The sequence below is a fragment of the Rathayibacter sp. VKM Ac-2928 genome (assembly GCF_022815545.1).
Classification (GTDB): domain Bacteria; phylum Actinomycetota; class Actinomycetes; order Actinomycetales; family Microbacteriaceae; genus Rathayibacter; species Rathayibacter festucae.
The window spans coordinates 1,047,576-1,103,962 of record NZ_JALGRU010000001.1; the positions used below are offsets into that span (position 1 = coordinate 1,047,576).

Below are 56,387 nucleotides of genomic sequence, written 5' to 3' on the forward strand. Positions count from 1 at the left end.
GGCAGGTCAGCTCGAGGTTCATGATGCCGCGCTCGGTGACGCCGATGACGGCGATCGGCGTGGTCACTCCGGGCACGATGCCGCGACGGACGTTGCCGCCCTCGTCGAGCACGAAGCGCGGGCGGACGCCGCGCGCCCCGAGCAGCGCGACGATCGACGGCGCGCCGTCCCCCGCCGTCTCCTCGTTGTGCGTGGAGACCAGGTAGACGTCGCGGCGGGGCCGCTCGCCGCGCAGGACGGCCGCCTCGACGGCCTCGAGCAGGGCGACGAGGGAGCCCTTGTCGTCGAGCGCGCCGCGCCCCACGATCGCGGTGCGGCCGTCCGGGCGGAGGACCGTGTCCGCCGCGAAGGGCGCGATCGACCAGTCGTCGGGGGTGACGCTGACCACGTCGTAGTGCGCCATCAGGACCGACGGCTCGCCGTCCTCGGTGCCGCGCCAGCGCCAGACGAGGGAGTGCCCGGCCACGGTCTCGCGCTCGAGGGCGCTGTGCAGCGCGGGGTAGAACTGCTCGAGCAGCTCCTGGAAGACGCGGAACCGGCTCCAGTCGGTGTCGGACTCGTCGGAGTGCGACACCGTGTCGACCCGCAGCAGGGCCTGGAAGCGCTCGAGCGCGGTCGTCGTCACCGGGCTAGCCTACGACGGCGGTCCCGACCCCCCGGACCCGGCGAGCGGAGGTGCGGCATGGGCGTGCGGCCGCCGACCGATCCGCTGCCCGAGGTCTGCGTGGTCTACGTCCTCCGCGAGTCGCCGCGCGGCACCGAGGTGCTGCTCGGAAGGAAGCTCCGCGGTCTCGGCGAGGGCCGGGTCGTCGCGCCCGGCGGCAAGCTCGAGCCGGGGGAGTCGCCCGCGGCGGCGGCCGTCCGCGAGCTGGCGGAGGAGGTCGGCCTGCGCGCGGAGCCGACCGACCTCGAGCCCCGCGGGTCCCTCGACTACCTCTTCCCGCACCGCCCCGCCTGGAGCCAGCGCTCGCACGTCTTCGTCTGCCGCCGCTGGTCGGGAGACGTCGTGGCGTCGGGGGAGCTCGCCGCCGCCTTCGTCCCGCTCGACGATGTCCCCTACGACCGGATGTGGGACGACGCGCGCTTCTGGCTGCCCGCGGTGCTGCACTCCGGCGCCGAGGCGTCGGGCACCTTCGAGTTCGGCGCCGACCTCGAGCACGTCGTCGATCGGTCCTGATACCGCCGTCCGGTCGCATCACCGCCGGATCCTCGACGCCTCCTCGGTCGAACGTCCTCGAACCCACCGGCACGGCGCGACCTCGATCAGGTCGAGATCCTCGACTCCCGCATCCTCTGACGAGCGCGCACTCCGTGCGGCTAGACGTCGAGCACGTCGCCCGGCTCGAGGGCGTGGTACTCGCCGCCGCCCTCGCGGGTCGCCCAGCCGAGGCGGTCGTGGCCGAGCTTCTGGCCCGCCTCGGACAGCACGCGCTCGTGCGTCGCGAACGCGTGCCGCGGCGCGAGCTCGAGGACGTAGTCGATCGACTCCGCGATCTTCATCCAGGGCGCGCCGGAGGGGGCCGCCAGCACCTCGACGTCGACGCCGGCCGGCACGGTGAAGGAGTCGCCCGCGTAGTAGAACCGGCCGTTCACCAGGACCCCGACGTTGTCGATCACCGGGATGGAGGAGTGGATCACCGCGTGCCGGGAGCCGAAGAAGCGCAGCTCGAACGGTCCGACCTCGACCACGTCGCCCTCGGCGACCGTCTCGACGTCGAAGCCCTCGGCCGCCGCGGCGACACCGGCCGGCCCGAGGATCCGCAGCGCCGGGTTCGCGGTGCGCAGCCGCTCCAGCTGCTCCGCCGTCCAGTGATCGGCGTGCTCATGGGTGATCACGACCGCGACGGTGTCGGCCGAGCCCTCGACGGGACGGGTGAAGGAGCCGGGGTCGAGGACGAGCCGCGAGCCCGCCTCCTCGACGAGGACGGTGGCGTGCTCGAGCTTGGTCAGTCGCATGCTCCGAGCCTCTCGCGGGGGGCGACCACGGTGCAAGACGGCCCCGGGGAGCGCGCCGTCCGCCCGCTCGATTTGCACCGGTGCGGATCCGTGTGCAACACTCTTCGAGTTGCAAAAACGCGGCCCCATCGTTTAGCGGCCTAGGACGTCGCCCTCTCACGGCGGTAACGCGGGTTCAAATCCCGCTGGGGTCACCACGGCAACACGAGCAGAACCCCCGGTCATGGCCGGGGGTTCTTCTCGTTTAACGGCCCGCTCCCCGGGGAGAGACCGTCGGAATCCACTCACCCCCGGAAGGTCCCCATGCAAGAGCTGCCCGTCTGGTTCGTGACCGGCTCGTTCGTCGTCCTGAGCCTGATCCTGGCCGCGGACCTGCTGCTGGTCTACAAGCGCCCGCACGTGCCGAGCCTGAAGGAGTCCGGCCTCTGGGTCGGCTTCTACGTCACGCTCGCGCTGATCTTCGCCCTGGTGATGCTGCTGCTGGGCGGGGGAGAGGTCGCCGGTCAGTTCGTCGCAGGCTGGCTGACCGAGTACAGCCTGTCGATCGACAACCTGTTCGTCTTCGTGATCATCATGGGCCGCTTCGCGGTGCCGCCGAAGTACCAGCAGGAAGTGCTGATGGTGGGCATCATCATCGCGCTGATCTTCCGCGGGGTGTTCATCCTGCTGGGCGCGCAGCTGATCGAGAGCTTCAGCTGGATCTTCTACCTCTTCGGCGCCTTCCTCGTCTACACGGCCTGGAACCAGGCGTTCGGCAAGGAGGACGAGAACGAGGGCACCGACAACCTCCTCATCCGCCTGCTGCGCAAGCGCGTGAAGATCTCGGACGAGTTCGACGGGTCGAAGATCCGCACCGTGAAGGACGGCAAGAAGTACTTCACGCCGATGCTGATCGTGTTCCTCGCGATCGGCTCGACCGACCTGCTCTTCGCGCTCGACTCGATCCCGGCGATCTTCGGCATCACCGAGAGCCCGTTCATCGTCTTCACCGCGAACATCTTCGCCCTGATGGGCCTGCGCCAGCTCTACTTCCTGCTCGGCGGCCTGATCGACAAGCTCGAGTACCTCAAGTACGGCATCGCGTTCATCCTCGCCTTCATCGGCGTGAAGCTCGTGCTGCACGCCCTGCACGAGAACGACCTCCCGTTCCTCAACGGCGGCGAGCCGCTGCCGGTCTGGGACATCGACACGATCACCTCGCTCGCCGTCATCGTCGTCAGCATGACCGTCGCCACGGTCGCGAGCCTGGTCAAGATGCGCCGCGAGCACTCCCACATCGAGCTGCACGACGGCCACCCGGAGGTCGTCGCCGACGCCGACGGGGAGGACCGCGCCGAGAAGAAATGAGCCCGGTCCCGTGACTGCGACGACGAGCACGACCAGCATCGATCTGCCCCAGGGCGTCCTGCACCTGACGGTGTCGAGCAGCACCGACGTCGGCGCCGTCCGGCGGGTGAACGAGGACGCCCTCCTGGTCTCGCCGACGCTGGTCGCCGTCGCCGACGGCATGGGCGGGCACGCTCGCGGCGACCTGGCCAGCTCGACCGCCGTCGAGAGCCTGCGGGCGAGCGCGGCCGAGGCGATCGGCCCGGTCTCGGACGTCTTCGCCGTCGTCGAGACGGCCAATGCCGCGGTCCGCGACCTCGACGTCGGCGGCGCCCTCTGCGGAACGACGCTCACCGGCCTCACCCTCGTCCGGCCCGACGACGGCGGACCCGCCTCCTGGGGCCTGTTCAACGTCGGCGACTCCCGGGTCTACCGCTGGGACGGCGCGGGTATCCAGCAGCTGACCGTCGACCACTCGGCGGTGCAGGAGCTGGTCTCGGCCGGCCTGCTCAGCCGGGAGGCGGCGGAGTCGCACCCCGACCGCAACATCGTCACCCGGGCGCTCGGCGCCGACGACGAGGTCGAGACGGACGTCTGGACCCTGCCGATCGTGCCCCGGGCGACCTACCTGCTCTGCTCCGACGGCCTCACCAAGGAGCTCTCCGACGCCCGGATCGCCGAGCTCTTCGCCCGCCGCGACGCGGGGGACCTGCACGGCGCCGATCTCGCCGAGGAGCTCGTGCGCGCCGCGGTCGACGCCGGCGGGCGGGACAACGTGACGGTCGTCGTCGTGGGGGCCGTGCTCGCCCCCCGACCGGACGCCGAGGCCTGACTCCACGGGCCACGCCCCTCGAACAGGTGGCAGCGACTCCGGCTCCGAACTGCAGAGCCGGGCTGTCGATGGGCATACTGGAGGGATGGACACCGTCGAGGCTCTCGATCGCGCGAAGACGCGCTTCGCGGAGGGCGACGTCCGAGGGGCCGTGTCGCTGCTCGAGCGCTGCGTCGAGGCCGACCCCGTCTGGATCGACCCCCGCGTCCTCCTGTCAGAGCTCTACCGGAGGTCCGGCGACCTCATCGAGGCCGGCCGCTGGGGCTACCTGATCGAGAACTGCGCCGCTCCCGAGGAGCGCCGGGCGTTCGAGCGCGCCCTGGTGCGCACCGACGAGGACCCGTTCGAGTTCGCGGAGCGGGCCCTGGTGCGTCCGCTCGAGCTCGCGGCCGAGTCGCCGCACGCCGCGATGATGCTCGCCGAGCTGCCGGCCCGGATCGACGAGGCCGAGCGGTTCGAGCAGGAGTCGCCCGATCCGCTCGACGGCGACTGGTTCGAGCACGAGGCCGTGCCGGTGAAGCGGCGCTCCGGTTTCGTCGGGATGGTCGGCGCCGCGGTCGCCGCGGTCTTCGTCGTCGGCGGCGTGGTGGTCGGCGCGGCGGCTCTGCTGGTGGTCCCCGCGGTGCTCATCGCGATGCTCGTCGCGCCCTGACGGCCGCTGCCGCCCTCCCGATCCGCTCGGGCCGCGCCTCCCTGCCGCTCGTCGGCGCGGTGCTATCCTCGGTCAATGCTGTTCGGCCGGCTCCTCCTTCTCCGCCGCGACGAGACCTCGATCTGACAGGCCTCCCTCGTCGCGGTGTCTCTCGCGGGCTGACCACATTCCTGAGGAAGAGAAACCCGTCATGAACGACAGTTCCCCCGACACCGCCGCGCCCTCGGCCGCCGACACCCCGGCCGCCGAGCGCCCGCGCACCCTGGCCGAGAAGGTCTGGGACGACCACCTCGTCGCCAAGGGCGAGGACGGCACGCCCGACCTGATCTACATCGACCTGCACCTGGTGCACGAGGTGACCAGCCCCCAGGCCTTCGACGGCCTCCGCCAGGCCGGCCGACCCGTCCGGCGCCCCGATCTGACGATCGCGACCGAGGACCACAACACCCCGACCGTCGGCATCGACAAGCCGATCGCCGACCTCACCAGCCGCACCCAGATCGAGACCCTGCGGCGCAACGCCGCCGAGTTCGGCGTCCGCCTGCACTCCCTCGGCGACATCGAGCAGGGCATCGTGCACGTCGTCGGCCCGCAGCTCGGGCTGACCATGCCCGGCATCACCGTCGTCTGCGGCGACTCGCACACCTCGACCCACGGCGCGTTCGGCGCGATGGCGTTCGGCATCGGCACCAGCGAGGTCGAGCACGTGATGGCCACGCAGACGCTGCCGCTCAAGCCCTTCAAGACCATGGCGATCACCGTCGAGGGCGAGCTTCGCGAGGGCGTCACCGCGAAGGACATCATCCTCGCCGTGATCGCGAAGATCGGCACCGGCGGCGGTCAGGGCTACGTGCTCGAGTACCGCGGCTCGGCGATCCGCGCGCTCTCGATGGAGGGCCGGATGACGATCTGCAACATGTCGATCGAGGCGGGCGCGCGCGCCGGCATGGTCGCGCCCGACGAGACGACCTTCGCCTACCTGAAGGGCCGCCCGCACGCCCCCGAGGGCCAGGACTGGGACGACGCGGTCGCCTACTGGCGGACGCTGCCGAGCGACGAGGGCGCCGTCTTCGACGCCGAGGTCGTCCTCGACGCGGACGCGCTCGAGCCGTTCGTCACCTGGGGCACCAACCCCGGCCAGGGCGTCTCGCTCTCGCAGGCCGTGCCCGACCCCGACGCGATCGCCGACCCGAACGAGCGCTCCAACGCCCGGCGCGCGCTGGAGTACATGGACCTCGAGGCCGGCACCCCGATGAAGGAGATCCCGGTCGACGCGGTCTTCATGGGCTCCTGCACCAACTCGCGCATCGAGGACCTCCGCGCCTTCGCGTCGATCATCGCCGGCCGCACCAAGGCGCCCGGCGTCCGGGTGATGGTCGTCCCCGGCTCCGCCCGCGTGCGCATCGAGGCCGAGGCCGAGGGCCTGGACAAGGTGATCACCGCGTTCGGTGCCGAGTGGCGCTTCGCCGGCTGCTCGATGTGCCTCGGCATGAACCCGGACCAGCTCGCCCCGGGGGAGCGCTGCGCCTCCACCTCGAACCGCAACTTCGAGGGCCGGCAGGGCAAGGGCGGCCGCACCCACCTGGTGTCGCCGCTGGTCGCCGCCGCGACCGCCGTCCGCGGCACCCTCTCCAGTCCGTCGGATCTGGAGCCCGTCCGCGAGCTGGTGGAGGCCTGATCATGGAGAAGTTCGAGACCGTCACCGGCATCGCCGCGCCGCTGAAGCGCAGCAACGTCGACACCGACCAGATCATCCCCGCCGTCTTCCTCAAGCGGGTCACCAAGACCGGCTTCGAGGACGCGCTCTTCCACGGCTGGCGCCAGGACCCGGAGTTCGTGCTCAACCAGCCGGCCTTCCAGGGTGCGCAGATCCTCGTCGCGGGCCCCGACTTCGGCACCGGCTCCAGCCGCGAGCACGCCGTCTGGGCGCTGCGCGACTTCGGCTTCCGCGTCGTGCTGTCCTCCCGCTTCGGCGACATCTTCCGCGGCAACTCCGGCAAGCAGGGGCTGCTCGCGGCGGCACTGGCGGAGAGCGACATCGACCGGCTCTGGGAGCTGATCGATGCGACGCCGGGAATAGAAGCGACCGTCGATCTGGTTGGTCGTACGGTCACCGCCGGTGGCGAGACCTTCCCTTTCGAGGTCGACGACTACACTCGTTGGCGCCTGATCGAAGGGCTGGACGACATCGGCCTGACCCTGCGCGACGAAGCGCTCATTTCCGAATTCGAGACCCGTCGCGCGAGCTGGCGGCCCAAGACATTGCCGGTGAAATAGCGTGAACACACTTCTTCAGGACGCCAAGGCGGCGGGAGCACAGGATGCGAAGGCGGCGGGAGCCCGTGTGGGGATGACCACCGAGCGGATCACCATCCACGGCGGGCGGCCGCTGAAGGGCCGGATCGAGCTCAAGGGCGCGAAGAACCTCGTCACCAAGGCGATGGTCGCCGCACTCCTCGGTGAGACCGCGTCCACCCTGCGCGACGTCCCGGACATCAGCGACGTCCGCGTCGTGAAGGGCCTCCTCGAGGTGCACGGCGTCAAGGTGAAGCAGGGCCCCGAGGTGGGCGAGCTGATCCTCGACCCCTCCAACGTCGAGTCCGCGCACTTCGCCGACATCGACGCCCACGCCGGCTCGAGCCGCATCCCGATCCTCTTCTGCGGACCGCTGCTGCACCGCCTCGGCGAGGCGTTCATCCCCGACCTCGGCGGCTGCCGCATCGGCGACCGCCCGATCGACTACCACCTCGAGGTGCTCCGCAACTTCGGCGCCATCGTCGAGAAGCTGCCCTCCGGCATCCGGATGTCGGCGCCCGAGGGCCTGCACGGCGCCAAGGTGTCGCTGCCCTACCCGAGCGTCGGCGCGACCGAGCAGGTGCTGCTCACCGCGGTCCGCGCGTCGGGCATCACCGAGCTGTCCGGTGCGGCGATCGAGCCGGAGATCATGGATCTCATCAACATCCTGCAGAAGATGGGCGCGATCATCTCGGTCGACACCGACCGCGTGATCCGCATCGAGGGCGTCGACCGCCTGGAGGGCTACACCCACCGCGCGCTCTTCGACCGCAACGAGGCCGCCTCCTGGGCCGCCGCGGCCCTCGCGACCGACGGCGACATCTTCGTCGGCGGCGCTCGCCAGCAGGAGATGACGACCTTCCTCAACGTCTTCCGCAAGGTCGGCGGCGCGTTCGAGATCGCCGAGGACGGCATCCGCTTCTACCACCCCGGCGGCGAGCTCAAGCCGGTCATCATCGAGACCGACGTGCACCCCGGCTTCATGACCGACTGGCAGCAGCCGCTCGTCGTGGCGCTGACCAAGGCCAAGGGCGTGTCGATCGTGCACGAGACCGTCTACGAGCAGCGCTTCGGCTTCGTCGACGCGCTGGTCGAGATGGGCGCGACCATCCAGATCCACCGCGAGTGCCTCGGTGGCCAGGCCTGCCGCTTCGGTCAGCGCAACTTCATGCACTCCGCGGTCATCTCCGGCCCGTCGAAGCTGCACGGCGCCGACATCGTCGTGCCCGACCTGCGCGGCGGCTTCTCGCACCTGATCGCGGCGCTCTCGGCCGAGGGCACCTCCTCGGTCTCGAACGTCGGCATCATCAGCCGCGGCTACGAGAACTTCCTCACCAAGCTCGAGCTGCTCGGCGCCGACTTCTCCCTCGACGCGTAATCCCGCAGCACCTCCGGCACGCTGGAACGGCTCCGGCTCGCAGAATCCCCCCGATCCTGCGAGCCGGAGTCGTTTCCACGTGCTGGACGTCCCACCGCCGCTCGTCGGCTCGACCTCCGGCTCGCGGAATCGCCTCCGGCTCATCGGATCGGCGGGATCCTGCGAGCCCGAGTCGTGTCCGCGTGCCGGAGTCTCGGCCGCACGGTCGCTCCGCGGGTCCGGCCGGTGTCCCGCGGGACCACCCCTCGCGATCGATCCCCGCAGGCCGTGCTGAGCCACGAGTCCCGTTGCGGTGCCGTGCTCAGTGGCTGTCGGGGACGCGGACCCGGCCGCCTCCACCCGCGCGCGGAGCCGCCCGTGGAAGCGGTCGACGCTCTCAGCCGATGCCGGCCGCAGTCCGAGAAGCCCCGGCTCCTCGACGAGACGCAGGTCCGCGGACCGCGGCCTGAACCCGCGAGACACCGTCACGCCGATCGCGGTCCGGCTCCCGAGGCCGACGGTGCGTCGCTCGAGGGTGCGGATCTCGTCCCAGAGGATCTCGACGCGCCGATCGCCGGCGAGCACCACGAGGGCCTCCTCCGCCGGATCGAGGACGAGGTACGGGTGCAGATCGGGCGTCGGGAGGGTCGGGTCGCCGAACCGCAGCAGGCGCGAGACCGCCGGTCCACCGACGACCACGACACCGCCGATCGCGCTCGCCTGGACGAGGGCGCGCGGAGCGGTGACGAGGCGCGCGGCGACGAGGACCACCAGGAGCACGATCGTGACTGCGGCGGTCGCCGCAGCGACCAGGAGCGCGGGGCTCTCCGATGCGGCGGCGAGCACCGCTTCGAGGAGGCGAGGGGCGCGGATCACGTCGACACGGTACCCAGGCGATCCGCTGCACGGTGACGGTGACGCATGGGACGTGTCCGGAGGGGCATCGCCGCATCCCGCCTGCGCGGCGACCCGAAGCGGATCGCTCCTCCCAGCCGGTGCAGCTCCTCGAGGGTGGCGTCACTCGTCGGGAGTGCCCCAGGCCGGCGCGGGCTCGCCCGGTGGGAGCGCCGCGGCGATGCGGCGATGGAGGAGGACGAGCGTCTGCTCGGAGGCGGGGCTCTGACCGAGCAGCCCCGGCTGCTCGACCGGGACGAGCGTGAGCGACCGCGTTCGGCCGCCCCCGGCCCGGGAGAGGTCGACGACGACGGCGTCGTGCCGGCGCAGCCCTCGACGGACCCGGCGTCGCCGGACGGCGCGGACGCGCGACCAGGGGACGATCACGACGTGCGAGCGGAGGATGACGGAGAGTCCCCTCGCTCCGGGGACGACGACGGCGTAGGGGCGGGAGACCCGCCGCGGGAGGCGGGGCTCCACCCAGCGGAGGACGTCGACCAGGTCTCCGTGGCCCAGCACGACCTCGCCGTCGCTCGCCTCGGCCTCGACGTGCGCGAGCGGGCCGCCGACCGCGCGCGCGACGGAGCGCACGACGACCAGGACGAGCCCCGTGGCGACGGCGACTCCGACCGCGACGAGGCCGGCCCACGCGAGCAGCTGGGCGAGCAGCTCCGGGCTGCGGGTGCCGATCGAGTAGACGGCGACGAAGTCGAGCAGGAGGACGAACGCGAGCGTCTGGAGCGCCGTCACCGAATCGGTGAGCCCGCGGAGCGCGGCGGACACCGGGTTCTCGCGTCGCTCGCTCACTCCGCCACGCTAACGCTGCGGCGTCCCCGCGTGATCGGCCGGAATCTCGTGCCGGAGTCGTCTCGGCCTGCCGGACCCGCGAGCGGTGAGCGCGCAGCGGCGGCAAGACGGACGTCGTGTGGGAGAGGGGTCTCGGTGCGCCCCTGCGGGGCTGCTCGACCAGCATGGTCTGCGGGCGTCTCCTCCAGTCGATGCGCGCCCTCGAGCACGGCAGGGCGCTTCATGCTGATCGAGTAGCCCGCGGAGCGGGCGTATCGAGATCCACGCACTGGGGGACGGTGGGTCTCGATACGCCCCTTTGGGGCTACTCGACCAGCATGAGCCCACGGCGCTGCAGCCGTCTCCTCATCGCCGAGACACGGAGCCGCGCCGCGCGTTGGCGTGGGCGGCGGGGGCGGCGGAGCCGGGGTGCGAGGATGGGCGGGTGTCTGAACGAAGCCGTCCGTCCATCTTCTGGCTCCTCGCGGCGTTGGTGATCCCGACGCTCACCGCCTCCGTGGACCTCCGGGTCCGCGACATCGACAAGATCCCGGGCAAGGGCGCGTTCGTGTTCGCGCCGAACCACTACAGCGAGATCGACCCGTTCATCACGGGCTGGGTGCTGTGGCGCGCCGGTCGCGCGCCGCGCTTCCTGGCGAAGGCGTCGCTGTTCAAGATCCCTGTGGCCGGAGCGATCCTGCGCGCCTCGGGGCAGATCCCGGTCGAGCGGGCCGGTTCCGTGCGCGGCAGCGAGCCGCTGAAGGCGGCGAAGGAGCTCGTCGACCGGGGCGGCTCCGTCCTGATCTACCCGGAGGGCACCCTGACCCGCGACCCGGAGCTCTGGCCGATGCGCGGCAAGACCGGCGCGGTGCGGATGGCACTGCAGTACGGGCTACCCGTCGTGCCCGTCGCGCACTGGGGCACCCAGCAGGTCATGGGCCGCTACTCGAAGAAGATCACCCTCTTCCGCCGCAAGCGCGTCGACGTCCTGGTCGGCGATCCCGTCGACCTGTCGGCGTTCCGCGGGCGCAGCCTCGACTCCGCGACCCTCAACGAGGCGTCGACCGTCGTGATGGCCGCGATCACCCGCCTGCTCGAGGAGCTCCGCGGCGAGACGGCACCGGAGAAGCGCTGGAACCCGGCCGAGCACAATCAGAAGGGCACGGGACGCTTTGAGCAGGGGCAGTAGGGCCGAGAAGGCGCCGATCCCCGTGCCGCGCCGCGTCGCCGTCCTCGGCGCCGGCAGCTGGGGGACCACCTTCGCCAAGATCCTCGCCGACGGCGGCTCCGATGTCGTGATGTGGGCGCGGCGGGCCGAGCTCGCCCGCGAGATCACCGAGGCCAAGCGCAACAGCGACTACCTCCCCGGCATCAACCTGCCGCGCAACATCCGGGCGACCCCGCGGATCGAGGAGGCGCTCGAGGGCGCCGACCACGTCTACCTCTCCATCCCGTCGCAGACCCTGCGCGGGAATCTCGAGGCGATCACGCCGTTCCTCACCGAGCGGACCGTCCTCGTCAGCCTGATGAAGGGTGTCGAGAAGGGCACCGGCCAGCGGATGAGCGAGGTGATCTCGCAGGTGCTGCCGATCGATCCGAGCCGGATCGCGGTCGCCTCCGGGCCGAACCTCGCGCTCGAGATCGCGAAGGAGCAGCCGACCGCGGCGGTCATCGCCTCGGAGAGCCTCGTCACCGCGCAGGAGGTCGCGCTCGCCGCGACCAACCGCTACTTCCGCTCCTACGTCAACACCGACGTGATCGGGACCGAGTTCGGCGGCGTGCTGAAGAACCTGATCGCCGTCGCGATCGGCATCGTCGACGGCGTCGGCTACGGCGAGAACACCAAGGCGTCGATCATCACCCGCGGCCTCGCCGAGATGACCGACTTCGCCGTCGCGTACGGCGGGCGGCCCGAGACGATGTCCGGGCTGGCCGGCCTCGGCGACCTGATCGCGACGTCGAGCTCGTCGCTCTCCCGCAACAACACGGCCGGGCGCCTGCTCGGCCAGGGCTACAGCTTCGGCGATGTCGTGAAGTCGATGCAGCAGACGGCGGAGGGGCTCTCCTCTGTCGCGCCGATCCTCGAGCTCGCCCGGGCCCGCGGAGTCGACATGCCCATCGTCGAGCAGGTGTCGCAGGTGCTCGCCGGTACGCTCGATCCGAAGGACATCGCGCCGCACCTGACCACGGATTCGGACGAGCCCCAGGGTGAGAGGAACCTCGATGACCAGCAAGCTCGCAGTGGCCGTTCTGTTCGGGGGGCGTTCAAGCGAGCACTCGATCAGCTGCGCAACGGCGGCGGGGGTGCTGCGGGCGATCGATCGTGACCGCTTCGACGTGATCCCCGTCGGGATCACCGCCGACGGCGCGTTCGTGCTCGAGGAGGACCGGCCGGAGAAGTTCGCGCTCGACGCGAGCGCCCTGCCGCGCGTCGAGGACAACGGGACGCGCGTGCGCTGGCCGGAGTCGGCGCTCTCCCGCGAGCTGACCGTCACCGCGGCCGACGGCTCCGTCCGCTCCCTCGGCGACGTCGACGTCGTCCTGCCGATCCTGCACGGCCCGTGGGGCGAGGACGGCACCGTCCAGGGGATGCTCGAGCTGGTCGGGCTGCCCTACGTCGGGTCGGGCGTGCTCGCCTCGGCGCTCGGGATGGACAAGCACTTCACCAAGACCGTCTTCCGCGCCGCGGGCATCGCGGTCGCCCCCTGGTACACCGTGACCGAGGCGGAATGGCGCGAGGACCCGAGCGACGCGGCGTCGGCCCTCGACGAGCTCGGCCTGCCCGCCTTCGTCAAGCCGGCTCGTGCCGGGTCGAGCGTCGGCGTGAGCCGGGTCGACGAGCGCTCGCAGCTCGACGCCGCCCTCGAGGAGGCGTTCACGCACGACTCGCGGGTGCTGATCGAGTCCGCGATCGTCGGCCGGGAGGTCGAGATCGGCGTGCTCGGCGCGCGCCGCGGGGAGTCCCCGCGGGCGTCCGTGGCCGGCGAGGTCGTCGTCAGCGGCGGCGGCTTCTACGACTTCGAGGCGAAGTACCTCGGCATGAAGGGCGTCGAGCTGGTCTGCCCGGCCGAGCTCACCGAGGACGAGCTCGCCGAGATGCGGGCCCTCGCGGTCAGCGCCTTCACCGCGATCGGGGCCGAGGGCCTCGCTCGGGTCGACTTCTTCCTCACGGCCGACGGCTTCGTCATCAACGAGATCAACACGATGCCCGGCTTCACGCCGATCTCGATGTTCCCGCGGATGTGGGGCGCGAGCGGCGTCGACTACCCCGACCTGATCAGCGAGCTGCTCGACCTGGCGCTCGAGCGCGTCCCGGCCGCGGTCCGATGACCGCGGCGGGCCTCGGGCTCCGGCTCGAGCCGGGCCCGCGGGCGCCGTTCGAGCAGATCCGCGAGGGGATCACCGCGCAGGTCGCCGCGGGGTCGCTCCTGGTCGGCACGCGGCTGCCTGCGGTGCGGACCCTCGCCGAGGAGCTGGGCGTCGCTCCGGGGACCGTCGCGCGGGCGTACAAGGAGCTCGAGGCCGCGGGGATCGTGGAGACGCGGGGACGCGCCGGGACGGTCGTGTCCGGCGGCGTCGACTCGGTCGAGCACGAGCTGCAGCTGGCGGCCGGCGCGTACGCCGCGCGGGCCCGGGCGCTCGGAGCGACGCCGGAGCGGGCGCTCGAGGTCGCGGCCGCGGCACTCGGCACGTCGGGCTGACGACGGCTCAGCCCGCGGGCGTGCTCGGCGGGTCGAGGGTGTCTGTGTCGGAGACGTTCGTGCAGGCGCGCTCCTGCGGCAGGTAGGAGACGGCGTTCGCGAGGTCGACGACGGCCGAGGTTCCGGAGGCGCGGCTCTGGTCGACGGTGATCTCGACCGCCGGATCGCGGCCGTAGGTGGTCAGCGTATAGACGTCGTCGGCGGCCTGCGACTCGTCGATGATCCAGTCGACGCCGCTGACCGAGACGCAGAGCTCGGTGGTGGGGCCGGGGGGAGTGACACCGCAGTGCAGGATGACGGCGGCGGGGGTGCCCCAGGCCGCCGTGCCCTGCGCGTTCGTCTCGCGCTCGGGCAGCTCGGCGACGACGTCGGGCAGGCGCACCGAGACCTCGGCGCAGCCCTCGTTCGTCGCGTCGTCGGCCGGCTGCAGCGCCACGGCGGCCGAGCAGCCGCTCAGGAGCAGGACGGCGGCGGCGACGACCAGGGGGGTGCGGAGGAGGCGGGAGGACATCGACGGCAACGCTAGCGTGTGAACCATGGCACCGGATCCGAGCCCCACCCTGGCCGAGCTCAGCGAGGGCGAGGTGCTCGCGCGGATCCTGCCGAGGCTCGGCGGCGGTGCCGAGACGCTGGTCGGGCCGGGCGACGACTCCGCCGTGCTGCGGGCGCCGGACGGCCGCTTCGTGGTCACCACCGACATGATGGTGCACGGCCCGGACTTCCGGCTCGCCTGGTCCTCGCCCTTCGATCTCGGCTGGAAGGCCGCCGCCTCCAACCTCTCCGACGTCGCCGCGATGGGCGCCCGCCCGACCGCGCTGGTGGTCGCCATCGCGGCACCGCAGCGGCTCGGGGTCGACGTGCTCGAGGGGATCGCGGACGGTCTCGCCGAGGGCTGCGCGGCGATGGCTCCCGGCTGCGGCGTGGTCGGCGGCGACCTGTCCGCGTCCTCGACGCTGACCCTGGCGATCACGGCCTTCGGCTCGCTCGACGGCCGGCCGCCGGTGCTGAGGAGCGGCGCGCGCCCGGGTGACGTGATCGCGACCGCCGGGCCTCTCGGCGTCTCCGGGCTCGGCCTCCGGCTGCTCTTCGAGCGTGCCCGGACGGCCGGCGAGCCCGACGCGGCCCTCGCCCGCGCGCTGCGGGCGGAGCATCCCGAGGTGCTCGACGCGCAGCTGCGGCCGACGCCGCCGATCGCGGCCGGCATCGCGGCGGGCGGCGTCGCCACGGCGATGATGGACGTCTCCGACGGCGTCGTCCTCGACGCGCGGCGGCTGGCCCGGGCGAGCGGGGTCGTGCTCGATCTCGATCCTGACGCCGTCGACGCCCACGCCGCCCCGCTGACCGCCGTGGAGGGGATCGACGCGGCACTGGCCCGCGCGCTCGTGCTCGGCGGCGGCGAGGACCACGCGATGCTCGCCTGCTTCCCGCCCGGCACGGCGCTGCCGCGGGGGTTCACCGCGCTGGGCACGGTGCGCGAGGGCGCGCCGGAAGTTCGGCTCGGCGGAGTCTCGCTGGACGAGCGCGGCGGCTGGGACCCCTACCTGGGCTGGGACGGCGCCGCGGGCTGATCCGCGGCGGCGGGCGGCTCGGCTACTGGCTCGCCGCCGGCGACGCCCACCAGATCGTCGTCTCGCCGTAGTCCTTCCGCCGGTCGCGCTCGAGCCCGGCGGGCCAGCGCGGCTCCGGGCTGCGCGAGCTCCGCTCGACGACGACGACGGAGTGCTCGGCGAGCAGCGGGAGGAGACCGGCGAGGTCGGCGGCCAGCTCGTCTTCGGGGAGGTCGTAGGGCGGGTCGAGGAAGACCGTGTCGGCGTTGACGGCGGGGGAGCCGTCGAGGAACGAGCGCACGGAGGCGATCACGACCTCGATCCGCGGCTTCGGGCGCTTGTTCGAGGCCGCCGCCGTCGCGATCGCGCGGGCGTTCTCGCCGGCGGTCTTCGCGGCCTTCGGGTCGCGCTCCACCAGCAGCACGGACGCGGCGCCGCGGCTGGCCGATTCGAGGCCGAGCGCACCGGAGCCCGCGTAGAGGTCGATGACCGTCGCGCCGTCGAGGGCGTCGCGCGCCTCGAGCGCCGAGAAGATCGCCTCGCGCACCCGGTCGCTCGTGGGTCGCGTGCCGGCGCGGGGGACCCGCAGGGTGAGCGATCCGGCGAAGCCGGCGATGATCCTGGTCACCGTTCCGAGCATAGGACTCGCGCCGAGGGCTGGGAGCCCCCCGGAAGCCTGAGCCGTTTTCCGGTTCGCACTGCGAGAATCACCAGTTATGACGTCCCTCGATGAGACCCGCTCCGCAGTCGGCACGGCATCGGACCGCGGTGCGGCTCCCGGGTCGGCGATGACCCGCGAGGAGTTCAGCGCCCACTGCGCCGCGATCCTGAAGAACCTGTGCAGCGTGATCGACGGCAAGGACGCCGAGGTCTCGATGGCCCTGACCGTGTTCCTGGCGGGCGGCCACCTGCTGATGGAGGACGTCCCCGGCACCGGCAAGACCGTGCTGGCGAAGTCGCTGGCGGCCTCCGTCGGCGGCACCGTCTCGCGGATCCAGTTCACCCCGGACCTCCTGCCCTCCGACGTCACCGGCGTCTCGGTCTTCAACCAGGCCACCCGCGACTTCGAGTTCAAGCCCGGCCCGGTGTTCGCGAACGTGGTGATCGGCGACGAGATCAACCGCGCCTCGCCCAAGACCCAGTCGGCGCTGCTGGAGTGCATGGAGGAGCGCCAGGTCTCGGTCGACGGCGTGACGCACATCCTGCCGCGGCCGTTCGCCGTGGTGGCGACGCAGAACCCCGTCGAGATGGAGGGCACCTACAGCCTCCCCGAGGCGCAGCGCGACCGCTTCATGGCGCGGCTCTCGCTGGGCTACCCCGACGAGCGCGCCGAGCTCGAGATGATCCGCACCCGCGACGCCGCGAGCCCGCTGGAGGAGCTGCGCCAGGTCGTCGGCCACGATCAGCTCGCCCGGATGATGGACTACGTCCAGTCGATCTACGTCGCCCCGCCGGTGCAGGAGTACGTGGTGGCGATCATGCAGGCGACCCGCATCGACCCCGAGCTGCGCCTCGGCGGCAGCCCGCGTGCGACCCTGCAGCTGATCGCCGCGGCGAAGGCGCTCGCCGCGATCAACGACCGCGACTTCGTCGTCCCGGACGACATCGACGTGCTCGCGGTGCCGGTGCTCGGCCACCGGCTCCTGCCCGCCACCCGGCTCCCCGGCCGCTCCGGCACCGGCGCCTCGCACTCCGTCACCGAGATCGTCCAGCGCATCGTCGCCGCCACCCCCGTCCCGTTCAGCGGCCGTGCCGACTGAGCCGCGCGGTCCCCGGTCCGGCGCGCCCCTGTCTCGCGAGCCCGAGCGGCGCGGAGCGGAGCGCCGGACGCGGCGCGTCGGCGCGCTCCCGGCCGTCCGCGGGGTCGCGCTCACCCTGCGCGGCGGGGCGCTGGTCGTTCTCGGCGCGCTCGGGATCGTCGTCGCGCCGATCATCGAGTTCCGCGAGCTGCTCTTCGTCGGGATCGTCCTCCTCGGCCTGCCCGTCGCCGCCGTCCTCGCGCTGCTCGCCGTGACGCCCGTGCTGCAGGTGCAGCGGCGCTTCGCCCCGCAGGTCGTCGCGGTCGGCGACGTGGTCGATGTCGACGTCGTCCTCGACAACCGCGGCGCGGCGCTGCGGGCCGGTGCCCGGGCAGAGGACCGGCTCGACCGGGTCGAGCGCGGTCTCGTCTCCGGACGCACCGTCGCCCGCGGCGCGTTCACCCTGCCGGCGGTCGCACAGCGGGGCAGCGGCTCGAGCCGGGTCCGCGCGCGCTACCGCCTCCCCGCGGGACGGCGCGGCATCCACCGCATCGGCCCGCTGCGGCTCCTCCGCGGCGACCTCTTCGGCCTGGCGGTCCGCGAGACGATCGCGGGCGCGGCGCAGCCCTTCGTGGTCACTCCGCGGGCCGTCCCGCTGCAGAGCGACGTGCTCGACGCGCACGGCGCCGGCGGCTCCAGCCCGGTCGCCCACGCGACCGCCGGGGCCGGGACCGACGACGTGATCCCGCGCGACTACCGCCCCGGCGACGCCATGCGCCGCGTGCACTGGCGGGCCAGCGCCCGCTCGGGCGAGCTCAAGGTCCGCCAGGACGAGCAGAACACCGACCCGCACGCCTGGATCCTGCTGGAGACGCGCGCCGCCCGCATCCTCGACGAGCGCGGCGGCGACGAGCGCCTCGAGTGGGCGGTCTCGATGACCGCCTCGCTCGCGGTGCACCTGCTCGAGCGCGGCTTCGAGACGCATCTGATCGAGACCGGCGCGCCCGACCAGGCCGTCCGCTCCGAGGACGAGCGCGAGGCCGCGCACGACGTGCTGCTGCGCCTGGCCGAGCTCGCCCCCGCCGCCGAGTCGGTCGAGGCGGTCGGCCGCATCGCGGCCGAGATGCGCGACGCCGGCGGCAGCCGCCCGGTCTTCGCCGTCCTCTCCCGGCTGCACGAGGAGGACCTGGCGGCGCTCGCCTCCCTCGCCGCCCACGCCCGCCCGGCCGTCGCCTTCCTCGTCGGCGGCACGCCCGAGGAGGAGGCAGCGCTGGCCTCCCTCGGCTGGTACCCCGTCCCGGTCACCCCGCGCACCGCCGTCGAGGAGGCGTGGGCGCAGGCCCTCGCGCTCCGGGTGGTCGCGTGAGCCGCCGCGGGCGCGACGCCCGCTCGGGCTCGGTCCTGCTCTCGGTCCTGCTCTGGCTCTCGCTCGTCACCGCGTCCTCCGGCATCAGCCGCCTGCTCGAGGGGATCGGCTGGCTCGTCCAGCTGGCCGTCGCGGTCGGCGTCGTCTTCGCCGTCCCGGCCGCCGCGCGCGCCGTCCGCGCTCACCCGGTCGTCCCGCCGATCCTCGGCACCCTGGCCGCCGTCGGCGTGCTCACCGCGATGTTCGTGCCCGGACGGGCGCTGCTCTTCCTCGTCCCGACGCCGGGAGCGATCGCCGACGCGCAGACACTCGCCCAGGCCGGCTTCACCTCGATCGCCGAGCAGGGCCTGCCGGCGGTCGCCGACAACGGCATCGCCTTCCTCCTCGTCGGCGGTGTCGTCGTGCTGGCCTGGGCCGCCGACCTCTTCGCCTTCTCGGTGCGGCTGCCCGCGCTCGCCGGTCTCTTCCCCGCCACCCTGCTGGCGGTGCCGGCCGTCATCGACCCGGCCGACGTCTCCTGGCCGAGCCTGCTGCTCACGGCGCTGGTCTATCTCGGGATCCTCGCGGTCAGCGCCCGTCCCGAGCGCCGCGCACCGCGCGGGGGCTCGCTCGGCGCCGCCGTGCCGTCGATCGCGATGGCCGGGGTCGTCGTGATCGCCGCCGGGCTCATCGCCGGCTCCGCGGGCGGCTTCACCCGCGTCTCCACGCCGTCCGGCGTCTCGGGCACGCTCTTCAACGGCTCCATCGACCCGGTCGTCGCCCTCGGCGCCGACCTCCGCCGCCCCAACCCGGTGACCGTGCTGCGCTACTCGACCGACTCCGACCTCCCGGTCTACCTCCGCGTGCTCACCGTCTCGGACTTCGAGGGCGAGGACTGGGCGCCGAGCGACACCGAGGAGACCGCGGACATCGCCGCTCCCATCGCTCCCGCCGGTCTCGGCGAGGCCGTTCCGCGCGAGACCGAGGAGGTCGACGTCTCGGTCGAGACCCTCCGCAGCCGCTGGCTGCCGGTGCCCTACCCGGTCTCCGAGCTCAGCGGCGTCGGCGACGGCTGGCTGCAGGACGTGCAGGACGGCTCGATCCGCGGCGACGCCACCACCCGCGCCGGCGACGAGTACCAGGTGCAGGCGCTGCGCCTCGAGCCCGATCCCCAGCAGCTCCTCGACGCGCCGGTGCCCACCGGCTTCGAGCGCTACCTCTCGCTCCCGGAGGACGTGCCGGAGATCGTCCGCAGCACGGCGACGGAGGTCACGGCGGACGAGGTCACCGCCTACGACCGGGCCCGCGCGCTGCAGACCTTCTTCCGCTCGTCCGAGTTCCGCTACTCCGAGGACACTCCCGCCGAGGAGGGCTACGACGGCGACGGCGTCGGCGTGCTCGCCTCCTTCCTCGAGGTCCGCGAGGGCTACTGCGTGCACTTCGCCTCGGCGATGGCCGTGATGGCGCGGGAGCTCGGCATCCCCTCCCGGCTCGCCATCGGCTACCAGCCCGGCTCGGTCGTGCCCTCGCCGGGCACCGAGCTGACCAGCTACCGCGTGCAGTCGTCCGACCTGCACGCCTGGCCGGAGCTGTACTTCGAGGGCGTCGGCTGGCTGCCGTTCGAGCCGACGCCGAGCCGCGGCGCCCCGGCCTCGTACACGCTGCCGAGTGCGACGACCTCCGCCCCGTCGACGACCCCCGGGGCCGCAGCGAGTGCCGCGCCCGGCGCGGCGCCCGGCGAGACCGCGACGCCGACTCCCACCGCGTCGACCGCGACGGCGACGCCAGGGGCCCTCGGCGGCTCCACGGCGTCCACCGCCCCGGTCGTCACGCTCTGGTCGCTGCTGGTCCTGCTGCTGCTCGTGCCCTGGCTCCTGCGCGTCGTCCAGCGCGCCGTCCGCCGGCGCCGGGCGGCCGACGGCTCTCTCGAGCCGGCCTGGGCCGAGCTGGTGGCGAGCGCGCGCGACCTCGGTGTCCCGGTCGAGGACGGCGAGTCGCCGCGAGCCCAGGAGGCTCTGATCGCCGATGCCCTCGGCGAGGACGAGGGCGCCCGCTCGGCGCTGCGGGAGCTCCGGCAGGGGGTCGAGCGCGTCCGCTACGCGCCGGTGCTCGCGGAGCAGTCCGCGGGCTGGCGCGCGGCGACGACGGTGGTCGCCGGACTGCGCTCCTCCGTCGGCACCGGCCGCCGCCTGAGCGCGGCCGTCGCGCCGCGATCGGTCCTCCCGGGCCTCGCGCGGGCCCGGCGTCCGAGGTCCGACCTATGATCGTCGGGTGATCCCGGACCCCCTCGACGCCTCGCTCGCGCCGCTGATCGGCCCGCGCACGGCCAAGCCGATCGAGAAGGCGTTCGGCTACCGCACGGTCGGCGAGCTCCTCGGCCACTATCCGCGCCGCTACGCCAAGCGCGGAGAGCTGACCGACGTGTCGCGGCTGCCGGTGGGCGAGAACGTGACGATCGTCGCCGAGGTCCGCGAGGTGCGCTCGCGCGAGATGAAGAACCGTCGCGGGGGACTGCTCGAGGTGATGATCTCGGACGGCACCGGCACCCTCTCGCTGACGTTCTTCGGCCAGCCCTGGCGCGCCGCGCAGCTGCGCCGGGGCGTGCGCGGCATCTTCGCCGGGACCGTGTCGATGTTCCGCGAGACGAAGCAGCTCACCCACCCCGACTACCGGCTCTTCGACGACGAGGAGGTCACGGCGCACGGCCCGATCGCGAAGTCGGCGCTCACGAAGGACTGGACCGAGCGGCCGATCCCGATCTACCCCGCGACCAGCACGATCGCGAGCTGGCAGCTGCAGGCGGCGATCGACGTGGTGCTCGACGACCTGAAGTACGTGCAGGACCCGATCCCCGCCGAGGTGCGCGCGAACCGCAAGCTGCTCGACCTCGGCGCCGCGCTCGAGCTGATCCACCGGCCGCAGCGCGAGGGCGAGGAGATCCCGGCGCGCGACACCCTGCGCTTCCACGAGGCGTTCCTGCTGCAGCTGGCCCTGCTCGAGCGGCGGGCGGCGGCGCGCTCGACCCCGGGCACTCGGCGGGTCGCCGAGGCCGGCGGGCTGCTCGAGCGCTTCGACGCCGCGCTGCCGTTCACGCTGACCGACGACCAGAGGACGGTCGGCCGGGAGATCGCCGGCGACCTCGCGGCCGAGTCGCCGATGTCACGGCTCGTGCAGGGCGAGGTCGGCTCGGGCAAGACCCTGGTCGCGCTGCGGGCCATGCTCGCGACGGCCGAGAGCGGCGGGCAGTCCGCGCTGCTCGCACCCACCGAGGTCCTCGCCGGTCAGCACCTGCGCTCGATCGTGCGCACCCTCGGGCCCGAGCTGGCGGCGGAGCTCTCGCCGACCCTCCTGACCGGCGGACTCGGCGCCGCGGCCCGCCGCGCGGCCCTGCTGCGGATCGTCTCTGGCACCGCGAAGATCGTGGTCGGCACGCACGCCCTGCTCGGCGACAAGGTCTCGTTCTACGACCTCGGTCTGGTGGTGATCGACGAGCAGCACCGCTTCGGCGTCGACCAGCGCGACGCGCTGCGGCGCAAGGGGGCGCAGCCGCCGCACGTGCTCGTGCTGACCGCGACGCCCATCCCGCGGACGGTCGCGATGACCGTCTTCGGCGACCTGGACGTCTCGACGATCCGCGAGCTGCCGGCCGGCCGCCCGGGCATCACCAGCCACGTGGTGCCGCTGGCCGATCACCCCGCCTGGATCGCCCGGGCCTGGGAGCGGGCCGAGGAGGAGATCCGCAAGGGCCACCAGGTCTACCTCGTCTGCCCGGCGATCGAGCCGGGGGAGGCGGCGGAGGGTCCGCTCGCCGGCGAGGACGAGCCCGCGGCCACCCCGCTGTCGACGGTGTCGGAGACGATCGAGGGCGTCCGCGGGCACGCCCTGCTCGGGAAGCGGCGCTCGGCCGCCCTGCACGGCCGGATGACGGCGGAGGAGAAGGACGCCGTCATGCGGGCCTTCGCGGCCGGCGAGATCGACGTCCTCGTCTCGACGACGGTCATCGAGGTCGGCGTCGACGTGCCGAACGCGTCGATGATGATCGTCCTGGACGCGGAGCGGTTCGGCGTCTCGCAGCTCCACCAGCTGCGCGGCCGGATCGGGCGCGGCGGCGTGCCCGGAGTCTGCCTCTTCGTCACCGCGGCCGAGGCCGGCACGACCGCGCGCGAGCGGGTCGAGACCGTCGCGGCGACCCTCGACGGCTTCGAGCTGGCCGAGGCCGACCTCGAGCTGCGCCGCGAGGGCGACGTGCTGGGCGACTCGCAGTCCGGCGGGCGCTCCTCCCTGCGCCTGCTGCGTGTCGTGCAGGACTCCTGGCTCATCCTCGAGGCGCGGGTCCTGGCCGAGCGGCTGCTCGAGACCGATCCGGTGCTCGCGACGCACGACCGCCTGCGCGCCGCACTCGAGCGGCGCGTGCAGGAGCGCGACCGCGAATTCCTCGGCAAGAGCTGACCCCCGACGGGATGGTCGGGGCCCGGCCGGCCCGCCGGGGCGCCCGATACGCTGGGGGCATGGCTCGCATCGCCGTCGTCCCCGGCTCGTTCGACCCCGTCACCCTCGGGCATCTCGACGTCATCGAGCGCGCCGCGCGCCTCGTCGACGAGCTGCACGTCGTCGTCGTGCACAACCCGTCCAAGACCGCGCTGCTGCCGATCGCGCAGCGCGTGGCGCTGATCGAGCAGTCGATCGCCGAGGCCGGCATCGAGGGGTCGATCGTCGTCGCCTCCTGGAGCATGGGCCTGCTCGTCGACTACTGCACCGACGTCGGCGCGAGCATCCTGGTGAAGGGCATCCGCTCGCAGGTCGACGTGGCCTACGAGACGCCGATGGCCATCGTGAACCGCAACCTCGCGCACGTCGAGACCGTCTTCCTCCTGCCGGACCCCGCGCACGCCCACGTCTCCTCGTCGCTGGTGCGCCAGGTGTCGGGACTGGGCGGCGACGTCTCGCCCTACGTGCCGCCGGCCGTCGCGGCGTACCTCGCCTCCTGACCGCCCACTCGCACGGTCCGGGCCCGGGCCGCAAGCGCCCCGGGGGCGTGCGCTCCGCGTCTTCGGCGCCTGGGACAATGGCGGGATGAGTGCGATGCGCGTGGCGGCCTGGGTCCTCGAGGGCATCCCCGAGGTGGTCCCGGGGAACGACCTGCTCGAGCTGATCCTCGCGGCGGTCGCGGCCGCTCCCGAAACCGACCGTCCCGTCGACGGCGACGTCCTCGTGGTGACCAGCAAGGTGGTCTCGAAGGCCGAGGGCCGGGTCGTCGCGGCCGACGACCGCGAGGACGCCATCACCGCCGAGACGGTCCGCGTCGTCGCCACCCGCGCGCACGCGCACGGCGTCACCCGGATCGTGGAGAACCGCCTCGGCATCGTCCAGGCCGCGGCGGGGGTCGACTCCAGCAACGTCGCGGAGGGCACCGTCCTGCTGCTGCCCGAGGATCCGGACGCCTCGGCCCGCGCGCTCTGCGCCGGTCTGCGCGAGCGGCTCGGTGCGCGCGTCGGCGTCGTCGTGAGCGACACGCTCGGCCGTGCCTGGCGGGTCGGCCAGACCGACGCCGCGATCGGCGCGGCCGGCCTGCTGGTGATCGACGACCTGCGCGGCGCCGTCGACGCGCTCGGCCGGACGCTCGCGGTGACCATGCCCGCGGTCGCCGACGAGATCGCTGCGCTCGGCGACCTGGTGAAGGGCAAGGCGACCGGGCACCCCGTCGCCGTCGTCCGCGGCCTCGACCGCTTCGTCAGCGGCCTCGATGCACCGGGCGCCCGCACGCTGACCCGCACCGGTCCGGACGACATGTTCCGCGTCGGCGCCGACGAGGCGCACGCGGAGGGCTACGCCGAGGGCCACGCGGCGGGGCTCGCGGCAGCGGCCGGGCGGGTGGCGTCGTGAGCGGCGCCTGGACCGCCGTCGTCGTCTACCGGGGCCGCGGCACCTCCAAGACCCGCCTCGAGCTCGTGGCGCGCTCCGCCCTCGCCGAGGCGTTCCTCCTCGACACCCTGGCCGCGGTCGGCGCGGCGGAGTCCGTGGGCGCCGTCGTCCTCGTCACCTCCGACATGTCCGCGGCGGAGCGGGCCGCGCTCGAGCACCCCGGACTGCACGTCGTCGGCGATCCCGGACAGCTCAATCCCGCCGTCGCCGCGGGCATCGCGGCGGCGCAGGACCACCGCCCCGGCTCGCCGGTGATCGCGCTGACCGCCGACCTGCCCGCGCTCACCGCCGCGGATCTCGACGCCGCGCTCGCCGCCGCCGGCGACGACCCGGCGATGGTCGGCGACCGCGCCGGCAGCGGCACGACCGCGCTGCTGCTGCCCGGCGGGACCGGCCCGGAGCCGGCCTTCGGTCTCGACTCGCGGGAGAAGCACGTCGCTGCCGGCTACCGCGTGCTCGGCCTGCCCGAGTCCTCGACGCTGCGGCTGGACGTCGACACCGTCGACGACCTGCGCCACGCCGAGTCGGTCGGGGTCGGCGCCTGGACGGCGCGCGAGCTCGCCGACGCGGCCTGAGCGCCCGGGACACGTCAGTCGGCGAGCAGTCCCTGCTCGAGGGCCGAGGTCAGTGCACGGTCCACGGCGAGCGGCTCTCCGTCCACCGAGTGGATCGGCACGGCGCGCCGGGTGCTCGACACCAGCCAGGCCGCGTCGGCGCCGGCCAGCGCCGCGACGGGCAGGTCCCGCCGCGCGGAGGAGAGGCCGCGCCCCTCGCCGATCGCCAGCACTCGCGCCACCGTCGTCCCGTCGAGGATCCCGGCGCCGGCGGCGGGCGTCACGAGCACCCCGTCCGCGAGCAGGACGAGACTCGAGGTCGCGCCCTCGAGCAGGAGGCCGTCGCTCGTGCGCCAGACCACGTCGTCCGCGCCCCGCCGCTTCGCCTCGCGCAGTGCGGCGCGGGTGACGGCGCCGGAGGTCGTCTTGACGCCGCCGAGCAGCCAGGGGGCCTCCTCCTGCACCCCGTGCGGGTAGCCGCGGTCGAGCACGGCGACGGCGACGCCCCGGGTGCGCAGCTCCGAGGAGTCGGCGGTCGGCTCCGCACGGACCGTGGCCCGCGCCGTCGCGGCGTCCCGGTAGCCCGCGACCAGCCGGATGCTGAGGTCCTCGACCGCGTCGTGCTCGGCGACCGCGAGGCCGATCGCGGCGGACCACGCCGCTGCGGACGGGATCTCGAGCCCGACGGCCGCGGCGGAGGCCGCGAGGCGCGCCAGGTGCTCGTCCTGCCCGCGGGCTCGGCCGCGGATCACGGCCAGCGTCTCGAAGACGCCGTCGCCGCGCAGATAGCCCGGCTCGTCGACGCGGACGAGGCCGGCCCCGGGATCGCGGAGCAGGGGAGTGCCGGAGTCGTCGATCTCGACGAGGACGGGGGAGGTCATGCCCCCATCCTGGACCGCTCGGCGGCTCGGCGTGCGGCTCAGCGGGCGGTCAGACCGCGCGCCACGTCCTCGGCCGTGCGCAGCTCGCGCGGCGGCTCCGCGCGCGCTCCGGCCGCGCCGAGGACGTCGACGGCGGCGAGGGCGTCGAGGTCCAGACCCGTCGGCCCGGCCAGGCTCGCCACCGCGACCTGGAAGGTCCGGTAGGCGCCGAGCGGGGCGAGGCCCTCGCGGTCCTCGCCGTCGACGATCCGGCGCACCAGCGCGGTCTGGTCGAGCAGGTACGCGCTCGCCGCGAGGGTCGTCCCGTCGGGGCTCCAGGCCGCGATCTTCCAGAACCGCAGCGGGATGCCGATGCCGCGGTAGACCGGGTCGCCCTCGGCCAGCACCGGGCCGGTGAAGACGTCGATCCGGGCGCGGTTCGCCTCCGCGTACTCGAGGACGAGGTCCTCGAGGCCGAGCCACAGCTCCTTGGACTGGTTGAAGCCGCTGGCCTGCGGCGCCGCGTTCGTGTAGCAGAAGCTGTCGACGTTGCCGGCGCGCGCCTCGGCCGGCTCGCCCCAGACGGGGTCGCGGCGGCGGACGAGGTGGCCGCGGTCGAAGTCGTTCCGCGCGTACACCTCCGGCCCGGTCTGCTCGCTCGCGGGCACGCGCTCGTCGAGGTGCCAGTCGTCGCCGCGGCCGAGGTCGAGCAGCCGCGCCCCGTCGATGTTCACCGCGGTCGAGAGCGCGAGCCGGCGCTCCGGGGCGAGGAGCACCTCGAAGTGCGTGTACGGCAGCTGCCGCACCACGCGGGCGCCGGAGGGACGGGGTGCCGTGAGCGGGGCGCCGAGGAAGCCGGGATCGAAGCCGCTCACTGGTCGACCTCCGCCGTCGGGGTGACGGTGGGCGTCGCGGTCGGCAGCGGCGTCGGAGTCACGGTCGGCTCCGCGGTGGGCTCGGCCGTCGCGGTCGGAGCCGTGGTCGCCGTGGGAGCGGGCGCCTGCGTCGCGGGAGCGGGCACCAGGGCGCCGTTGCTCACCAGCAGCGTGATGCTGGAGTAGCGGGCAATCGTCGTCCCGGCGCCCGGGTCGGTGCCGGCGACGGTTCCGGCGGGCGTCGCGGCGTCGACGGTGGCGCCCTCCTCGACGTCGAAGCCGAGGTCCTCGAGCACCTCCGTCGCGTCGTCGACGGACTGCCCGGCGACGTTCGGCACGGCGATCTGCCGACCGTTCAGCAGCGCGCTGCTCGGCTCGGCGAAGTCGTCTCCGCCGTACTTCTCGTCGGCGGCCGTCATCACCCTGTTCCAGATGTAGTGGCGGATGTTCGATGCGTAGGGCCGCGACTCCAGGTCCGAGTTCGGGAAGCGCACCTCGCGCATCGAGACGTGGCCGTCGATGTTGCCGACCCAGACGACGGTCGCGACGCGAGAGCTCGCGCCGTCGATCCAGGTGGATTCGGCGTTGTCGGTGGTTCCGGTCTTGCCGATGTGCTCGATCCCGTCATCGGGATCCGACTGGGCGGCCGTACCGGACGTGACGACGCGCTGGAGCGCGTAGTTCGCCACGGCGGTCAGCTCGGGCGAGAGTGCCTGGTTGCAGGTCGACGTCGGCGGCTGCACGCCGACTCCGGTCGCATCCGTGATGGAGTCGATCGCGATGGCCGAGCAGGCCGAGCCGTTGTTCGCGAATCCGGCGAAGGCGGTGACCATCGAGATCGGCGAGATCAGGGTGTCGGAGCCGAGGATCGAGGACGGCTTGTAGTCGATCACGCCACCGTCCGCCGCCTTCACTCCGAAGGCGACCGCCTGGTCGCGGATCGCGCAGAGATCGAGCTGCTGCGCCATGGAGACGAAGACGGTGTTGATCGAGCGCATCGTGCCCTCGAGGACGCTGTAGGTGCCGTTCTCGTTGTCGTCGTTGCCGACGGCGGGATAGGACAGGTCCTCGCCGCCGTTCGGGTCGCAGCTCGCCGTGAAACCGGAGAAGCCGCGCTCGCGGCCGTTCACCGTCTCATAGAGCGTGTGCCCGTTGGCGAGCCACTGCGCGAGGGTGAAGACCTTGTAGGTCGACCCCACCTGGAAGCCGGCGGAACCGCCGTAGGCCGTGTCGGTGTTGAAGTTGATCGCCGAGAAGTTCGCTCCGTTCACGGAGCCGGCGGCGTCGTAGTCCTTGTTCTGGACCATCGCCAGGACGCGGCCCGTGCCCACCTCCATCGAGACGGTCGAGCTGCCGATGTTGACGTCGTTCGTGGGCACCTTCGGCACTGCGGCGTTCGTGGCCGCCGTCGCGACGTCCTGGAGCTCGCGGTCGAGCGTCGTGTAGATCTTGTAGCCGCCGCGCTGGAAGTTGGCGAAGCGGGTGTTCTCGTCGTCGCCGAACGCGGGGTCGTTCTGGATGACGCGGGTCACGTAGTCGCAGAAGAAGGCGGCGTTGCCGGCCTGCTGGCAGCCCGTGGGCGTCTCCTTGATCGCCGGGACGACCTCCTCGGCCACCGCCGCGTCGTGGTCGGCCTGGGAGATCTTCCCCTCCTCGAGCATCCGGTCCAGGACGTAGTCGCGCCGGACCTTGTTCTCGGGGATGTTCTCCGGCTGGTCGATGCGGAGGCCGTTGGGGTTGTTCACCGTCGCGATCAGGCTGGCGGCCTGGGCGAGCGAGAGCGTCGCCGCGGTGCTGGAGAAGTAGTACTCGGCCGCGGCCTGGATCCCGTAGACCTGCCCGCCGAAGCCGGCGATGTTGAGGTAGCCCAGCAGGATGTCGTCCTTGCTGTACTTCTTCTCGAGGTCGACGGCGAGCTTCATCTCCTTGAGCTTGCGCGCCGGCGTCGTGGCGGTCGCCTCGTCGTAGGCGGCCTGCGAGGCGGCGGCGTCGGTGTCGCTGAGCGCCTCGGCCTTCTGCACGAGGACGTTCTTGACGTACTGCTGCGTGATCGAGGACCCGCCCTGCAGATCGCCGCCGACCACGTTGCTCAGCACCGCGCGGATCGTGCCCTGCAGGTCGACGCCGCCGTGCTCGTAGAAGCGCGGGTCCTCGGTGGAGACGGCCGCGTCCTTCACGAACTGGCTGACCTGGTCGAAGGCCACCTCCTCGCGGTTCTGCGCGTAGAACGAGGCGAGGAGACCGTCGGTCCCGTCGCCGTTCTTCGCGTAGATCTCGGTCTTCTGCGCCAGCTGGCCCAGCTCGAGGTACTCGGGCACGGTCTCGAAGAGGCCGATCGGGTTGTTGGCGGCGAGCCCGGTGACGGCGAGGGCGGGAGTGACGCCGACGGTGATCAGCAGCCCTCCGGCCAGGCTCGCTCCGACGACACCGAGGACGCGGGCGAGCACGCCGCTGCGGGCGGTTCCTTGCGCAGACATGGCTACGAGAGTAGGCGACGAGTCTGTACCGGCGGTGCCGCGCTGCGCCGCGTCGGCTCGGAGTACGGTGAGCGGATGAGCCGGCAGCAGCGATGAGCACCTCCGCAGACACCGCGACGAGCCGCCCGCGCGCGGTCCTCGTGGTCGCGATCCTCGCCTCCTTCGTGGCGTTCCTCGACGGCACGGTCGTCAACGTGGCGCTGCCCGCGATCACCCGCGAGCTCGGCGGCGGGCTCGCCGTGCAGCAGTGGGTGGTCGACGGCTACCTGATCACCCTCGGCGCGCTGATCCTGGTCGCCGGCTCGCTGGCCGACCGGATCGGGCGCGCCCGTAGCATGACGATCGGCCTGATCGGCTTCGGCGTCACCTCGCTGCTCTGCGCGCTCGCGCCGACGGCGGAGGTGCTGATCGTCGCCCGGATGCTCCAGGGCGCCGCCGGGGCGATCCTCGTGCCCAGCTCGCTGGCGCTGATCATCGCGACCGTCCACGGCGCCGCGCAGGCGAAGACCATCGGCGCGTGGACCGCGTGGACGGGCACGGCGACGATCGCGGGCCCGGTGATCGGCGGGCTGCTGGTGGACGCCGGCTCCTGGCGCTACGTCTTCGCCCTCAACCTCCTCCCGATCGCGGTGACGCTGCTGCTCCTGCGGCGGCTCGGCCACGTCGACTCCGGCACCCGGGTGCCGATCGACGGCGTCGGCGCGGTGCTCGGCGTGATCGGCCTCGGCGGGCCGGTGTTCGCGCTGATCGAGCAGGAGCGGCTCGGCTTCGGGAACCCGCTGGTGCTCGTGGCCCTGATCGGCGGTCTGGCCGCCCTGGTCGCCTTCGTGCTCTGGGAGCGTCGGACGCCGAACCCGATGCTGCCGCTCTCGCTGTTCGCCTCGCGCAACTTCACGGTCGGCAACGTCTCGACGGCGTTCGTCTACGGGGCACTCTCGTTCGGCTTCTTCGCCCTGGGTCTCTACCTGCAGCAGGGGCTCGGCTTCTCGGCCACGCTCGCCGGCCTCGCCACGCTGCCGCCGACGATCCTGCTCCTGCTGCTCTCGCAGGTCGCCGGCTCGCTGACGGCGCGGTTCGGGCCGCGGCTGTTCATGGGTGTCGGACCCCTGGTGGCCGGCGTCGGCTTCCTGCTGCTGGCCGGCGTCCGTCCGCCGGCCGACTACGCCACCCAGCTGCTGCCCGGCATCCTGCTCTTCGGGCTGGGCCTCGCGATCACCGTCGCCCCGCTCACCTCCACCATCCTCGGCGCGGTCGACAGCCGGCACAGCGGAGTCGGCTCCGCCATCAACAACGCGGTCTCGCGGATCGCCGGGCTGGTCGCGATCGCCGCCACCTCGCTGATCGTGGGTGACACGCTCGACGCGGAGGGCTTCCGCCGCGCGGCGATCGCGACCGCCGCGCTGCTCTTCCTCGGCGGGCTGGTCTCGCTGCTCGGCATCCGCAACCCGGTGCGCGACGCGGAGCCGACGGCCGCGCGCTGACAGATCGGCCCCCCGGCGGCTCAGCCGTCGAGCTCGGCGACGTCGTAGCCGAAGATCGCGCCGTCTGCGTCCTCCTCCGCGATGCCGGCGTAGGCGAAGCCGAACGGGTTCTCGCCGTCGACGATCGCGTTGTAGACGCCGTCGAAGGAGAAGCGTCCGGTCACCGGGTCGACCGGGGTGAACCGGCCCGCGTCGCGGCGGAGATCGACTCGCTCGTTCGGGTCCGAGAAGTTCACGAACGCCTTCGAGGGCATCGGACCGCGCGAGATGGTGACGGTGCCGGTCAGCGGCGGGAACTCGACCCGGTCGCCGACGCGGGTCCCGCGGTACTGGCGGGGGGTGAAGACGATCGTCCCGGTGATCTCCGTGGTCGAGGCCGCGGCGCCGGGGGAGGCGAGTGCGGCTCCGACCACGGGAGCGGCCCAGGCGCCGGCCAGCACGGTGCGGCGGCGGAGGGCGTCGGCGGGGGTGGGGGCGTCGGTCATCGGTGTCTCCTGTCGAAGGGCGCCTCCGGAGGGGCGCCGGCTCTGGCCGGGGATCGCGCGGATGCTGCGGGGCCGTCCTCAGTCTTCGTCGTGCTCCGCGCGGACTCGCCCGCGCCGTGGCGACCGTCTGTGCCCCTTCCGAGGGTGGAAGGCGGCATGGAAGTGTCCATCAGTCGTCGGACAGGGGTCCCGTGTCGAAAAAGGTTGTCGCTACATGGAATACTCGATCCGTCGATGCGCTTGCATACATCGGACGGGGACGAGCTTCCCGCGCGATTCACACTCTCGAGGAGAAACCATGAGCGACACCACCACCATCCCCGGATACCGCGCCGGCACCTGGGTCATCGACCCCACGCACAGCGAGGTCGGCTTCAGCGTCCGCCACCTGATGATCAGCAAGGTCAAGGGCAAGTTCGAGCGCTTCACCGCCACCTTCACCACCGGCGAGAACCCGCTGGACTCCAAGGTCGAGGCCACCGCCGAGGTCGCCTCCATCAACACCAACGAGCCCAACCGCGACGGACACCTCCGCACCGGCGACTTCTTCGAGGCCGAGAAGTACCCGTCGATCCACTTCGTGTCGACCGCGGTCCGCGCGAACGGCGACGACTTCCTCGTCGACGGCGAGCTCACCATCAAGGACGTCACCAAGCCCGTGACCTTCGAGGTCGAGTTCGGCGGCTTCGGCTCCGACCCCTACGGCAACTACAAGGCCGGTCTGACCGCCAAGGCGACCATCGACCGCACCGACTTCGGTCTCACCTACAACGCCGCCCTCGAGACCGGTGGCGTGCTCATCGGCGAGAAGGTCACCATCACGCTCGACCTCCAGGCCGCGCACCAGGCGTAGTCCGCCCCGCCACGACCGAGGCCGCCCCTCCCCACCCGGGGAGCGGGCGGCCTCGGTCGTTCGCGGCACGGCCGCTGGGCGCGGCTGCCTCATGCTGATCGAGTAGCCCGCGGAGCGGGCGTATCGAGATCCACCGTCGCCGGAAGTCGACTCTGCAGACCCGCCGAGCTGACGACGCCGGGTCTCGATACGCCCCTGCGGGGCTACTCGACCAGCATGCAGTTGCGCCCCCGCGGAGCTGCTCGGCCGGCACGGCCTCCGGCACGGCCTCCGGCACGGTCAGAGGATGCCGAGCTCGGTCAGCTGCTCGGAGATGCCGGCGCCGTCCGGGGCGTAGACCCACGGGGTGCCGCTCGTCTCCGAGAGGTCGGCCGCCTTCGAGCGGCCGCCGGCGAGCACCGCCTCGCCGTTGGAGAGCTGGCGGATCGCGATCGCCGCGACCTTCTCGGGGTGCTCGTGCGCGAAGTCGGAGTAGATCTCCTCGTCGTGCTGCCCGTCGTCGCCGACCAGCAGCCAGCGGACGTCCGGGAACTCCATGGCGAGGCGGCGGAGGTTCTCCTCCTTGTGCTGCTTGCCGCTGCGGAACCAGCGGTCGTGCGTCGGCCCCCAGTCGGTCAGGAGCAGCGCGCCCGCCGGGTAGAGGTGCCGCGACAGGAACCGCGTCAGCGCCGGCGCCACGTTCCAGGCGCCGGTGGAGAGGTAGATGACGGGCGAGCCCTGATTCTGGCGGGAGAAGCGGTCGAGGAAGACGGCCATCCCCGGCGTGGGCATCCGCGCGTGCTCGTCGAGCACGAAGGTGTTCCAGGCGGCGACGAAGGGCCGGGGGAGCGCCGTGACCATGACCGTGTCGTCGACGTCGGACACGACGCCGATCCTCGCCTCCGGCCGCACGATGAAGACGGGGGCCTCGACCGGCGCGCCGCCCTCGACGGTGAGGGTGATGCGGTGCCAGCCCGGCTCGAGCGTGATCGGGATGTCGGTGTCGATCACGCCGCCGCGGTCCGCGACCATCCGGTGGCTCTGCCCGTCGACCGAGACCGAGACGACCGCGCCGCTGATGTAGAGGCTCGTGAAGCTGCGCCAGCCGCGGACGCTCTCCACGGGCTGGACTTCCTGCGCCCCGGGCGGGGTGGGCCGGGTGTAGAGGACGCGCGCGAGCACGCGGAGCTGCTCGGTGGTGCCGTAGCCGGTGTAGGGGATGATCCGCGGCACGTAGCCCTTGCGCGTCACCCGGCGCATGCGCAGCGCGTGGATCCGGTCCTCGATGCGTGCGGCGCGGTGCAGGACCTCGGCCGCCCCGGCGCTCATCGGTTTGCTCTCGGGCGTCAGCGGCATCCGCCCAGTGTGCCAGACGGCCCCGGCAGCCGGACGCCCCCGTCCGGCGGGCGCCGCGCTGCGCCGGAGGAGGGACGCCGGTCCGACTCAGTCCTCGACGGGCTCGATCAGCTCCGGCCCGTTGCTGCCCACCGTGCCGACCGCGGCGCCGACGCGGTGCACGTCGAGCTCCTCGGCCAGCTCGGCCGCGCCGTCGGACGCCGCGCGCAGCAGCGAGCCGTCGCCCGGGGTGAGCGGGTCGAGCCAGTCCTCGATCAGCTCCGGCTGCAGCAGCACGGGCATCCGCTCGTGCACCTCGGCTGACGCGCCCGCGGACGGGCGCGTCAGGATCGTCGCCGACAGCAGCCACGGCGCCCCGGGCTCCGCCGAGCGCCACCACTCGTACAGCCCGGCGAACAGCACGAGTGCCCCGCCGCCCGGGGAGACGAACACGGGTGCCTTCGCGCCGTCGGCGCCGACCCGCCACTCGTACCAGCCTGAGGCCGGCACGATCGCCCGTCGCGCGGCGAAGGACTCGCGGAAGGAGGGCTTCTCGGCGACCGACTCGATCCGCGCGTTGAAGAGCGGCGCACCGGACGGATCCGCGGCCGAGCGGGGCACCAGGCCCCAGCGCGCGCCGGCCAGGCGGCGGCGCGGTGGCTCGCCCTCCTCCACGCCCTTCATCGACTCCGCGACGACGGCGATCCGCTGCGTCGGCGCGATGTTCCAGGACGGGCCCGGAAGATCCGCGCCGGGCTCGTCGATGTCGAAGAGCGCGACCAGGTCGGCGCTGGTCTGCGAGAGGACGAAGCGTCCGCACATGGGTCCTCCTGGGGTGCCGCTGCGCGCCCACCCTACGCGGGGCGAAGAAAGCGAGAGACATTCGGTGATTCGACGCGGACGGCACGTCCGCGTGCGTACGATTGTAGAAACCGATACCGAAGGAGCTTCGCCGTGCCGCTTGGAAACCTCGTCGATCGACCTTTCGGAGAGTCGCCTCAGGTCCGCAACGAGCCCGTCCAGGTCCGCAGCGCGGCCCGGCTGGCCTCCCTCCTCGACGCCGCCGCGGCCGTGGTCGACGAGGTCGGCTTCGACCGCCTGACCACCGCGATGGTGGCCGAGCGCGCGGGCGCCGCGATCGGCACCGTCTACCGCTACTTCCCCGACCGCATCGCCGTGCTCCAGGCGCTGCGCGAGCGCGCGCTCGAGCGCTTCCGCAAGAAGGTCATCACCGACATCCGCGAGAAGCACCCGGCGGACTGGTGGGGCGCCGTCGACTGCGCGGTCGACGCGTTCTGCGACATGCACCGCACCGAGGCCGGCTTCCGCTCGATCCGCTTCGTCGACACGATCCACGCCCCCGAGGTCGCGGGGGAGGCGTTCGAGGCCGGCTTCTTCGCCCGCCGCTTCGCCGAGATCCTCGCCTCCGAGTACGGCCTGCCCGGGGGCGCTCAGCTGTCGTTCCGCCTCGAGGTCGTGATCGAGGTCGCGGACGCCATGCTCACCCGCGCCTTCCTCATCGACCCGGCCGGCGACCAGCGCTTCATCGACGAGGCCCGGGTGCTGCTGCGCAACTACCTCTCGATGCACTACGGGCCGATCGAGGCCTGACCGCGACGGCCGCCGGCGGCCTAGCTCTTTCCGCGCTCCGGTGCAACACTGCGCCATCCGGGTTGGCACGCGTCTCCGAATGATGTTTTGCTGATCGCCAGGTTCTGACCGGGACCACGGGACAGGGAAGAGCAGGACCGTGATCGAATTCCGCGGAGTGAGCAAGCAGTATCCGGACGGCACGCGGGCGGTGGACGACTTCTCGCTCGTGCTGCCCTCCCGGCAGACGACCGTCTTCGTCGGCTCGTCCGGCTGCGGCAAGACGACGATCCTGCGGATGATCAACCGCATGATCGAGCCGACCGGCGGCACGATCGAGATCGACGGCGAGGACATCTCCACGCTCCCGGCCGTCTCCCTCCGCCGCCGCATCGGCTACGTCATGCAGAACTCGGGCCTCCTGCCGCACCGCCGGGTGATCGACAACATCGCCACGGTGCCGCGCCTCAACGGCGTCGCGAAGAAGCCCGCCCACGACCGCGCGCTCGAGCTGATGGACACCGTCGGCCTCGACCGCTCCCTCGCCACCCGGTACCCCAGCCAGCTCTCCGGCGGTCAGCAGCAGCGCGTCGGCGTCGCGCGCGGTCTCGCCGTCGACCCCAACATCCTGCTGATGGACGAGCCGTTCGGCGCCGTCGATCCGCTCGTGCGCGCCGACCTCCAGCGCGAGACGCTCCGCCTGCAGCGCGAGCTCGACAAGACGGTCGTCTTCGTCACCCACGACATCGACGAGGCCTTCCTGCTCGGCGATCAGGTCGTCATCCTCGAGAAGGGCGGCCGGATCGCGCAGAAGGGCTCGCCCGCCGAGATCCTCGCGAACCCGGCCAGCGAGTTCGTCGCCGGCTTCGTCGGCGCAGACCGCGGCAAGCGCTCGCTCTCGATCGAGGAGCGCGACGGCGCCCGGATCGTCGTCGACGGCGACGGGCGGCCGACCGGCGTCCTGCGCGCGCAGGACGGCGTCGACGCGTGAACTGGGTCGTCAACAACACCGATCAGATCCTCGCGAACCTGCTGGCGCACCTCGCGCTCTCGGTCCCGCCGATCCTGCTCAGCTTCGTGATCTCGCTGCCGTTCGGCTGGGTCGCCAACCGCTACCGCTGGAGCCGCGGCACGCTGCTCACCGGGCTCGGCGTGCTCTACGCGATCCCGTCGCTGGCGATGTTCATCCTGCTGCCCGCGCTGCTCGGCATCCCGCTGCGCTCCACCGCGAACGTCATCATCGGCCTCACGCTCTACGGCATCGCGCTGATGGTGCGGACCACCTCCGACGCGCTCTCCGCGGTATCGGAGGACGTGACCCAGTCGGCCACGGCGATGGGCTACTCCGCCTGGGCCCGGTTCTGGAAGGTCGAGTTCCCGCTCGCCGGTCCCGTCCTGCTCTCGGGTCTGCGCGTGGTCACGGTGAGCACGGTCAGCCTGGTGACGGTCGGCGCGGTGCTGGGCATCCAGAGTCTCGGCCTGCTCTTCACCGACGGCTTCCAGCGCGGCATCCAGGGCGAGATCATCACCGGCATCGTGCTCACGATCGTGCTGGCCCTCGTGCTCGACGGGCTCCTCGTCCTGCTCGGGCGCCTGCTGATGCCGTGGACCACCCTCGACCGGAGCCGCTCCCGCCGCAGGAGCGCCGCGAGCGCGAAGGCGGTGACCGCGTGAACCTCATCGCCCAGGCCTTCGCCTGGATCGGCGACCCGACGCACTGGGAGGGCATCTACGGCATCCCGACCCGCGTCGCGCAGCACCTCGGCATCAGCCTCATCGTGCTGGTGATCGCCGCGGCCATCGCCATCCCGCTCGGCTACCTCATCGGCCACACCGGCAAGGGCAAGGGCATCGCGGTGCCCGTCGCCGGCGGCCTCCGCGCGCTGCCCACCCTGGGCGTCCTGGTGCTCGCGGCGATGAGCCTCGGTCTCGGCCTGGGCGCGCCGCTGATCGCACTGGTGATCCTGGCGATCCCGTCGATCCTCGCGGGCGCCTACTCCGGGCTCGAGGCGGTCGACCGCCGCACCGTCGACGCCGCGCGCTCCGTCGGCATGACGGAGTGGCAGATCCTGGCGAAGGTCGAGATCCCGCTCGGCCTGCCGCTGCTGATCGGCGGTCTGCGCGTCGCGGCCCTGCAGATCATCGCCACGGCGACGCTCGCCGACTACATCGGCGCCGGCGGCCTCGGCCGCTACATCTTCCAGGGCGTGAAGGCGGGCGACTACCCGCAGATGCTCGCGGGATCGATCATCGTGATCGTGCTCACGCTGCTCAGCGAGGTGCTGTTCGCGGTCCTCCAGCGGATCGCCGTGCCCCGCGGAGTCGTGCTCGGTCTCGGCCGCGCCACGACCGAGCGCTCAGGTTTCCGCGCGTCGTCACTCCGACGCCGCGCGGTGGTGGGAATCCCCATCGACGAAGGGAAATAAGAGATGTTCACAGCAACCAAGAAGGGCCGTGTCGTTCTCAGCGCACTCGCGGTCGGCGCCGTGGTGGCGCTGGCAGGGTGCTCGTCCAGCGATCCGCTCGACGAAGGATCGGGAGCGACCGCCGGCGGCGACACCATCGTCATCGGCTCGCAGGACTACTACTCGAACGAGATCATCGCCGAGATCTACGCGCAGGCCCTCGAGGACGGGGGGATGACCGTGCAGCGCGACTTCCGCATCGGTCAGCGCGAGATCTACCTGCCCGAGATCGAGAGCGGCTCGATCGACGTGTTCCCCGAGTACGGCGGCAGCCTCCTGCAGGCGCTGGAGCCGGACACGACCGCGACCACGGCCGACGACGTCTATTCGGCGCTCACCGACGCCCTGCCCGACGGACTGCGCGCGCTCGACGCCGCGGACGCGAGCGACCAGAACTCCTACACGGTCACCCAGGCCTTCGCCGACCAGTGGAACCTGACCGACATCGCCTCGCTGAAGAACGTCACCGATCCGATCGTGCTCGGCGGCAACTCCGAGCTGCAGACCCGTCCCTACGGGCCCGACGCTCTGCAGTCGAAGTACGGCATCACCACGACGTTCCAGGCGATCGAGGACAGCGGCGGATCGACGACCGTCGACGCGCTGGCCAGCAACCAGATCCAGATGGCGAACATCTACACCGCCGACCCGAACATCGAGTCGAACGATCTGCTGCCCCTCGCCGACCCCGACGGCCTGTTCGTCGCGGACAACGTGGTGCCCATCGTCTCCGACAAGGTCGACGACGACGCCGCCGAGATCATCAACGGGGTCAGCGCGAAGCTGACCGCCGACGACCTCGTCGCGCTGAACTCCGAGAGCGTCAACGAGCAGAAGTCGGCCGCGGCCATCGCGACCGAGTGGCTCACCTCGGCAGGCCTGATCGGCTGACCCGACCCGCTCACGCCCGGAGGCGCGTCACTCGTCGAGGTGACGCGCCTCTGCGCGTGAGAGGAGCTTCTTGACCCCGATGACGACCAGCACGAAGACCACGATCGCCCCGACGAAGAGGTAGCCCGCGTAGTGCAGGCTGTCCGACAGCTCGCGGTAGCCGCCCGCCGCGGCGGCCCCGACGCCGACGTAGGCGAACGACCAGAGGATGCACGCGGGCGTCGTCCAGGCCATGAAGGTCCGGTAGCTCATGCCGCTCATCCCGACGGTGAGCGGGATGAGGGAGTGCAGCACCGGGAGGAAGCGCGAGAGGAAGACGGCGATGCCGCCGCGGCGCGCGAGGTAGCGCTCGGCCCGCAGCCAGTTCTTCTCGCCGAGGCGGCGACCGAGGCGGGAGCCGCGGATCCGCGGTCCGAACCAGCGGCCCAGGTAGAAGCCGACCGATTCGCCGCAGAGCGCCCCGATGATCACGGCGATCGCGAGGGCGACGAACTGCAGGGGGGACGTCACGCCGGTCGCGCTGACGATCACGACGGTGTCGCCCGGCACGATCAGCCCGGCGAGGATCGTCGTCTCGAAGAAGACGGCGAGGCCGGCCAGCAGCGTCCGCCAGACGGGCGGCACGCTCACGACGAAGGCGAGGATGCCGGTCAGAGCGTCGTTCACGGCCGCGTGCGCTCCGGCATCTCAGCGGACCCGCTTGAGCAGCGACCAGAAGGTCTCGACGATCGAGCCCATGTCGACCCGGTCGTCGAGCAGCCACTGCACCTGCAGGCCGTCGGAGAGCGCGGTGATCATCTTCGCCGCGAGCTCGGGGTCGATGTCGGCCGCGATGAGCCCCTCGCTCTGGTCCTCGCGGACGCGGGCGGCGAAGACCTCGTTGACCGTCCGGTAGCGCTCGATGAAGAACTCGTGCGCGGGGTGCGACTCGTCGGTCGCATCGGCGGAGAGCGTCGCGTAGAGGTGGACGAGACCGGGCACCTCGCTGTTGTGGCGGATCAGCTTCACGACCTGCTCGATCGCCTGATCGCCCTTCCGCTCCAGGTCGTAGACGGCGCGGTCGGTGTCGTCGCGCTTGCGGAGGACCTCGGCGAAGAGCTCCTCCTTCGAGTCGAAGTAGTGCAGGAGCCCCGCCTGCGTCAGGCCGACCTCCTCCGAGATCTCGCGCAGCGAGGCCTTGCGGTACCCCTGCCGCGAGAACACCTCCAGGGCGGTCTGCAGAATCTCCTCGCGCTTCGCGACACCCTTGGCGTAGCTCCCCTTGCTCGGCATCCCTCGATCGTAGGGGGCGCGGCCGAGCGGGAGCCGCGAGCGTCGCGCGGTGACGGCGCACGATCTCTCAGTGCGGACGCGGGACGCCGGAGCAGCTGTGAAAGACCTGTGAAGATGCGAGCTCGACAGCGCGAAGCGGGGTCGCGAGCGATCGCTCGCCGTCGAGAGGTCCGTCGCCGACCCTCTGACGGACGCGGGCGCTGCTCGACCGGACCCACGGGAGGAGATCTCTCGACGTCTAGACGCTCTGTCTCGACGTCGAGACGTCACTGACGCGCGGGTCGGCGGTGGGCGGCTCGGACCGTCCCGGAAGGGTGTCGCCGGGGGCCCCGCGGGAGGCGCACATCCGCCCCAGTACTGGGATCCGAGGGCATCGCGCCCCTTTGGTCGACCTAGGCTCGGAGCCGTGAACGAACTCCTGGACCCGCTCCTCCTGTCGCGCTGGCAGTTCGGCCTGACGACGATCTACCACTTCCTCTTCGTGCCGCTCACCATCGGCATGGCGCTCACGGTGGCGATCTTCCAGACCTGCTGGGTGCGCACCGGCCGCGTGCACTACCTGCAGCTGACGAAGTTCTTCGGCAAGATCTTCCTGATCAACTTCGCGATGGGCGTGGTCACCGGCATCGTCCAGGAGTTCCAGTTCGGGATGAACTGGAGCGACTACTCCCGCTTCGTCGGCGACGTGTTCGGCGCCCCGCTCGCCTTCGAGGGCCTGCTCGCGTTCTTCCTCGAAGCGACGTTCATCGGCCTCTGGATCTTCGGCTGGGACAAGCTCCCGGCGAAGCTGCACCTCGCGACGATCTGGCTGACCACGCTCGGCACGACGCTCTCGGCCTACTTCATCATCGCCGCGAACGCCTTCATGCAGAACCCGGTCGGCTTCCGGATCAACGAGGCCAAGGGCCGCGCCGAGCTCACCGACATCTGGGCCCTGCTGACCAACAAGGTCGCGCTCGCCGCGTTCCCGCACACGATCTTCGCCTGCTTCATGGTCTCGGCCGCGGTGATCGTCAGCGTCGCCGCCTACCACCTCTCGCGGAACCAGCACCTCGAGACGATGCGCCCGGCGCTGAAGTTCGGCGCCTGGATGATGCTGGTCAGCGGCGGCCTCACCCTCTTCACCGGCGACTCGCTCGGCCTCGCGATGGTCGACACGCAGCCGATGAAGATGGCGGCCGCGGAGGCGCTGTACAAGACGTCCACCGGCGTCGACGCCTCGTTCTCGGTCTTCACCTGGGGCACCCCCGACGGCTCGAGCGAGCTCTTCTCGATCCGCATCCCCTACCTGCTCTCCTTCCTCTCGACGCACACCTTCACCGGCACCGTCGAGGGCATCAACGACCTGCAGGCGCAGTACAGCGCGGTCTACGGACCGGGCGACTACACGCCGATCATCTGGGTCACCTACTGGTCGTTCCGATGGATGATTGCGCTCGGCGTCCTCGCCATCGGCGTCGCCGCCGCCGGCCTCTGGTTCACCCGCAAGGGCCGCCGGCCGAAGCAGTGGATGTGGAAGATCGCGATCTGGGCGGCACCGCTGCCGCTGATGGCGATGATCGTCGGCTGGGTCTTCACCGAGATGGGCCGCCAGCCCTGGCTGGTCTTCGGCCTGCTGAAGACCGCGGACGGCGTCTCGCCCGGGGTCAGCGGCCTCGAGGTGCTGATCTCGCTGATCGCCTTCACCGCGATCTACGGCACCCTCGCGGTCGTCGAGTTCCGGTTGATCAAGCGGGCGGCCCAGGCCGGCCCCGACGACGCCCCCGAGATCGACGAGGAGAGCGGTCGCCCGCAGCTCGTCGGCACCGTCTACTGAGAAGGGCACTGCGCACATGGATCTCGGATCGCTCGATCTCGCCACGCTCTGGTTCTGGATCGTCGCCGTCTTCTTCATCGGCTACTTCGTCCTCGACGGCTTCGACTTCGGCGTCGGGATGTCGCTGCCGTTCCTCGGCCGCGACGACACCGACCGCCGCGTCCTGATCAACACGATCGGGCCGGTCTGGGACCTCAATGAAACCTGGGTCATCGTCGCGGGCGCTGCGATGTTCGCCGCCTTCCCCGAGTGGTACGCGACGCTCTTCAGCGGCTTCTACCTGCCGCTGCTGCTGATCCTGCTGGCGCTGATCGCCCGCGGCGTCTCCTTCGAGTACCGGCACCAGCGTCCGGAGGCCGCCTGGAAGAAGCGGTTCGACACGATGATCGTGATCGGCTCGGCCGTGCCCGCGTTCCTCTGGGGCGTCGCTTTCGCGAACATCGTGCAGGGCGTGCCGCTGGACGCGGACCACAACTACATCGGAACGGTCTTCGATCTGCTGAACCCGTACGCGCTGCTCGGCGGCGCGACGACGCTCCTGCTCTTCTTCACCCACGGCGTCGTGTTCGTCTCGCTGAAGACCGACGGCGAGATCCGCGAGCGCGCGCGCCGGCTGGCGACGCGGGCGGGGCTGGTGACCGTCGCGGTCGCCGCGGTGTTCCTCGGCTGGACGAACCTGGCGCAGGGGAGCGGTCCGTCCTGGCTGCTGTCGATCGCCGCGGCGACCGCCCTGGTGCTCGCCTGGCTCGCGAACGTCCGCGGGCGGGAGGGCCGTGCCTTCGCCCTGCTGGCCGGCACGATCGGCCTCGCGGTGCTCGCGCTGTTCACCACGCTCTTCCCGGCGGTGATGCCCGCCTCGAACGACATCGCCAACAGCCTGACCATCGAGAACGCCTCGAGCACGCCCTATACCCTGACGGTGATGAGCTGGACGGCGCTGGTCTTCGTCCCGCTCATCGTGGGCTACCAGGCCTGGACCTACTGGATCTTCCGCAAGCGCATCACCCGGAGCCACATCCCGGTCGACGCGCACTGACCGATCGCGACCGTGAAGCCCCTCGACCCCCGACTGCTCCGCTACGCCCGCTCCGCACGGCTGTTCCTCGTGCTCGGCGGGGCGCTCGCGCTGGCCCGCACGGCGACCGCGGTCGCGTTCGCGTGGCTGGTGGCGCAGCTCGTCGCCGGGGCGGTCGACGGGCGATCGGCGACCGACCTGGCGCCGTCACTCGCGGCGCTGCTGGGCGTCGTCGCGGTGCGCGCGGTGCTGGCCTGGGCCGTCGAGGTGAACGCCGCCCGGGGCGGCGCCGGCGCGAAGGCGCAGCTGCGGTCGGCGGTCCTCGCCGCGCTGGTCGCGCTCGGGCCGGCCGGCCGGACGGGTGGTTCGGGCGGGGTCGTCGCGCTGCTCGGCGGCGGGCTCGACGCGCTCGACGGCTACTTCGCCCGATACCTGCCGCAGCTGATCGCCACCGCGATCACCACGCCGATCCTGACAGTCGTGGTCTTCCTCGCGGATCCGCTCAGCGCGCTCTTCCTCGTGGTGACGCTGCCGCTGATCCCGGTCTTCATGATCCTCATCGGTTGGGCGACCCAGGCGGTGCAGAAGCGGCAGTGGAGCCGCCTGCAGGCGCTGGCCTCCGGCTTCGTCGACACGGTCGGCGGACTGGCCACGCTGAAGATCTTCGGACGGGCGGAGCGGCAGAGCGCCCGCATCCGCGCGCTGACCGAGGACTACCGCGTGCACACCATGAAGGTGCTGCGGGTGACCTTCGTCAGCAGCTTCGTCCTCGAGCTGGCCGGTTCGCTCTCGGTCGCGCTCGTCGCGGTGTCGATCGGGCTGCGGCTGGTCGACGGCTCGCTCGGGCTCGCGATCGGACTCTTCGTGCTGGTGCTGGCGCCGGACGTGTTCCTGCCGGTCCGCCAGGTCGGCGCCGAGTTCCACGCGGCGGCCGACGGCGTGCAGGCGGCGGACGAGGCCTTCGCGATCATCGAGGCGGCGGCGACCGTCCCCGGGCGAACCGCGGTGCCCGGCCGCTCGGGAGCGCTCGAGCTGCGCGGTCTCGCGGTGGACGACGGTGCGGGCCGCGTGCTCGCGCCCGTCGACGCCGTCCTGCCCGCCGGCTCGATCACGGCGCTGACCGGGCCCAGCGGATCCGGGAAGTCGACCCTCCTCGCCGCCCTCGCCGGCTTCGCTCCCGCGACCGGCTCGATCGCCCTCGGCGGGGTCGCCGTCGACGAGTCGACCGGCCGCGACTGGCTCGCCTGGTCGGGGCAGCGGCCCGATCTGCTGCCCGGGACCGTCGGCTCGAACGTCGCGCTCGGCGCGCGCTCGCCCGACCCGGAGCGCGTCCTGCGGGCGCTGGCTGTCGCGGGTGCCGACCTCGACCCCGGCCGGCGGATCGACGCGGACGGCAGCGGACTGTCCGGTGGGCAGGCGGCGCGCGTCGCCGTGGCGCGTGCCGTGCACCGCGTCCTCGAGCGCGGCTGCACCGTATTGGCCCTCGACGAGCCGACCGCCGCGCTCGACGAGGAGTCGGAGCGCGCGCTGCTCGCCGGGCTCCGCTTCCTCGCCGACCAGGGCGTGATCGTGCTCGTCGCCACGCACCGCCCGGCGACGATCGCCGCCGCCGACGCCGTGCTGGCGCTCGCCCCCGCCGAGGCGGTGCTCCGGTGAACCGCACCGATGTGCTGCGGGCGGCGATGCCGACGCCGCGGCGCTTCCTCCCCGGACTCTCCTTCGGGCTGCTGTCGTCCGCGTCGGTCGTCGCCCTTCTCGCCTGCTCGGCCTGGCTGATCGTGCGGGCGGCCGAGCAGCCGCCGATCCTCTTCCTCTCGATGGCCGTCGTCGGCGTGCGCGCCTTCGCGCTCTCGCGGGCGTTCTTCCGCTACCTCGAGCGCCTCTCCGGGCACGACGCAGCGTTCCGCGCGCTGGCCGAGTTGCGCGCCGGCGTCTACGACCGGCTGGTCCCCGTGGCGCCGGACGGGCTCGGTCGGGTCCGGCGCGGAGATCTCGTCTCGCGGGTGGTCGCCGACGTCGACGCCCAGCAGGACGTGCCGCTGCGCATCGTGCAGCCGCTGGTCGTCGCCGCCGTGGTCTCCGCCGCCGCGGTGGTGGGCGTCTGGCTCCTGCTGCCCGCGATGGGCGCCGTGCTGCTCGGTCTGCTCGTGCTCGCGTTCGTCGGCGGAGCCCTCGGCTCGGGGCTGGTCTCGGCGCGCGCCGACCGCGAGCTGGCGCCGCTGCGCGGCGAGCTGGCCGAGCGCCTGAACCTGCTGGTCACCCGGCTCGACGTGCTGATCGCCTTCGACGCGGCCGACGACGCGATCGACGACGTCGCGCAGGCGGAGGCGGCGCTCACCCGGGCCGCCCGCCGGCGCGCGGCGTCGACCGGGCTCGCCGCCGCCGTCCTCGCCCTGTGCTCCGGCGGTGCGGTCTGGGCGGGTCTCGCGCTCGGGATCCCCGCGGTCGGCGAGCTCGGCGGCCCCGCGCTCGGGGTGCTCGCCCTGGTGCCGCTCGCCGTGTTCGAGGTCGCGGCCGCCGCTCCGCTGGCGGTGCAGAGCGCGCGCTCGGCGCTCTCGAGTGCGCAGCGGCTCGCGGACCTCGACGCGCAGGCCGCGTCGCCGGCGCTGGCGACCGACGCCGACGTCGATCCGTCGGCCGCCGTCCCGCTCGGCCGCGACATCGTCCTCCGCGACCTCTCGGTCTCCTGGCCCGGAGCCGCGACGCCCGCGCTCCGCGACGTCTCGCTCGAGCTCCGCGCCGGCGAGCGGATCCTCGTCACCGGCGGCAGCGGCTCGGGCAAGACGACGCTCGCGCACGCGCTCGTCCGCTTCCTCGACCACACGGGCTCCTACCGGATCGGCGGAGTGGAGGCCCGGACGCTCCCGCAGGACGAGCTGCGGCGCCTCATCGGTCTCGTCGAGCAGCAGCCCTACCTCTTCGACGACACCATTCGGCAGAACCTGCTCTTCGCCCGGCCCGAGGCCGACGACGCGGTGCTGACCGCCGTCCTCGAGCGGGTGGGCCTCGCCTCCTGGACCGCGGCCCGCGGCGGTCTCGACGCCCGGGTCGGCGAGCGCGGCTCGCTCGTCTCGGGCGGTCAGGCGCAGCGTCTGGCGCTCGCCCGCGCCCTGCTCGCCGACTTCGACGTGCTGGCGCTCGACGAGCCCACCGCCTCGGTGGACGCGCCGGTGGCCGACGCCCTGCTCGCCGACCTGCTGCATGCCGCCTCAGGCCGCACGGTCGTGCTGATCGCGCACCGCGTCCCCGCGTCCCTCGCCTTCGACCGGCGGATCACGGTCGTGGACGGCACCGCGCGCTGACTCCTGACAGAGCGGATCCCCGAGCCGAGAGGACGGCCCGGGGATCCGGCTCCGTGCGGGTGCAGGGGTATCAGCGGCTCGACCAGCTCGCCCGTCCGCGCCCGTCGTACTGCACCAGGTTGCCGTCGTCCTGCATCACCAGGCGGAACGGCGGCACGGCGGGGCCGACGTTGACGAAGTACCGCGGGAGGACGGTCCAGCTCACGCCGCCCCGGCTGGAGACCGACATGAAGCCGTCGTCCTCGAGGGAGAGGACCGCGCCGGGAGTGGGGTTCCCCGTGGACCAGATCGCGCCGGCCGGTCCGTAGACGACGAAGTTGCCGTCGGCCTGCATCACCGCGCGGTAGGCACCGTTGCCGGAGCGGAGTCCCTCGCCCGGATAGAGCGCGGCCGGAGCGAACAGCGTGCTGTTCGGGAAGGCGGTCCGGCTGCTCCAGAGCGGGGCGTCCTCGAGACTGTAGAGGACGAGCCGGCCCGCGTTGTCGAGGTTCATCCGCACCCCGGAGCCGCTGGTGCCGGTGAACCACTTCACCGAGCCGTCCGCGCCGTAGATCACGGCATTGCCGTCCTCCTGCAGCACGAAGCGGTTCCCGTCGCCGGAGGTGCCGGTGCTCCAGGTCACGCCGTTCGGTCCGTAGCCGACGAAGTTGCCGTCGCCCTGCATCACGGCGGTGAAGCGGCCGTCGCCGGAGGTCAGCCGCTGACCGGCGCGCAGTGTCTCGGTGGGGTAGAGCGAGTCGGTCGGCGGCGCCGCGATCGTCGTGCCGATGCTGCTCGCCCACGCGGGGGCGCCGTTGGCACGGCTGACGACGAGGTTGCCGTCGTTCTGGATCCGGACGCTCGCGCCGGTCTCGTCACCCGTTCCGGTGAACCAGACGGGCCGCCCGTCCGCGGCGTAGATCACGAGGTTGCCGTCGGCCTGCATCACCAGGCGATCTCCTCGACCCTGGGTGCCGGTGCTGAAGGTGGCACGCCCGCTCGCGTCGTAGGTGACGGCGTTGCCGTCGGTCTGCAGCACGAACCGGTAGCCGCCGCCGACCGAGACGATGCTCTCGCCGCGCGCGAGCTGCTCCCCGCTGACGAGGGCGTCGGTGAAGACGTTCGCGGCGGTCGCGACCGCGGTCGTGACGGGCCCGGAGCCGGCAGCCAGGGCGGGGGGCGCTCCGAGGAGCAGGGCGCCCGCGGTCGCGAGCACCACCGCCCCGGAGAGGAGTGTGCGGGCGGGGTGGCGAGGCGTCATCGCGGGTCCTTCGAGCGGATCGGTGGGCAGTTCTCCCGCATGCTCCCATGCCGCTCGCCCGCGCCACGCCGCCGGAACGCGGTCGTGACCGAGTGGTGATCCGGCCCTGTCAATCCGCCGGCCGGACCCGTCTCTCGGCCTCGGCGAGCGTCCCGCCCTCGGCGGCCCACCGGTCGAGCACACCGTCGACGCGGGCCCGCGCGGATCCGCTGCTGCTCGCGCGCAGTGGAAGGATCACGTCGCGGGCGAGCGGTGCCGTCAGCTCCTCGACCCGTGCATCGCGGACGAAGCCCTCGAGCCGGGTCAGGTCGGAGGCGCGCAGGATCGCCGCCCGCGACTGCAGCAGGACGATCGCCGCGAGCCGGGCCTCGAAGACGGGCGGCGCCCACAGCTCCGAGGACAGCGCCGTGACGTCGTCGTGCTCGAGCCCGCGGAACTTCTTCAGCGCGTCCCGCACCGTGCCGCGGACCGCTCCGACGGAGGCACCGGTGGAGTCGAGTCCCGCGCCGAGCCGCTCGCGCACGTCCTGCGCCCGCCAGACGTCGCCCTCGTACTCGAGCGCCGTGCGGATGAAGTCGCCGGCGTCGCTCACCCCTCCATCATGCGACCCGCGGGGGAGCAGCGACGAACCGTGCGCCGCTGCGGGCCGCGCGCCGGAGGTGGCGGTCCGCCCTTCGAGTCGGGTCCTGCAGTGCGGGAACGCCGACGGCCCGGCCCGTGCAGGGGATGCACGAACCGGGCCGTCGGTGCGGGTCCGCGGGAGGGCGGGACCCGATCAGAGGAGCGTCGAGTCGACCGCGCTCAGCGGCTCGCCCACACCGCCTGGTCGCGTCCGTCGTACTCGACGAGGTTGCCGTCGTCCTGCATGACGATGCGGAACGGGGCGACCGCGCCGGCGCGGGGCGTGACTGTCCAGGTGCCGATGCCGTCGCCGCGGACGACGGCCATGAAGCCGTCCTCGTACAGGTTGAACGAGCTGCCCGCGCCGGACGTGCCCGTCGACCAGATCGGGCCGGAGCGGCCGTAGACCACGAAGTTGCCGTCGCCCTGCATCACGGCGCGGTAGACGCCGCTGGCCGAGCGGAGCAGGCTGCCGGCGGCGAGCCCGTTCTCGGCGTAGAGGCTCGAGCCGGGCAGCTGCGCCTGGCTGGTCCAGAGCACGTTGTCCGCCTGGTCGACGATGATCAGCGAGCCGGCGTTGTTGATGCCGAGGCGCAGGTCGCTGCCGCGGGTGCCGGAGGACCACTGGACGGAGTTGTCGGGACCGTAGATCACGGCGTTGCCGTCGGTCTGCAGGACCAGGCGGTTGCCGGCGCCGCGGGTGCCGGTGTTCCAGACGACGCCCTGCGGGCCGTAGCCGACGAAGTTGCCGTCGGTCTGCATCACGGCGCGGAAGCGGCCGTCGGCCGAGGTGAGCTGGCGTCCGCCGCGGAGGGTCTGGCCGGTGAAGAGGGTGTCGGTCGCCGGCTCGGCGATCCTCCCGTTCACGCTGCTCGCCCAGGCGGGGGAGCCGTTCTCGCGCGAGACGACGAGATTGCCGTCCTCCTGGATGATCAGGTAGGCGCCGGGCTCGTCGTTGGTGCCGGTGCTCCAGACGGGGCGGTTCTCCGCGGAGTAGATCACGACGTTGCCGTCGGTCTGCATCGCGAGGTGATCGCCCCGGCCGGTGGTGCCGGTCGCGAAGACGACGCGGCCGTCGGGCGCGTAGGTGACGGCGTTTCCGTCGGTCTGCATCACGAACTCGTAGGCGGGGCCGGGGTTGTCGGAGACGATGCTCTCGCCGCGGGCGAGCTCCTCGCCGCCCTCCAGCGCGTTGTAGTAGGCGCCGGCGGCGCGGGACTGCTGATCGGCGTTCGTCTGCAGCGCAGGCGCCGAGTCGGAGGAGGAGGAGAGCGTCTGCTGCACCGCCTCCTCGGCGAGCGCGGGCGTCGCGGTGAAGAGGAGGGCTCCGGTCGCGACGAGCGCGACGAGCCCGGAGCCGACGAATCGGGAGAGCCCGGTGGAGCGGGAGTCTCCGGTGGAGCGGGAGGAAGAGGGAGGCGTCATCGCAGATCTTTCTCGAGAGGTCGGCATCGCCGAGCGGATCCTCGAATGCTCGCACGCGCCGGCGACATCGGGCGTGCGCTCAGGACGCCGTGTCCCGGTGGCGCGTGCGTCGGCGCCGCCGAAGCGCTCGCTCGCCGGTGGCCCGGACCTCGGGCCTTCACGACGGCGGCCCGGTCCGTGCGGGAGGCGCACGACCGGGCCGTCGGTGCAGGGCGGACCGCCTCGGCGGAGCCCGCTGGTCGATGCCGTCAGCGGCTGGACCAGACGACGTGGCCCTGTCCGTCGTACTCGACGAGCTTCCCGTCGTTCCCCAGCACGAAGTGGAACGGCCCGGTCGCGCCGGAGGCGGAGCGGTTCGCCCAGACCACGGTGTCACTCCAGTCGTAGATCGACGCGACGCCGTTCTCGGCGACGTACAGCCCATTGGCGATGCCGTGAGTCCCGGTCTGCCAGTTGAGACCCGTCGGGCCGTGGACGACGAGGTTCCCGTCGGACTGCATCACCGCCAGGTACAGACCGTCGTCCGAGCGCAGCACGTCACCGGTCGAGAGGTGGTTCGGGGCGTACAGGACCGACCCCGGCAGCTGGGACTGGCTGTCCCAGCCCAGGTCGCCCTCGTCATCGACGATCGTGAGCACTCCGCTGTCGTCGAGCTCGACGGCGAGGTTCTCGACGTTGGAGTCGGTCGACCACGCGGCGGTGCCGGACGACCACTCGACCGAGCCGTCGGTGCCGAGGACGACGGCGTCGCCGTCGTCCTGCATGACGAAGCGGTTGCCGGCGCCGCGGGTGCCGGTGTGCCAGATCATTCCGTCGGGTCCGTCGCCGACGAGATCGCCGTCGGTCTGCATGACCGCGTGGAAGAGCCCGTTCTTCGACGTGAGCTGGTCACCCGGTGCGAGGGTGCCGCCGGTGGGGAGGGTGTCGTGCGGCGGTGCGGCCGTCGTCCCGGCACCGTCCGACCGGGCGGGAGTGCCGTTCTGCGAAGCTGCTGCGCCGACGGCGCTCTGAGCGAGGGCGGGTGTCGTGCCGAGGAGCAGGGCTCCCGCCGCGACGAGCGCGACGAGGACGGAGGCGAGGGAGCGTGGATGTGATGTGGACGTCATGGCAGTTCCTTCTCGAGAGATGGGCACCGCCGTCGACGAGGCGGCATCGCCGAACGGTCTTCCTCCCACCGAAGCACTGCCGTCGGACTTCCACGAGGTCTGGCGCGGGGCGCGGGGTCGCTGTCGCGTCGTCCCGCTTGTGCGCTCGCGGAGACACTGCGCAGCTCCGGACCGCCGCGGGAGCACGCCGACGGCCCGACATATGCAGCGGGTGCATGTGCCGGGCCGTCGGGAGGCGTCATCGCGCCCGCGGGCGCTTCGACGTCGGCGCCGTCAGCGGCTGGACCAGACGGCCCGACCCTGTCCGTCGTACTCGACGAGGTTGCCGTCGCTCTGCATCACGAGGCGGAACGGGCCGACCGCACCGGAGGCCGGGCGGGACGTCCACGTCACTGCGCCGCTCGCGGTCTCGATCGTCGCGACGCCGTTCTCGGAGAGGACGAGCGTGCTGTCGATGCCGGCGGTGTGGCTCTGCCAGATCGCGCCCTTCGGGCCGTAGACGACGAAGTTCCCGTCGACTTGCATCACCGATCGGTGGGCGCCGTCGCCCGAGCGCAGCAGGTTCCCGACCTCGAGGACGTTCGGAGCGTACGCCACCGACCCTGGCAGGGCGACCTGGCTGTCCCATTCGACCGCTCCGCCGGGATCGACGATCCTCAGTACTCCGCTGTCGTCGAGCGTGACGGCGAAACCTTCACCGCTGGTACCGGACGCCCACCTGACCGAGCCGTCGGCGCCGTAGACGACCGCGTTTCCGTCGTCCTGGATGACGAAGCGGCTGCCGATGCCGCGGGTGCCGGTGCTCCAGATCGCTCCGGAGGGCCCGTAGCCGACGAGGTTGCCGTCGCGCTGCATGACGGCACGGAACAGCCCGTTCTCGGAGGTGAGCTGGTGCCCGTACGAGAGGGTCTGACCTGTGTCGAGGGTGTCGTGCGGCGGCTCGGCGATCTTCCCTGCGCTGGCGGACCAGGCCGGGGTGCCGTCCTGGCGGTAGAGGACGAGGTCGCCGTTCTCGCCGAGCACGAGGTGCGCGCCCGGCTCGCCATCGGTTCCGGAGCTCCAGATCGGGCGCTCGTCAGCGGCCCTGACCACCAGGTTCCCGTCCCTCTGGAGAAAGAGGTAGTTCTCCTGGAGTGTCGGCCCGATGTAGGTGGTGTTGAAGGTCTGGGTACTGAACAGAACCTTCCCGTCGCCTGTGCGGAGGACCGCGTTGCCATCGAGCTGCATGCTGAAGACGTAGCTTCCGGGGAGATCGGACTGGAGGCGACTGTCATCCCCCGGCCGATCGGAGTTCAAAGTGCCACCGCTGAGCAGGGCGTTGTAGTAGGGGTTCAGGGAACGTGGATCGGGCCAAGGCCTGAGTGCCGGTGTCGTAGGGCTCCACTGCGACGACGAGGCGGAGTCGGACGAGGCGTCCACGGCGAGGGCGGGCGTTCCGCCCAGAAGCAGGGCCCCGGCTGCGACGAGTGCGACGAGCCCGGAGGCTCGGCGTCGTGGGTGGGTGACGGATGTTATGGCAGTTCCTTCTCGAGAGATCGGCACCGCCGCTGACGAGGCGGCGTCGCCGAGCGGTCTTCCTCTCCACCGAAGCACTCGCGCTCGACCCCGACACCACTTGGCGTTCGATATGGGCTCTCTGTCGCGTGGTCCCGTTCCCGGCCCTTCCGAACGGCATCGGAAGTCGTAGCGCAAGCTCCTCACGCGCTTCTCCGAGGGAACGACGACGGCCCGGCTCGTGCAGGGCGTGCACGTGCCGGGCCGTCGGGAGCAGGGGTCACGGCAGCCGCCAGTGCCTCGGACGGGAGGTGGTCAGCGGCTGGACCAGACGGCCCGGCCCTGCCCGTCGTACTCGACGAGGTTGCCGTCGCTCTGCATCACGAGGCGGAACGGGCCGGTGCCGCCGGAGGGCTTCGCCGTCCAGGTGACGGAGCCGTCGGCGGTCACGACCTGCAGAGCGCCGTCCTTCGTGAACTCGAGGGAGCTGCCCGCGCCGGAGGTGGCGGTCTGCCAGACGGCTCCCTGAGGGCCGTAGACGACCACGTTGCCGTCCGCCTGCATGACGACGCGGTACTGGAGGCTCTCGGACCGGAGGATCTCGTCGGTCTTCAGGGTGTTGGGCGCGTACATGCTCGGGCCGGGCAGCTCGGACTGGCTCGACCACACGACGGCATCGGCCTCGTTGTCCATGCTCAGCACACCGTTGTCACCGAGAGTCACCGTGTCGACGTCGCCGGAACCTTCGGGAAGACTGATCCACTTGACCTGCTCATCGGCGTCGATGATCGTTGCGAAGCCCTCGTCCACGACGAACGTGTTGTCCGAGCCGCGGGTGCCGGTGCTCCACAGGGCTCCGTCCGGGCCGTAGCCGACGAAGTTGCCGTCGCGCTGCATCACCGCGCGGAAGAGGCCGTTCTTCGAGGTGAGCTGGTGGCCCCGGTGGAGTTCGTCACCGTCGGAGAGGCTGCTGAACGGCGGCTCGGGGATCGTCCGGTTCACGCTGCTCGCCCAGGCCGGGGTGTCGTCCTCGCGGTACAGGACGAGGTTGCCGTCCCCCTGGATGACGAGGTGCGAGTCCGGTTCGTTGTCGGTCCCGGTGTTCCAGAGCGGGCGGTCCTGGTCGGAGTAGATCACCACGTTGCCGTCGTCCTGCAGGACGAGGCGACTGCCGCGCCCCGTGGTGCCCGTGTTGAAGAGGGCATGACCGACGGCGTCGTAGACGACGGCGTTCCCGTCGTCCTGCATCCGGAAGGTGTGACCGCCGGTGGCACTGTCGGAGGCGAGGAAGTCGCCCGGGAGTAGCTCGTCACCGGCATCGAGAGTGTCATCGGCGGACTCGTGAGGATCGATCGGGGGGTCGGTGACCACCGGGGAGGCTTTCGCGGACACGGCGCTGTGCGCGGTCTCGGCGAGGGCAGGTGTTCCGGTGAGGAGCAGGGCTCCGGTCGCGACGAGCGCGACGAGCCCTGAGGCGCGGGGGCGTGGAGAGGTGTGAGGTGTCATCGCAGTTCCTTCTCGAGAGATGAACCGTCGAGACGAGAGCGGCGCCGGACGGACTGCTTCGAGGCTGACACGCAGGGATCGTCGTAGCCTCCGCCGGACGCGCAGTGAACGGCCCGTGGCGCGTCGCTCGCGCTGAGCGCGGATCCGCTCCTCCGCGGCGTCCCGAGAGTCAGGGGAGGGGACGGCGGAGAGCGTCGAGTCGCTTGCGCCAGGCGTCGAGCCGGCCCGGTACTGCGGCGAGCGCCGGTCCGTCGACCCAGCCCGTGGCCAGGCGCAGGCCGTGCAGGGCGTTCGCCGTCCAGACCTCGTGGCCGTCGAGGTCGGCGGGCTCTGCCGGGGCCTCGATGACGTCGACGCCCAGTGCTCCTGCGAGTACCGAGACCGTGCGGGCCGTGACGCTCAGGACCCGGCGGCTGCTCGCGGGCGGGACGACCAGCGCGTCGCCGAGCCACCACAGCACGGCGCTCGATGCGCCGTCGATGACCGCGCCGTCGGCTCCGAGGATCACGGCCTCGTCCGCGCCCGCGGCGCGAGCACGCGAGCGCGCGAGCGCAGGAGCGCGGGTCGAGCGATGTCGGGTCCCTTGCGCTCCGGGGTGCGCCGCGGATCCACGGGACTGGTCCACAGGACGACGGTGCGGCCGCGCGGCGGGGCGGGGCGGAGGCGCAGGCGCAGTCCCTCCGCGGTCAGCACGACCCGTCGGGGCGGTCAGCGGCTGAACCAGACGGCTCGGCCCTGTCCGTCGTACTCGACGAGGTTGCCGTCGCTCTGCATGACCAGGCGGAACGGGGCGGCTCCGCCGGCGGCCGGCCTCGCCGACCAGGTCACGGCGCCGTTGCCGGCGACGACCTGGGCGGTGCCGTCCTTCGAGAACTCGAACGAGCTGTCGACGCCGGAGGTGGCCGTCTGCCAGATCGCTCCGGTGGGGCCGTAGACGACGACGTTGCCGTCACGCTGCATCACAGCACGGTATCTCCCGTCGTCGGAGCGCAGGTGGTCGTCGATCTCGAGCGTGTTCGGGGCGTACATGCTCGAGCCGGGAAGCCCGGACTGACTCGTCCAGAGGATCGCGTCGTCCTGATCGAGGACGGTCAGCACGCCGCTGTCGTCGAGGGTGACGCGGTGGACCCCGCCCCCGTTTCAGCCACCCACTTCCGTGTCCCGTCTTTGCGCTCGACTGTGACGCTGTCCGGCCTCACGGCTAGCCAGTTGTCGATTCCACGAGTCCCCGTGTTCCAGACGACACCCCCGGGGCAGTAGCCGACGAGGTTGCCGTCGCGCTGCATCACGGCCCGGAAGAGACCGTTCGGTGAGGTGAGCTGATGGCCACCGCCGAGCACGTCGAGCTGGAGAAGGGTGCTGAACGGAGGCTCGGCGATCCGGCCGTTGACACTGCTCGCCCAGGCGGGCGAGGTCTCCGGGCTCACGCTGAAGTAGAGGTAAGCGCGGTAGAGGACGAGGTTGCCGTCTCCCTGGATGACGAGGTGCGAGGGCGGGTCTTCGTCCGTTCCCGTGCTCCAGAGCGGGCGGCCGTCGACGGAATAGATCACGACGTTGCCGTCCTCCTGCAGGACGAGGTGATTACCGCGCCCCGTGGTGCCGGTGCTGAAGACGGCATGGCCGGCGGCGTCATAGGTCACGGCGTTGCCGTCGTCCTGCATTCGGAAGGTGTAGCCGCCTCCCGACGGGCTCGAGGCGATGGACTGGCCGGCAAGGAGCTGCTGGCCGGGTTTCAGTGCGTCGGAGGACGACGCGCGGGCGGCGGCGGCGGAGACGCTCGAGGGCGCGGCACTGAGACCGCCCTGAGCGAGGGCGGATGTCGCGCTGAACAGCGGGGCACCGGTCGCGACGAGCGCGACGAGTCCAGAGGCGAGCGAGCGTGGGGAGGTGTGAGGTGTCATGACTGGTCCTTCTCGAGAGGGTGAACCGTCGGTGCGAAGGCGGCGTCGCCGAGCGGTCTTCCCTTCCACCAAACCACTCACGCTCGAGCCGCTCAGTCTTCGGCGTGCAGTGCGGCCTCGTTGTCGCGTGCCGGACAGAGCCCGCCACGCGTGTCCGACCTCCCTCGGTACGTCTGCGCGGTGACGACCACGGCCCGGCTCGTGCAGGGCGTGCACGTGCCGGGCCGTCGGGAGCAGGGGTCAGGGCATCCGCCAGTGCCTCGGACGGGAGGCGGTCAGCGGCTGGACCAGATCGCGTGGTGGTGGGCGTCGTACTCGACGAGGTTGCCGTCGCTCTGCATGACGAGGCGGAACGGGGCGGTGCCGCCCGCGGGCGTCGCCGTCCAGGTGACAGCGCCGTTGCCGGCCACGACCTGCGCCGTCCCGTCCTTCGAGAACTCGAACGAGCTCTCGACGCCGGAGGTGCCGGTCTGCCAGACCGCCCCCGTCGGGCCGTACACGACGAAGTTGCCGTCACCCTGCATCACGGCGCGGTAGCGGCCGTCGTCGGAGCGGAGGAGGTCGTCGACCTCGAGGGTGTTGGGGGCGTACAGCTGAGCGCCGGGCAGCCCGGACTGGCTCGACCACAGGACGGCGCCGTCCTCATCGAGAGCGGTCAGGACACCCCTGTCGTCGAGCGTGAGGGAGGTGGCCTCACCCCCGGTGTCGGCCGCCCACCTGATCCCCCCGTCCGCGCCGATGATCACGGCGTAACCGTCGTCGGAGACGAGGAGCTGGTTGTCCGTGCCGACGGTGCCGGTGTTCCAGACGACGCCGTCCGGGCCGTAGCCGACGAGGTTGCCGTCGCGCTGCATGACCGCACGGAAGAGTCCGTTCGGCGAGGTGAGCTGGTGCCCTCGGGAGAGCGCGTCGTCCACGTAGAGGGTGCTGAACGGCGGCTGGGGGATCCTGCGGTTCACGCTGCTCGCCCAGGCCGGCGAGCCGTCTTCCCGGTAGACGACGAGATTGCCGTCCGCCTGGATGATCAGAGACGCGTCCGTCTCGTTGTCCGTCCCGGTGCTCCAGAGCGCTCGGCCGTCGGCGGAGTAGATGACGACGTTGCCGTCCTCCTGCATCACGAGGCGGTTGCCGCGCCCCGAGGTGACGGTGCTGAAGAGGGCGTGGCCGACTCCGTCGTAGACCACGGCGTTGCCGTCGTCCTGCATCCGGAAGGTGTAGCCGCCTCCCGACGGGCTCGAGGCGATGGACTGGCCGGCGAGGAGCTGCTGGCCGGGATTCAGTGCGTCGGGGGCCGACGCGCGGGCGGTGGAGACGCTCGAGGACGCGGTGCTGAGACCGCCCTGAGCGAGGGCCGGTGTCGCGCTGAAGAGCAGGGCCCCGGTCGCGACCAGCGCGACGAGTCCTGAGGCGAGCGGGCGTGGGGAGGTGTGTGGTGTCATGGCAGTTCCTTCTCGAGAGATGGGCGCCGTCGGGGTGAGGGCGGCATCACGAG

General features: G+C 72.3%; 53 protein-coding genes and 1 tRNA gene (1 of these 54 only partly in view). 31 read left to right on the forward strand and 23 right to left on the reverse strand.

The window, feature by feature from the left end; all coding sequences use genetic code 11:
* Positions 1-625 carry the beginning of a M20/M25/M40 family metallo-hydrolase gene (locus MT350_RS04895; RefSeq protein ID WP_243598999.1) on the reverse strand. It extends 728 nt beyond the left edge of the window, so only the first 625 of its 1,353 coding nucleotides appear in the window; its start codon is at positions 623-625; the stop codon falls past the left edge of the window.
* A gap of 57 nt (positions 626-682) precedes the next feature.
* Between MT350_RS04895 and MT350_RS04900 the strand changes: the two genes are divergently transcribed.
* Positions 683-1,177, forward strand: coding sequence for an 8-oxo-dGTP diphosphatase (locus MT350_RS04900; protein WP_243599000.1), 495 nt, complete (start codon positions 683-685; stop codon positions 1,175-1,177).
* Positions 1,178-1,317: 140 nt separating this feature from the next.
* On the opposite strand, the gene MT350_RS04905 is transcribed toward MT350_RS04900, so the two are convergent.
* A complete protein-coding gene (locus tag MT350_RS04905) occupies positions 1,318-1,956 on the reverse strand; it encodes an MBL fold metallo-hydrolase (RefSeq protein WP_243599001.1) in 639 nt (212 codons plus the stop codon).
* Positions 1,957-2,077: 121 nt separating this feature from the next.
* Between MT350_RS04905 and MT350_RS04910 the strand changes: the two genes are divergently transcribed.
* The 7 genes from MT350_RS04910 (at position 2,078) to murA (ending at position 8,439) form a co-directional block, all read left to right on the forward strand.
* A tRNA-Glu gene (locus MT350_RS04910) sits at positions 2,078-2,153 on the forward strand.
* Between the two features lie 106 nt (positions 2,154-2,259).
* Positions 2,260-3,303 carry a TerC family protein gene (locus MT350_RS04915; RefSeq protein WP_243599002.1) on the forward strand — a complete coding sequence of 348 codons (1,044 nt, stop codon included), beginning with the start codon at positions 2,260-2,262 and terminating at the stop codon, positions 3,301-3,303.
* 10 nt (positions 3,304-3,313) lie between these two features.
* Positions 3,314-4,114 (forward strand): PP2C family serine/threonine-protein phosphatase, encoded by an 801-nt coding sequence (locus tag MT350_RS04920; protein ID WP_243615485.1) that lies wholly within the window; start codon positions 3,314-3,316, stop codon positions 4,112-4,114.
* Positions 4,115-4,199: 85 nt separating this feature from the next.
* Entirely contained in the window at positions 4,200-4,766 is a 567-nt protein-coding gene (locus tag MT350_RS04925; RefSeq protein ID WP_123735405.1) for a DUF6584 family protein, read from the forward strand.
* Positions 4,767-4,956: 190 nt separating this feature from the next.
* A complete protein-coding gene (gene leuC, locus MT350_RS04930) occupies positions 4,957-6,444 on the forward strand; it encodes a 3-isopropylmalate dehydratase large subunit (protein ID WP_243599004.1) in 1,488 nt (495 codons plus the stop codon).
* 2 nt (positions 6,445-6,446) lie between these two features.
* Positions 6,447-7,043, forward strand: coding sequence for a 3-isopropylmalate dehydratase small subunit (gene leuD / locus MT350_RS04935; protein WP_123445564.1), 597 nt, complete (start codon positions 6,447-6,449; stop codon positions 7,041-7,043).
* A 73-nt stretch (positions 7,044-7,116) separates the two neighbouring features.
* Positions 7,117-8,439 carry a UDP-N-acetylglucosamine 1-carboxyvinyltransferase gene (murA, locus tag MT350_RS04940; RefSeq protein WP_164874434.1) on the forward strand — a complete coding sequence of 441 codons (1,323 nt, stop codon included), beginning with the start codon at positions 7,117-7,119 and terminating at the stop codon, positions 8,437-8,439.
* Positions 8,440-9,435: 996 nt separating this feature from the next.
* On the opposite strand, the gene MT350_RS04945 is transcribed toward murA, so the two are convergent.
* Positions 9,436-10,119, reverse strand: coding sequence for a hypothetical protein (locus tag MT350_RS04945; RefSeq protein ID WP_243599005.1), 684 nt, complete (start codon positions 10,117-10,119; stop codon positions 9,436-9,438).
* Between the two features lie 424 nt (positions 10,120-10,543).
* On the opposite strand from MT350_RS04945, the gene MT350_RS04950 reads away from it, so the two are divergent.
* From MT350_RS04950 to MT350_RS04965, 4 genes are read left to right on the forward strand one after another with little or no spacing between them, the layout of a single operon-like run.
* A complete protein-coding gene (locus MT350_RS04950; protein ID WP_243599006.1) occupies positions 10,544-11,287 on the forward strand; it encodes a 1-acyl-sn-glycerol-3-phosphate acyltransferase in 744 nt (247 codons plus the stop codon).
* A 22-nt stretch (positions 11,288-11,309) separates the two neighbouring features.
* On the forward strand, positions 11,310-12,425 hold the full coding sequence (locus MT350_RS04955; RefSeq protein ID WP_173286025.1) for an NAD(P)H-dependent glycerol-3-phosphate dehydrogenase: 1,116 nt from the start codon (positions 11,310-11,312) through the stop codon (positions 12,423-12,425).
* Positions 12,322-13,428, forward strand: a complete 1,107-nt coding sequence (locus tag MT350_RS04960; protein ID WP_243599007.1) for a D-alanine--D-alanine ligase family protein — start codon at positions 12,322-12,324, stop codon at positions 13,426-13,428. The genes MT350_RS04955 and MT350_RS04960 overlap by 104 nt, the downstream gene beginning before the upstream one ends.
* Positions 13,425-13,799 (forward strand): GntR family transcriptional regulator, encoded by a 375-nt coding sequence (locus tag MT350_RS04965; protein WP_243599008.1) that lies wholly within the window; start codon positions 13,425-13,427, stop codon positions 13,797-13,799. The genes MT350_RS04960 and MT350_RS04965 overlap by 4 nt, the downstream gene beginning before the upstream one ends.
* Positions 13,800-13,806: 7 nt before the next feature.
* On the opposite strand, the gene MT350_RS04970 is transcribed toward MT350_RS04965, so the two are convergent.
* Complete coding sequence (locus tag MT350_RS04970) at positions 13,807-14,310, reverse strand: DUF3515 domain-containing protein (RefSeq protein WP_243599009.1); 504 nt, start codon at positions 14,308-14,310, stop codon at positions 13,807-13,809.
* Between the two features lie 25 nt (positions 14,311-14,335).
* On the opposite strand from MT350_RS04970, the gene thiL reads away from it, so the two are divergent.
* Positions 14,336-15,367, forward strand: coding sequence for a thiamine-phosphate kinase (thiL, locus tag MT350_RS04975; RefSeq protein ID WP_243599010.1), 1,032 nt, complete (start codon positions 14,336-14,338; stop codon positions 15,365-15,367).
* A 22-nt stretch (positions 15,368-15,389) separates the two neighbouring features.
* Here the strand turns inward: thiL and MT350_RS04980 are convergent, their stop codons facing one another.
* Positions 15,390-15,974 (reverse strand): RsmD family RNA methyltransferase, encoded by a 585-nt coding sequence (locus MT350_RS04980; protein ID WP_243599011.1) that lies wholly within the window; start codon positions 15,972-15,974, stop codon positions 15,390-15,392.
* Between the two features lie 160 nt (positions 15,975-16,134).
* Here MT350_RS04980 and MT350_RS04985 point away from each other — a divergent pair, with 160 nt between their 5' ends.
* The 7 genes from MT350_RS04985 to cofC all read left to right on the forward strand — a co-directional run bounded on the left by MT350_RS04985 (position 16,135) and on the right by cofC (position 24,927).
* On the forward strand, positions 16,135-17,106 hold the full coding sequence (locus MT350_RS04985; protein ID WP_208110582.1) for a MoxR family ATPase: 972 nt from the start codon (positions 16,135-16,137) through the stop codon (positions 17,104-17,106).
* Positions 17,096-18,451, forward strand: coding sequence for a DUF58 domain-containing protein (locus tag MT350_RS20380; protein WP_243615486.1), 1,356 nt, complete (start codon positions 17,096-17,098; stop codon positions 18,449-18,451). Before MT350_RS04985 ends, MT350_RS20380 begins: the two co-directional genes overlap by 11 nt.
* Positions 18,448-20,694, forward strand: a complete 2,247-nt coding sequence (locus MT350_RS04995) for a DUF3488 and transglutaminase-like domain-containing protein (RefSeq protein ID WP_243615487.1) — start codon at positions 18,448-18,450, stop codon at positions 20,692-20,694. The genes MT350_RS20380 and MT350_RS04995 overlap by 4 nt, the downstream gene beginning before the upstream one ends.
* 7 nt (positions 20,695-20,701) lie before the next feature.
* Positions 20,702-22,879 (forward strand): ATP-dependent DNA helicase RecG, encoded by a 2,178-nt coding sequence (locus MT350_RS05000; protein WP_243615488.1) that lies wholly within the window; start codon positions 20,702-20,704, stop codon positions 22,877-22,879.
* Positions 22,880-22,938: 59 nt separating this feature from the next.
* The gene (gene coaD / locus MT350_RS05005) at positions 22,939-23,418 is read left to right on the forward strand and encodes a pantetheine-phosphate adenylyltransferase (RefSeq protein WP_123445577.1); all 480 of its coding nucleotides are present in this window, start codon (positions 22,939-22,941) and stop codon (positions 23,416-23,418) included.
* 94 nt (positions 23,419-23,512) lie between these two features.
* Entirely contained in the window at positions 23,513-24,313 is an 801-nt protein-coding gene (cofE, locus tag MT350_RS05010; RefSeq protein ID WP_243615640.1) for a coenzyme F420-0:L-glutamate ligase, read from the forward strand.
* Complete coding sequence (gene cofC, locus MT350_RS05015; RefSeq protein ID WP_243615489.1) at positions 24,310-24,927, forward strand: 2-phospho-L-lactate guanylyltransferase; 618 nt, start codon at positions 24,310-24,312, stop codon at positions 24,925-24,927. The genes cofE and cofC overlap by 4 nt, the downstream gene beginning before the upstream one ends.
* A gap of 14 nt (positions 24,928-24,941) precedes the next feature.
* Here cofC and MT350_RS05020 read toward each other — a convergent pair whose 3' ends face one another.
* From MT350_RS05020 to MT350_RS05030, 3 genes are read right to left on the reverse strand one after another with little or no spacing between them, the layout of a single operon-like run.
* On the reverse strand, positions 24,942-25,787 hold the full coding sequence (locus MT350_RS05020; RefSeq protein ID WP_243615490.1) for an aminotransferase class IV: 846 nt from the start codon (positions 25,785-25,787) through the stop codon (positions 24,942-24,944).
* A gap of 38 nt (positions 25,788-25,825) precedes the next feature.
* On the reverse strand, positions 25,826-26,641 hold the full coding sequence (locus MT350_RS05025) for a DNA/RNA non-specific endonuclease (protein WP_243615491.1): 816 nt from the start codon (positions 26,639-26,641) through the stop codon (positions 25,826-25,828).
* Entirely contained in the window at positions 26,638-29,118 is a 2,481-nt protein-coding gene (locus MT350_RS05030) for a transglycosylase domain-containing protein (protein WP_243615492.1), read from the reverse strand. Before MT350_RS05030 ends, MT350_RS05025 begins: the two co-directional genes overlap by 4 nt.
* Positions 29,119-29,210: 92 nt before the next feature.
* On the opposite strand from MT350_RS05030, the gene MT350_RS05035 reads away from it, so the two are divergent.
* The gene (locus MT350_RS05035; protein WP_243615493.1) at positions 29,211-30,599 is read left to right on the forward strand and encodes a DHA2 family efflux MFS transporter permease subunit; all 1,389 of its coding nucleotides are present in this window, start codon (positions 29,211-29,213) and stop codon (positions 30,597-30,599) included.
* A gap of 20 nt (positions 30,600-30,619) precedes the next feature.
* Here MT350_RS05035 and MT350_RS05040 read toward each other — a convergent pair whose 3' ends face one another.
* Entirely contained in the window at positions 30,620-31,084 is a 465-nt protein-coding gene (locus tag MT350_RS05040; protein ID WP_123445584.1) for a hypothetical protein, read from the reverse strand.
* A 298-nt stretch (positions 31,085-31,382) separates the two neighbouring features.
* Here MT350_RS05040 and MT350_RS05045 point away from each other — a divergent pair, with 298 nt between their 5' ends.
* The gene (locus tag MT350_RS05045; RefSeq protein WP_123445585.1) at positions 31,383-31,937 is read left to right on the forward strand and encodes a YceI family protein; all 555 of its coding nucleotides are present in this window, start codon (positions 31,383-31,385) and stop codon (positions 31,935-31,937) included.
* 279 nt (positions 31,938-32,216) lie between these two features.
* On the opposite strand, the gene MT350_RS05050 is transcribed toward MT350_RS05045, so the two are convergent.
* Positions 32,217-33,245 (reverse strand): App1 family protein, encoded by a 1,029-nt coding sequence (locus MT350_RS05050; RefSeq protein WP_243615494.1) that lies wholly within the window; start codon positions 33,243-33,245, stop codon positions 32,217-32,219.
* A 114-nt stretch (positions 33,246-33,359) separates the two neighbouring features.
* Positions 33,360-34,073 carry an SOS response-associated peptidase gene (locus tag MT350_RS05055; RefSeq protein ID WP_243615495.1) on the reverse strand — a complete coding sequence of 238 codons (714 nt, stop codon included), beginning with the start codon at positions 34,071-34,073 and terminating at the stop codon, positions 33,360-33,362.
* Between the two features lie 132 nt (positions 34,074-34,205).
* Between MT350_RS05055 and MT350_RS05060 the strand changes: the two genes are divergently transcribed.
* The 5 genes from MT350_RS05060 (at position 34,206) to MT350_RS05080 (ending at position 38,197) form a co-directional block, all read left to right on the forward strand.
* Entirely contained in the window at positions 34,206-34,862 is a 657-nt protein-coding gene (locus MT350_RS05060) for a TetR family transcriptional regulator (RefSeq protein WP_133961754.1), read from the forward strand.
* Positions 34,863-35,001: 139 nt separating this feature from the next.
* Positions 35,002-35,832, forward strand: a complete 831-nt coding sequence (locus tag MT350_RS05065; RefSeq protein ID WP_243599022.1) for an ABC transporter ATP-binding protein — start codon at positions 35,002-35,004, stop codon at positions 35,830-35,832.
* Positions 35,829-36,515 (forward strand): ABC transporter permease, encoded by a 687-nt coding sequence (locus tag MT350_RS05070; RefSeq protein ID WP_123445590.1) that lies wholly within the window; start codon positions 35,829-35,831, stop codon positions 36,513-36,515. The genes MT350_RS05065 and MT350_RS05070 overlap by 4 nt, the downstream gene beginning before the upstream one ends.
* Positions 36,512-37,267, forward strand: a complete 756-nt coding sequence (locus MT350_RS05075) for an ABC transporter permease (protein WP_243599023.1) — start codon at positions 36,512-36,514, stop codon at positions 37,265-37,267. The genes MT350_RS05070 and MT350_RS05075 overlap by 4 nt, the downstream gene beginning before the upstream one ends.
* 3 nt (positions 37,268-37,270) lie before the next feature.
* Positions 37,271-38,197, forward strand: coding sequence for an ABC transporter substrate-binding protein (locus MT350_RS05080; protein WP_243599024.1), 927 nt, complete (start codon positions 37,271-37,273; stop codon positions 38,195-38,197).
* A 27-nt stretch (positions 38,198-38,224) separates the two neighbouring features.
* Here MT350_RS05080 and MT350_RS05085 read toward each other — a convergent pair whose 3' ends face one another.
* Together MT350_RS05085 and MT350_RS05090 are read right to left on the reverse strand one after the other, a co-directional pair.
* Complete coding sequence (locus tag MT350_RS05085; protein WP_123445593.1) at positions 38,225-38,863, reverse strand: DedA family protein; 639 nt, start codon at positions 38,861-38,863, stop codon at positions 38,225-38,227.
* A gap of 21 nt (positions 38,864-38,884) precedes the next feature.
* Positions 38,885-39,469 carry a TetR/AcrR family transcriptional regulator gene (locus tag MT350_RS05090; RefSeq protein WP_243599025.1) on the reverse strand — a complete coding sequence of 195 codons (585 nt, stop codon included), beginning with the start codon at positions 39,467-39,469 and terminating at the stop codon, positions 38,885-38,887.
* Positions 39,470-39,875: 406 nt separating this feature from the next.
* On the opposite strand from MT350_RS05090, the gene MT350_RS05095 reads away from it, so the two are divergent.
* From MT350_RS05095 to cydC, 4 genes are read left to right on the forward strand one after another with little or no spacing between them, the layout of a single operon-like run.
* Positions 39,876-41,285 carry a cytochrome ubiquinol oxidase subunit I gene (locus MT350_RS05095; protein WP_243615496.1) on the forward strand — a complete coding sequence of 470 codons (1,410 nt, stop codon included), beginning with the start codon at positions 39,876-39,878 and terminating at the stop codon, positions 41,283-41,285.
* Positions 41,286-41,301: 16 nt separating this feature from the next.
* Positions 41,302-42,321, forward strand: a complete 1,020-nt coding sequence (gene cydB / locus MT350_RS05100) for a cytochrome d ubiquinol oxidase subunit II (protein ID WP_243615497.1) — start codon at positions 41,302-41,304, stop codon at positions 42,319-42,321.
* A gap of 12 nt (positions 42,322-42,333) precedes the next feature.
* Positions 42,334-43,956, forward strand: a complete 1,623-nt coding sequence (cydD, locus tag MT350_RS05105) for a thiol reductant ABC exporter subunit CydD (RefSeq protein ID WP_243599028.1) — start codon at positions 42,334-42,336, stop codon at positions 43,954-43,956.
* The gene (gene cydC, locus MT350_RS05110) at positions 43,953-45,602 is read left to right on the forward strand and encodes a thiol reductant ABC exporter subunit CydC (RefSeq protein ID WP_308197313.1); all 1,650 of its coding nucleotides are present in this window, start codon (positions 43,953-43,955) and stop codon (positions 45,600-45,602) included. The genes cydD and cydC overlap by 4 nt, the downstream gene beginning before the upstream one ends.
* A 70-nt stretch (positions 45,603-45,672) precedes the next feature.
* Here the strand turns inward: cydC and MT350_RS05115 are convergent, their stop codons facing one another.
* The 10 genes from MT350_RS05115 to MT350_RS05160 form a co-directional block, all read right to left on the reverse strand.
* The gene (locus MT350_RS05115) at positions 45,673-46,842 is read right to left on the reverse strand and encodes a hypothetical protein (protein ID WP_243599029.1); all 1,170 of its coding nucleotides are present in this window, start codon (positions 46,840-46,842) and stop codon (positions 45,673-45,675) included.
* A 109-nt stretch (positions 46,843-46,951) separates the two neighbouring features.
* On the reverse strand, positions 46,952-47,434 hold the full coding sequence (locus MT350_RS05120; protein ID WP_243599030.1) for a DNA alkylation repair protein: 483 nt from the start codon (positions 47,432-47,434) through the stop codon (positions 46,952-46,954).
* A gap of 209 nt (positions 47,435-47,643) precedes the next feature.
* Positions 47,644-48,888, reverse strand: coding sequence for a hypothetical protein (locus MT350_RS05125; protein ID WP_243615498.1), 1,245 nt, complete (start codon positions 48,886-48,888; stop codon positions 47,644-47,646).
* Positions 48,889-49,136: 248 nt separating this feature from the next.
* Positions 49,137-49,994, reverse strand: a complete 858-nt coding sequence (locus tag MT350_RS05130) for a hypothetical protein (RefSeq protein WP_243599032.1) — start codon at positions 49,992-49,994, stop codon at positions 49,137-49,139.
* Positions 49,995-50,267: 273 nt separating this feature from the next.
* Entirely contained in the window at positions 50,268-51,221 is a 954-nt protein-coding gene (locus MT350_RS05135; RefSeq protein ID WP_243599033.1) for a hypothetical protein, read from the reverse strand.
* Between the two features lie 582 nt (positions 51,222-51,803).
* The gene (locus MT350_RS05140; protein WP_243599034.1) at positions 51,804-52,994 is read right to left on the reverse strand and encodes a hypothetical protein; all 1,191 of its coding nucleotides are present in this window, start codon (positions 52,992-52,994) and stop codon (positions 51,804-51,806) included.
* Positions 52,995-53,163: 169 nt separating this feature from the next.
* Positions 53,164-53,817: an aminotransferase class IV gene (locus MT350_RS05145; RefSeq protein ID WP_308197321.1), complete on the reverse strand. Its 654-nt coding sequence runs from the start codon at positions 53,815-53,817 to the stop codon at positions 53,164-53,166.
* Complete coding sequence (locus MT350_RS05150; RefSeq protein ID WP_243599036.1) at positions 53,703-54,092, reverse strand: hypothetical protein; 390 nt, start codon at positions 54,090-54,092, stop codon at positions 53,703-53,705. The genes MT350_RS05145 and MT350_RS05150 overlap by 115 nt, the downstream gene beginning before the upstream one ends.
* Positions 54,086-54,895, reverse strand: a complete 810-nt coding sequence (locus MT350_RS05155; protein WP_243599037.1) for a hypothetical protein — start codon at positions 54,893-54,895, stop codon at positions 54,086-54,088. Before MT350_RS05155 ends, MT350_RS05150 begins: the two co-directional genes overlap by 7 nt.
* A gap of 275 nt (positions 54,896-55,170) precedes the next feature.
* Positions 55,171-56,334, reverse strand: a complete 1,164-nt coding sequence (locus MT350_RS05160; RefSeq protein WP_243599038.1) for a hypothetical protein — start codon at positions 56,332-56,334, stop codon at positions 55,171-55,173.
* Positions 56,335-56,387: the final 53 nt, after the last annotated feature.

What these genes read in the sequence shown, in the direction of transcription:
- MT350_RS04900 (WP_243599000.1), top strand. Translation starts at nt 683, where the DNA reads ATGGGCGTGCGGCCGCCGACCGATCCGCTGCCCGAGGTCTGCGTGGTC.
- MT350_RS04905 (WP_243599001.1), bottom strand. Translation starts at nt 1,956, where the DNA reads ATGCGACTGACCAAGCTCGAGCACGCCACCGTCCTCGTCGAGGAGGCG.
- MT350_RS04915 (WP_243599002.1), top strand. Translation starts at nt 2,260, where the DNA reads ATGCAAGAGCTGCCCGTCTGGTTCGTGACCGGCTCGTTCGTCGTCCTG.
- MT350_RS04925 (WP_123735405.1), top strand. Translation starts at nt 4,200, where the DNA reads ATGGACACCGTCGAGGCTCTCGATCGCGCGAAGACGCGCTTCGCGGAG.
- leuC (WP_243599004.1), top strand. Translation starts at nt 4,957, where the DNA reads ATGAACGACAGTTCCCCCGACACCGCCGCGCCCTCGGCCGCCGACACC.
- leuD (WP_123445564.1), top strand. Translation starts at nt 6,447, where the DNA reads ATGGAGAAGTTCGAGACCGTCACCGGCATCGCCGCGCCGCTGAAGCGC.
- murA (WP_164874434.1), top strand. Translation starts at nt 7,117, where the DNA reads ATGACCACCGAGCGGATCACCATCCACGGCGGGCGGCCGCTGAAGGGC.
- MT350_RS04960 (WP_243599007.1), top strand. Translation starts at nt 12,322, where the DNA reads ATGACCAGCAAGCTCGCAGTGGCCGTTCTGTTCGGGGGGCGTTCAAGC.
- MT350_RS04965 (WP_243599008.1), top strand. Translation starts at nt 13,425, where the DNA reads ATGACCGCGGCGGGCCTCGGGCTCCGGCTCGAGCCGGGCCCGCGGGCG.
- MT350_RS04970 (WP_243599009.1), bottom strand. Translation starts at nt 14,310, where the DNA reads ATGTCCTCCCGCCTCCTCCGCACCCCCCTGGTCGTCGCCGCCGCCGTC.
- thiL (WP_243599010.1), top strand. Translation starts at nt 14,336, where the DNA reads ATGGCACCGGATCCGAGCCCCACCCTGGCCGAGCTCAGCGAGGGCGAG.
- MT350_RS04985 (WP_208110582.1), top strand. Translation starts at nt 16,135, where the DNA reads ATGACCCGCGAGGAGTTCAGCGCCCACTGCGCCGCGATCCTGAAGAAC.
- coaD (WP_123445577.1), top strand. Translation starts at nt 22,939, where the DNA reads ATGGCTCGCATCGCCGTCGTCCCCGGCTCGTTCGACCCCGTCACCCTC.
- cofE (WP_243615640.1), top strand. Translation starts at nt 23,513, where the DNA reads ATGCGCGTGGCGGCCTGGGTCCTCGAGGGCATCCCCGAGGTGGTCCCG.
- MT350_RS05020 (WP_243615490.1), bottom strand. Translation starts at nt 25,787, where the DNA reads ATGACCTCCCCCGTCCTCGTCGAGATCGACGACTCCGGCACTCCCCTG.
- MT350_RS05030 (WP_243615492.1), bottom strand. Translation starts at nt 29,118, where the DNA reads ATGTCTGCGCAAGGAACCGCCCGCAGCGGCGTGCTCGCCCGCGTCCTC.
- MT350_RS05035 (WP_243615493.1), top strand. Translation starts at nt 29,211, where the DNA reads ATGAGCACCTCCGCAGACACCGCGACGAGCCGCCCGCGCGCGGTCCTC.
- MT350_RS05040 (WP_123445584.1), bottom strand. Translation starts at nt 31,084, where the DNA reads ATGACCGACGCCCCCACCCCCGCCGACGCCCTCCGCCGCCGCACCGTG.
- MT350_RS05045 (WP_123445585.1), top strand. Translation starts at nt 31,383, where the DNA reads ATGAGCGACACCACCACCATCCCCGGATACCGCGCCGGCACCTGGGTC.
- MT350_RS05050 (WP_243615494.1), bottom strand. Translation starts at nt 33,245, where the DNA reads ATGAGCGCCGGGGCGGCCGAGGTCCTGCACCGCGCCGCACGCATCGAG.
- MT350_RS05055 (WP_243615495.1), bottom strand. Translation starts at nt 34,073, where the DNA reads ATGTGCGGACGCTTCGTCCTCTCGCAGACCAGCGCCGACCTGGTCGCG.
- MT350_RS05080 (WP_243599024.1), top strand. Translation starts at nt 37,271, where the DNA reads ATGTTCACAGCAACCAAGAAGGGCCGTGTCGTTCTCAGCGCACTCGCG.
- MT350_RS05090 (WP_243599025.1), bottom strand. Translation starts at nt 39,469, where the DNA reads ATGCCGAGCAAGGGGAGCTACGCCAAGGGTGTCGCGAAGCGCGAGGAG.
- cydB (WP_243615497.1), top strand. Translation starts at nt 41,302, where the DNA reads ATGGATCTCGGATCGCTCGATCTCGCCACGCTCTGGTTCTGGATCGTC.
- MT350_RS05115 (WP_243599029.1), bottom strand. Translation starts at nt 46,842, where the DNA reads ATGACGCCTCGCCACCCCGCCCGCACACTCCTCTCCGGGGCGGTGGTG.
- MT350_RS05125 (WP_243615498.1), bottom strand. Translation starts at nt 48,888, where the DNA reads ATGACGCCTCCCTCTTCCTCCCGCTCCACCGGAGACTCCCGCTCCACC.
- MT350_RS05130 (WP_243599032.1), bottom strand. Translation starts at nt 49,994, where the DNA reads ATGACGTCCACATCACATCCACGCTCCCTCGCCTCCGTCCTCGTCGCG.
- MT350_RS05135 (WP_243599033.1), bottom strand. Translation starts at nt 51,221, where the DNA reads ATGCAGCTCGATGGCAACGCGGTCCTCCGCACAGGCGACGGGAAGGTT.
- MT350_RS05140 (WP_243599034.1), bottom strand. Translation starts at nt 52,994, where the DNA reads ATGACACCTCACACCTCTCCACGCCCCCGCGCCTCAGGGCTCGTCGCG.
- MT350_RS05155 (WP_243599037.1), bottom strand. Translation starts at nt 54,895, where the DNA reads ATGACACCTCACACCTCCCCACGCTCGCTCGCCTCTGGACTCGTCGCG.
- MT350_RS05160 (WP_243599038.1), bottom strand. Translation starts at nt 56,334, where the DNA reads ATGACACCACACACCTCCCCACGCCCGCTCGCCTCAGGACTCGTCGCG.